Source organism: Microbacterium album (assembly GCF_014643695.1).
Lineage (GTDB): Bacteria > Actinomycetota > Actinomycetes > Actinomycetales > Microbacteriaceae > Microbacterium > Microbacterium album.
This window is the reverse complement of sequence record NZ_BMJY01000004.1, coordinates 57,672-114,250: the sequence shown is the minus strand read 5'-3', so window position 1 is coordinate 114,250 and position 56,579 is coordinate 57,672. Positions and strand designations below refer to the sequence as shown.

General features: G+C 68.2%; 58 protein-coding genes and 2 pseudogenes (2 of these 60 cut by a window edge). 36 read left to right on the top strand and 24 right to left on the bottom strand.

The features are described from left to right. The 8 genes from map to rplQ all read left to right on the top strand — a co-directional run. Nucleotides 1–126, top strand: partial view of a type I methionyl aminopeptidase gene (map, locus tag IEX37_RS07005; protein ID WP_188755542.1) — the final stretch only. 726 nt of this gene lie to the left of the window's left edge; 126 of the gene's 852 nt are visible here — the last part of the coding sequence; its start codon lies beyond the left edge, outside the window; its stop codon occupies nt 124–126. 19 nt (nt 127–145) lie between these two features. After that, nucleotides 146–841: a DsbA family protein gene (locus tag IEX37_RS07000; RefSeq protein WP_188755541.1), complete on the top strand. Its 696-nt coding sequence runs from the start codon at nt 146–148 to the stop codon at nt 839–841. Between the two features lie 300 nt (nt 842–1,141). Next, complete coding sequence (infA, locus tag IEX37_RS06995) at nt 1,142–1,363, top strand: translation initiation factor IF-1 (protein ID WP_133540897.1); 222 nt, start codon at nt 1,142–1,144, stop codon at nt 1,361–1,363. A gap of 62 nt (nt 1,364–1,425) precedes the next feature. Further along, nucleotides 1,426–1,542 (top strand): 50S ribosomal protein L36, encoded by a 117-nt coding sequence (rpmJ, locus tag IEX37_RS06990; RefSeq protein WP_005050492.1) that lies wholly within the window; start codon nt 1,426–1,428, stop codon nt 1,540–1,542. 183 nt (nt 1,543–1,725) lie between these two features. Further along, nucleotides 1,726–2,100 carry a 30S ribosomal protein S13 gene (rpsM, locus tag IEX37_RS06985; RefSeq protein WP_188755540.1) on the top strand — a complete coding sequence of 125 codons (375 nt, stop codon included), beginning with the start codon at nt 1,726–1,728 and terminating at the stop codon, nt 2,098–2,100. A 24-nt stretch (nt 2,101–2,124) separates the two neighbouring features. Beyond that, nucleotides 2,125–2,523 (top strand): 30S ribosomal protein S11, encoded by a 399-nt coding sequence (gene rpsK, locus IEX37_RS06980; protein ID WP_188755539.1) that lies wholly within the window; start codon nt 2,125–2,127, stop codon nt 2,521–2,523. A gap of 168 nt (nt 2,524–2,691) precedes the next feature. Then, the gene (locus IEX37_RS06975) at nt 2,692–3,681 is read left to right on the top strand and encodes a DNA-directed RNA polymerase subunit alpha (protein ID WP_188755538.1); all 990 of its coding nucleotides are present in this window, start codon (nt 2,692–2,694) and stop codon (nt 3,679–3,681) included. Nucleotides 3,682–3,719: 38 nt separating this feature from the next. After that, a complete protein-coding gene (gene rplQ / locus IEX37_RS06970) occupies nt 3,720–4,331 on the top strand; it encodes a 50S ribosomal protein L17 (protein WP_188755537.1) in 612 nt (203 codons plus the stop codon). A gap of 198 nt (nt 4,332–4,529) precedes the next feature. Here the strand turns inward: rplQ and IEX37_RS06965 are convergent. Continuing rightward, nucleotides 4,530–4,856, bottom strand: a pseudogene (locus IEX37_RS06965) (SulP family inorganic anion transporter); the annotation flags it as partial. A gap of 79 nt (nt 4,857–4,935) precedes the next feature. Between IEX37_RS06965 and IEX37_RS06960 the strand changes: the two are divergent. The 9 genes from IEX37_RS06960 to IEX37_RS06920 all read left to right on the top strand — a co-directional run bounded on the left by IEX37_RS06960 (nt 4,936) and on the right by IEX37_RS06920 (nt 11,028). After that, nucleotides 4,936–5,172: a type II toxin-antitoxin system VapB family antitoxin gene (locus tag IEX37_RS06960; RefSeq protein ID WP_229663136.1), complete on the top strand. Its 237-nt coding sequence runs from the start codon at nt 4,936–4,938 to the stop codon at nt 5,170–5,172. Nucleotides 5,173–5,182: 10 nt separating this feature from the next. Then, nucleotides 5,183–5,587: a PIN domain-containing protein gene (locus tag IEX37_RS06955; protein ID WP_188755535.1), complete on the top strand. Its 405-nt coding sequence runs from the start codon at nt 5,183–5,185 to the stop codon at nt 5,585–5,587. A 41-nt stretch (nt 5,588–5,628) separates the two neighbouring features. Then, the gene (locus IEX37_RS06950; protein WP_188755534.1) at nt 5,629–6,102 is read left to right on the top strand and encodes an S-ribosylhomocysteine lyase; all 474 of its coding nucleotides are present in this window, start codon (nt 5,629–5,631) and stop codon (nt 6,100–6,102) included. Further along, nucleotides 6,099–6,764, top strand: coding sequence for a 5'-methylthioadenosine/S-adenosylhomocysteine nucleosidase (gene mtnN, locus IEX37_RS06945; protein ID WP_229663127.1), 666 nt, complete (start codon nt 6,099–6,101; stop codon nt 6,762–6,764). Before IEX37_RS06950 ends, mtnN begins: the two co-directional genes overlap by 4 nt. A 268-nt stretch (nt 6,765–7,032) precedes the next feature. Continuing rightward, nucleotides 7,033–7,575: a TetR/AcrR family transcriptional regulator gene (locus tag IEX37_RS06940; RefSeq protein ID WP_229663126.1), complete on the top strand. Its 543-nt coding sequence runs from the start codon at nt 7,033–7,035 to the stop codon at nt 7,573–7,575. After that, entirely contained in the window at nt 7,575–8,315 is a 741-nt protein-coding gene (locus IEX37_RS06935; protein ID WP_188755533.1) for an ABC transporter ATP-binding protein, read from the top strand. The genes IEX37_RS06940 and IEX37_RS06935 overlap by 1 nt, the downstream gene beginning before the upstream one ends. Further along, a complete protein-coding gene (locus IEX37_RS06930) occupies nt 8,312–9,064 on the top strand; it encodes an ABC transporter permease (RefSeq protein WP_188755532.1) in 753 nt (250 codons plus the stop codon). Before IEX37_RS06935 ends, IEX37_RS06930 begins: the two co-directional genes overlap by 4 nt. 171 nt (nt 9,065–9,235) lie before the next feature. Then, entirely contained in the window at nt 9,236–10,087 is an 852-nt protein-coding gene (locus IEX37_RS06925; protein ID WP_188755531.1) for a tRNA pseudouridine synthase A, read from the top strand. Between the two features lie 224 nt (nt 10,088–10,311). Then, on the top strand, nt 10,312–11,028 hold the full coding sequence (locus IEX37_RS06920; RefSeq protein WP_188755638.1) for an endonuclease/exonuclease/phosphatase family protein: 717 nt from the start codon (nt 10,312–10,314) through the stop codon (nt 11,026–11,028). A gap of 30 nt (nt 11,029–11,058) precedes the next feature. On the opposite strand, the gene IEX37_RS06915 is transcribed toward IEX37_RS06920, so the two are convergent. The 19 genes from IEX37_RS06915 to IEX37_RS06825 all read right to left on the bottom strand — a co-directional run bounded on the left by IEX37_RS06915 (nt 11,059) and on the right by IEX37_RS06825 (nt 33,670). Next, entirely contained in the window at nt 11,059–11,241 is a 183-nt protein-coding gene (locus IEX37_RS06915) for a hypothetical protein (RefSeq protein ID WP_188755530.1), read from the bottom strand. 27 nt (nt 11,242–11,268) lie between these two features. Beyond that, nucleotides 11,269–12,684 (bottom strand): SIR2 family protein, encoded by a 1,416-nt coding sequence (locus IEX37_RS06910; RefSeq protein ID WP_188755529.1) that lies wholly within the window; start codon nt 12,682–12,684, stop codon nt 11,269–11,271. Nucleotides 12,685–12,872: 188 nt separating this feature from the next. Beyond that, nucleotides 12,873–14,327 carry a dTDP-4-dehydrorhamnose reductase gene (rfbD, locus tag IEX37_RS06905; RefSeq protein WP_188755637.1) on the bottom strand — a complete coding sequence of 485 codons (1,455 nt, stop codon included), beginning with the start codon at nt 14,325–14,327 and terminating at the stop codon, nt 12,873–12,875. Beyond that, a complete protein-coding gene (gene rfbB / locus IEX37_RS06900; RefSeq protein ID WP_188755528.1) occupies nt 14,327–15,325 on the bottom strand; it encodes a dTDP-glucose 4,6-dehydratase in 999 nt (332 codons plus the stop codon). The genes rfbD and rfbB overlap by 1 nt, the downstream gene beginning before the upstream one ends. Further along, a complete protein-coding gene (rfbA, locus tag IEX37_RS06895) occupies nt 15,325–16,194 on the bottom strand; it encodes a glucose-1-phosphate thymidylyltransferase RfbA (RefSeq protein WP_188755527.1) in 870 nt (289 codons plus the stop codon). The genes rfbB and rfbA overlap by 1 nt, the downstream gene beginning before the upstream one ends. Before the next feature lie 298 nt (nt 16,195–16,492). Further along, the gene (locus IEX37_RS06890; RefSeq protein WP_188755526.1) at nt 16,493–17,053 is read right to left on the bottom strand and encodes a hypothetical protein; all 561 of its coding nucleotides are present in this window, start codon (nt 17,051–17,053) and stop codon (nt 16,493–16,495) included. Between the two features lie 194 nt (nt 17,054–17,247). Beyond that, the gene (locus IEX37_RS06885) at nt 17,248–19,035 is read right to left on the bottom strand and encodes a DUF4012 domain-containing protein (RefSeq protein ID WP_188755525.1); all 1,788 of its coding nucleotides are present in this window, start codon (nt 19,033–19,035) and stop codon (nt 17,248–17,250) included. A 54-nt stretch (nt 19,036–19,089) separates the two neighbouring features. Further along, entirely contained in the window at nt 19,090–20,070 is a 981-nt protein-coding gene (locus IEX37_RS06880; RefSeq protein ID WP_188755524.1) for a GDP-L-fucose synthase family protein, read from the bottom strand. Continuing rightward, nucleotides 20,067–21,098 carry a GDP-mannose 4,6-dehydratase gene (gene gmd, locus IEX37_RS06875; protein ID WP_188755636.1) on the bottom strand — a complete coding sequence of 344 codons (1,032 nt, stop codon included), beginning with the start codon at nt 21,096–21,098 and terminating at the stop codon, nt 20,067–20,069. Before gmd ends, IEX37_RS06880 begins: the two co-directional genes overlap by 4 nt. A 126-nt stretch (nt 21,099–21,224) precedes the next feature. After that, the gene (locus tag IEX37_RS06870; protein WP_188755523.1) at nt 21,225–22,322 is read right to left on the bottom strand and encodes a polysaccharide pyruvyl transferase family protein; all 1,098 of its coding nucleotides are present in this window, start codon (nt 22,320–22,322) and stop codon (nt 21,225–21,227) included. Next, the gene (locus tag IEX37_RS06865) at nt 22,319–23,332 is read right to left on the bottom strand and encodes a nitroreductase family protein (protein WP_188755522.1); all 1,014 of its coding nucleotides are present in this window, start codon (nt 23,330–23,332) and stop codon (nt 22,319–22,321) included. Before IEX37_RS06865 ends, IEX37_RS06870 begins: the two co-directional genes overlap by 4 nt. Nucleotides 23,333–23,652: 320 nt before the next feature. Further along, complete coding sequence (locus IEX37_RS06860) at nt 23,653–24,753, bottom strand: glycosyltransferase family 4 protein (protein WP_188755521.1); 1,101 nt, start codon at nt 24,751–24,753, stop codon at nt 23,653–23,655. A gap of 24 nt (nt 24,754–24,777) precedes the next feature. Then, the gene (locus IEX37_RS06855) at nt 24,778–25,986 is read right to left on the bottom strand and encodes a lipopolysaccharide biosynthesis protein (protein WP_188755520.1); all 1,209 of its coding nucleotides are present in this window, start codon (nt 25,984–25,986) and stop codon (nt 24,778–24,780) included. Further along, nucleotides 25,970–27,079: a polysaccharide pyruvyl transferase family protein gene (locus IEX37_RS06850; RefSeq protein WP_188755519.1), complete on the bottom strand. Its 1,110-nt coding sequence runs from the start codon at nt 27,077–27,079 to the stop codon at nt 25,970–25,972. The genes IEX37_RS06855 and IEX37_RS06850 overlap by 17 nt, the downstream gene beginning before the upstream one ends. Further along, entirely contained in the window at nt 27,069–28,346 is a 1,278-nt protein-coding gene (locus tag IEX37_RS06845) for an O-antigen ligase family protein (RefSeq protein ID WP_188755518.1), read from the bottom strand. The genes IEX37_RS06850 and IEX37_RS06845 overlap by 11 nt, the downstream gene beginning before the upstream one ends. A gap of 70 nt (nt 28,347–28,416) precedes the next feature. Then, entirely contained in the window at nt 28,417–29,565 is a 1,149-nt protein-coding gene (locus tag IEX37_RS06840; protein WP_188755517.1) for a glycosyltransferase, read from the bottom strand. 8 nt (nt 29,566–29,573) lie between these two features. Continuing rightward, nucleotides 29,574–31,256 carry a WecB/TagA/CpsF family glycosyltransferase gene (locus IEX37_RS06835; RefSeq protein WP_268236524.1) on the bottom strand — a complete coding sequence of 561 codons (1,683 nt, stop codon included), beginning with the start codon at nt 31,254–31,256 and terminating at the stop codon, nt 29,574–29,576. After that, nucleotides 31,253–31,954: a glycosyltransferase gene (locus IEX37_RS06830; RefSeq protein WP_188755515.1), complete on the bottom strand. Its 702-nt coding sequence runs from the start codon at nt 31,952–31,954 to the stop codon at nt 31,253–31,255. The genes IEX37_RS06835 and IEX37_RS06830 overlap by 4 nt, the downstream gene beginning before the upstream one ends. An 861-nt stretch (nt 31,955–32,815) precedes the next feature. Beyond that, entirely contained in the window at nt 32,816–33,670 is an 855-nt protein-coding gene (locus IEX37_RS06825; RefSeq protein ID WP_188755514.1) for a CPBP family intramembrane glutamic endopeptidase, read from the bottom strand. A gap of 32 nt (nt 33,671–33,702) precedes the next feature. Between IEX37_RS06825 and IEX37_RS06820 the strand changes: the two genes are divergently transcribed. The 4 genes from IEX37_RS06820 to IEX37_RS06805 all read left to right on the top strand — a co-directional run bounded on the left by IEX37_RS06820 (nt 33,703) and on the right by IEX37_RS06805 (nt 38,319). Continuing rightward, nucleotides 33,703–34,323: an arsenate reductase/protein-tyrosine-phosphatase family protein gene (locus IEX37_RS06820; protein ID WP_188755513.1), complete on the top strand. Its 621-nt coding sequence runs from the start codon at nt 33,703–33,705 to the stop codon at nt 34,321–34,323. Nucleotide 34,324: 1 nt separating this feature from the next. Beyond that, complete coding sequence (locus IEX37_RS06815) at nt 34,325–35,869, top strand: sugar transferase (RefSeq protein ID WP_188755512.1); 1,545 nt, start codon at nt 34,325–34,327, stop codon at nt 35,867–35,869. Nucleotides 35,870–35,944: 75 nt separating this feature from the next. After that, on the top strand, nt 35,945–37,399 hold the full coding sequence (locus IEX37_RS06810; protein ID WP_188755511.1) for a tyrosine-protein kinase domain-containing protein: 1,455 nt from the start codon (nt 35,945–35,947) through the stop codon (nt 37,397–37,399). A 5-nt stretch (nt 37,400–37,404) separates the two neighbouring features. Continuing rightward, a complete protein-coding gene (locus tag IEX37_RS06805) occupies nt 37,405–38,319 on the top strand; it encodes a hypothetical protein (protein ID WP_188755510.1) in 915 nt (304 codons plus the stop codon). Between the two features lie 32 nt (nt 38,320–38,351). On the opposite strand, the gene IEX37_RS06800 is transcribed toward IEX37_RS06805, so the two are convergent. Next, a complete protein-coding gene (locus IEX37_RS06800; RefSeq protein ID WP_188755509.1) occupies nt 38,352–39,653 on the bottom strand; it encodes a UDP-glucose dehydrogenase family protein in 1,302 nt (433 codons plus the stop codon). Nucleotides 39,654–39,851: 198 nt separating this feature from the next. On the opposite strand from IEX37_RS06800, the gene IEX37_RS06795 reads away from it, so the two are divergent. From IEX37_RS06795 to IEX37_RS06770, 6 genes are all read left to right on the top strand, one after another. Next, nucleotides 39,852–40,436: a YdcF family protein gene (locus tag IEX37_RS06795; protein ID WP_188755508.1), complete on the top strand. Its 585-nt coding sequence runs from the start codon at nt 39,852–39,854 to the stop codon at nt 40,434–40,436. Nucleotides 40,437–40,607: 171 nt separating this feature from the next. After that, nucleotides 40,608–41,054, top strand: coding sequence for a 50S ribosomal protein L13 (gene rplM / locus IEX37_RS06790; RefSeq protein ID WP_188755507.1), 447 nt, complete (start codon nt 40,608–40,610; stop codon nt 41,052–41,054). Between the two features lie 25 nt (nt 41,055–41,079). Beyond that, entirely contained in the window at nt 41,080–41,550 is a 471-nt protein-coding gene (gene rpsI / locus IEX37_RS06785; RefSeq protein WP_308421664.1) for a 30S ribosomal protein S9, read from the top strand. A gap of 14 nt (nt 41,551–41,564) precedes the next feature. After that, on the top strand, nt 41,565–42,920 hold the full coding sequence (gene glmM, locus IEX37_RS06780) for a phosphoglucosamine mutase (RefSeq protein ID WP_188755506.1): 1,356 nt from the start codon (nt 41,565–41,567) through the stop codon (nt 42,918–42,920). A gap of 119 nt (nt 42,921–43,039) precedes the next feature. Then, the gene (locus IEX37_RS06775) at nt 43,040–43,537 is read left to right on the top strand and encodes a hypothetical protein (protein ID WP_188755505.1); all 498 of its coding nucleotides are present in this window, start codon (nt 43,040–43,042) and stop codon (nt 43,535–43,537) included. Further along, nucleotides 43,477–44,790 (top strand): PKD domain-containing protein, encoded by a 1,314-nt coding sequence (locus IEX37_RS06770; protein WP_188755504.1) that lies wholly within the window; start codon nt 43,477–43,479, stop codon nt 44,788–44,790. Before IEX37_RS06775 ends, IEX37_RS06770 begins: the two co-directional genes overlap by 61 nt. A gap of 408 nt (nt 44,791–45,198) precedes the next feature. Here the strand turns inward: IEX37_RS06770 and IEX37_RS06765 are convergent, their stop codons facing one another. Further along, nucleotides 45,199–45,933 (bottom strand): HTTM domain-containing protein, encoded by a 735-nt coding sequence (locus IEX37_RS06765; RefSeq protein ID WP_188755503.1) that lies wholly within the window; start codon nt 45,931–45,933, stop codon nt 45,199–45,201. Beyond that, nucleotides 45,927–46,070 carry a hypothetical protein gene (locus tag IEX37_RS06760; RefSeq protein WP_188755502.1) on the bottom strand — a complete coding sequence of 48 codons (144 nt, stop codon included), beginning with the start codon at nt 46,068–46,070 and terminating at the stop codon, nt 45,927–45,929. The genes IEX37_RS06765 and IEX37_RS06760 overlap by 7 nt, the downstream gene beginning before the upstream one ends. A gap of 419 nt (nt 46,071–46,489) precedes the next feature. Here IEX37_RS06760 and IEX37_RS06755 point away from each other — a divergent pair. Then, nucleotides 46,490–46,876: pseudogene (locus IEX37_RS06755) on the top strand (phosphoglucosamine mutase); the annotation flags it as partial. Between the two features lie 677 nt (nt 46,877–47,553). Here the strand turns inward: IEX37_RS06755 and IEX37_RS06750 are convergent. Next, a complete protein-coding gene (locus tag IEX37_RS06750) occupies nt 47,554–48,099 on the bottom strand; it encodes a MarR family winged helix-turn-helix transcriptional regulator (RefSeq protein ID WP_188755500.1) in 546 nt (181 codons plus the stop codon). Between the two features lie 511 nt (nt 48,100–48,610). On the opposite strand from IEX37_RS06750, the gene IEX37_RS06745 reads away from it, so the two are divergent. The 8 genes from IEX37_RS06745 to IEX37_RS06710 form a co-directional block, all read left to right on the top strand. Then, complete coding sequence (locus IEX37_RS06745) at nt 48,611–50,239, top strand: ABC transporter substrate-binding protein (RefSeq protein ID WP_188755499.1); 1,629 nt, start codon at nt 48,611–48,613, stop codon at nt 50,237–50,239. Nucleotides 50,240–50,301: 62 nt separating this feature from the next. After that, nucleotides 50,302–51,252, top strand: a complete 951-nt coding sequence (locus tag IEX37_RS06740) for an ABC transporter permease (RefSeq protein ID WP_188755498.1) — start codon at nt 50,302–50,304, stop codon at nt 51,250–51,252. 3 nt (nt 51,253–51,255) lie between these two features. Then, the gene (locus IEX37_RS06735) at nt 51,256–52,149 is read left to right on the top strand and encodes an ABC transporter permease (RefSeq protein WP_188755497.1); all 894 of its coding nucleotides are present in this window, start codon (nt 51,256–51,258) and stop codon (nt 52,147–52,149) included. Further along, a complete protein-coding gene (locus IEX37_RS06730; RefSeq protein ID WP_188755496.1) occupies nt 52,146–53,198 on the top strand; it encodes an ABC transporter ATP-binding protein in 1,053 nt (350 codons plus the stop codon). Before IEX37_RS06735 ends, IEX37_RS06730 begins: the two co-directional genes overlap by 4 nt. Continuing rightward, nucleotides 53,195–54,280, top strand: a complete 1,086-nt coding sequence (locus IEX37_RS06725) for an ABC transporter ATP-binding protein (protein WP_229663123.1) — start codon at nt 53,195–53,197, stop codon at nt 54,278–54,280. The genes IEX37_RS06730 and IEX37_RS06725 overlap by 4 nt, the downstream gene beginning before the upstream one ends. Further along, the gene (locus IEX37_RS06720) at nt 54,277–54,813 is read left to right on the top strand and encodes a nuclear transport factor 2 family protein (protein ID WP_188755495.1); all 537 of its coding nucleotides are present in this window, start codon (nt 54,277–54,279) and stop codon (nt 54,811–54,813) included. Before IEX37_RS06725 ends, IEX37_RS06720 begins: the two co-directional genes overlap by 4 nt. Beyond that, nucleotides 54,810–56,330: an aldehyde dehydrogenase family protein gene (locus IEX37_RS06715; protein WP_229663122.1), complete on the top strand. Its 1,521-nt coding sequence runs from the start codon at nt 54,810–54,812 to the stop codon at nt 56,328–56,330. The genes IEX37_RS06720 and IEX37_RS06715 overlap by 4 nt, the downstream gene beginning before the upstream one ends. Continuing rightward, on the top strand, nt 56,327–56,579 hold the beginning of the coding sequence (locus IEX37_RS06710; RefSeq protein ID WP_188755494.1) for a flavin reductase. 911 nt of this gene lie beyond the right edge of the window; the window shows 253 of its 1,164 coding nt (coding positions 1–253); the start codon lies at nt 56,327–56,329; its stop codon lies beyond the right edge, outside the window. Before IEX37_RS06715 ends, IEX37_RS06710 begins: the two co-directional genes overlap by 4 nt.

Below are 56,579 nucleotides of genomic sequence, written 5' to 3'. Positions count from 1 at the left end.
ACCGTGGGCTCGCACTGGGAGCACAGCGTCGCGGTGCATGATGGCGGCATCTGGGTGCTCACCGCACCCGACGGCGGCGCGGCAGGGCTCGCGCCGTTCGGCGTGACACCCACCCCCATCCCCTGAGAACGAGACGGAGCGGAAGATGGCCAAGGCCGCCACGAACAACACCAACTGGGTCGCGATCTGGATCTCGGTCGCCGTGGTCGTCATGCTGGTCGCCGTCGGCGCCCTCGTGGTGTGGATGAACAACCAGGCCACGGCCCCTGCCGAGCCCCCGGCGGCCGGACAGATCGACGAGGCCACGGGCGCGATCCGCGTCGGCGACGGGGAGCACGTGCTCGAGGAGTACGTGGACTTCATGTGCCCCCACTGCGCGAACTTCCACAACACGTACGGCGAGACCATCGCCGAGCAGGTCGAAGCCGGCACCCTGACACTCGAGATCCACCCGATCTCGATCCTCGACAGCCAGTCGCAGGGCACGCAGTTCTCGACCCGCGCGGCCAACGCGATGTACTGCGTCGCCGAGACCGAGCCGGACGCCGTGTACTCGTTCTACGACCTGCTGTTCGCGAACCAGCCGGGCCAGGGCTCGTCGGGTCTCAGCGACGACCGCCTGGTCCAGCTCGCCGAGCGCGCGGGCGCCCGCGACGCCGTCGACTGCATCACCGACGTCAGCTACGCGGACTTCGTGGCCGAGAAGACGCAGGAGACCCCGGTGCAGCCGGGCGCCTCGGGCATCTCGACGCCCACGGTGCTGATCGACGGCGAGTTCCTCTCCCTCGGCTCGCTCACCGGCGACCCGGAGGCGGACGTCCTCTCCCGCATCGGGCAGTGACGCGGGGGTTCGGGCAGGTTTCGACTCGCTTCGCTCGCTCAACGAGCGCGACCTGGGTTGCTCGTTGAGCGGAGGCCGCGCCAGCGGCCGAAGTCGAAACGGGTTGAGCGGAGCGGCGCAGCCGCGCAGTCGAAACCGGGTCCACCCGCACGACACGCCGGGCTTGCCGACACGCCCGACGTGACCTAACATAGATCTTTGGTGCCATGCGCCTGCTTTCGGCGTGTCGCCGAATCCGCCGCTCCGGCACCGATCCCATTCACCGCAGACCGACCGGTCTGCCCCTAGCAAAGCGAGTCTATGGCGAAGAAAGACGGTGTCATCGAGATCGAGGGTGTGATCACCGAGGCGCTGCCCAACGCGATGTTCCGCGTCGAGCTGAGCAACGGTCACAAGGTTCTCGCCACGATCTCGGGAAAGATGCGGCAGAACTACATCCGCATCATCCCCGAGGACCGCGTGGTCGTGGAGCTCAGCCCCTACGACCTCACGCGTGGCCGCATCGTCTACCGCTACCGCTAGACCGGTCGAGAAGTAACGGCCCCGCGCCCGCCGCGGGGTACGAAGACAGCGAAAGAAGAATCATGAAGGTCAATCCCAGCGTCAAGCCGATCTGCGACCACTGCAAGGTGATCCGTCGCCACGGCCGCGTCATGGTCATCTGCAAGAGCAACCCCCGCCACAAGCAGCGCCAGGGTTGAGCTGCGCAGCAGCTCAAGATTGCGCGAGGGAGCGAAGCGACCGAGTCGAAATCCCTCGCCGCAGCACACAACAGAACATCTGAACTCGGCAGAATCAGAACCCGCTCACGCGGGGGACACCTCGGGGCGGAGGCCCGGGCACCGATCCTGCTCCACACCTCCACAACATTCAGGAGAAGTCGCATGGCACGTCTTGCCGGCGTCGACATCCCGCGCGACAAGCGCGTGGTGATCGCCCTCACGTACATCTACGGCGTTGGACGCACTCGTTCGAACGAGATCCTCACCGCCACTGGCATCAGCCCCGAGATCCGCGTCAAGGACCTCAGCGACGACCAGCTCGTCGCGCTCCGTGACTACATCGAGGGCAATTACAAGGTCGAGGGTGATCTGCGCCGCGAGGTGGCCGCCGACATCCGTCGCAAGGTCGAGATCGGCTCGTACGAGGGTCTCCGCCACCGCCGCGGCCTCCCCGTCCGCGGTCAGCGCACCAAGACGAACGCGCGTACGCGCAAGGGTCCGAAGCGCACCGTCGCCGGTAAGAAGAAGGCCCGCTAAGCGCGGAAGGTTTAGGAGAACACCATGGCTGCACCCAAGTCTGCCGCGCGCAAGCCGCGCCGCAAGGAGAAGAAGAACATCGCGCTGGGCCAGGCCCACATCAAGTCGACGTTCAACAACACGATCGTGTCGATCACCGACCCGTCCGGCGCCGTGATCAGCTGGACCTCGTCGGGCGGCGTGGGCTTCAAGGGCTCGCGCAAGTCGACGCCGTACGCCGCCGGCATGGCCGCCGAGGCCGCCGCCCGCCAGGCGCAGGAGCACGGCGTGAAGAAGGTCGACGTCTTCGTCAAGGGCCCGGGCTCGGGTCGTGAGACCGCGATCCGCTCGCTGCAGGCCGCGGGCCTCGAGGTCGGTTCGATCCAGGACGTGACGCCGCAGGCGCACAACGGCTGCCGCCCCCCGAAGCGCCGCCGCGTCTGACGCGTTTCCCGCCGGGGCGCATGGCTCCCGACAGAGCCTGCGTCCCGGCGTCTCGCCGTCCCCCGGCCGCGCACCCTTTGGGCATCACACGCGCGAGCCCCTCGAACAACTCAAGACCTCATCCACGCAAGTGTCATATAGCGGGCACTTGATCGAAAGGAACACACAGTGCTCATTGCACAGCGTCCCACCCTCACCGAGGAGAAGATCTCGGAGTTCCGCAGCCGGTTCGTCGTCGAGCCCCTCGAGCCCGGCTTCGGTTACACCATCGGGAACGCCCTCCGTCGCAGCCTGCTGTCGTCCATCCCGGGCGCGGCGGTCACGAGCATCCGCATCGACGGCGTGCTGCACGAGTTCAGCACGATCCCCGGTGTCAAGGAGGATGTCACCGAGATCATCCTCAACATCAAGCAGCTGGTCGTGTCCAGCGAGCGCGACGAGCCGATCACGGCGTACCTGCGCAAGACGGGCGCTGGCGAGGTCACGGCGGCGGACATCTCCGCTCCCGCGGGCGTCGAGGTGCACAACCCCGAGCTGGTCATCGCGACGCTGAACGACACCGCGAAGTTCGAGCTCGAGCTGACGATCGAGCGCGGCCGCGGCTACGTGTCGGCCGTGCAGAACCGCAACGAGTACGCCGAGGCGGGTCAGATCCCCGTTGACTCGATCTACTCTCCCGTGCTCAAGGTCAGCTACCGCGTCGAGGCGACCCGTGCCGGTGAGCGCACCGACTTCGACAAGCTCGTGCTGGACGTCGAGACCAAGGCGTCGATCGCCCCGCGCGACGCGGTGGCCTCGGCCGGCCGCACGCTCGTCGAGCTCTTCGGTCTCGCGCGCGAGCTGAACGTCGAGGCGGAGGGCATCGAGATCGGCCCCGCGCCGGTCGAGACGGTGCTGACGAACGAGCTGTCGATGCCGATCGAGGACCTCGACCTGTCGGTCCGTTCGTACAACTGCCTGAAGCGCGAGGGCATCAACACGGTGAGCGAGCTCGTCGCCCTGTCGGAGACGCAGCTCATGAACATCCGCAACTTCGGACAGAAGTCGGTGGACGAGGTGCGCGACAAGCTCACCTCGCTCGGCCTGTCGCTCAAGGACTCGGTGCCCGGCTTCGACGGCACCGGCTTCTACGGCGGCTACGACGACGAGTCCCTCTGATCCGACCGACTTCGTTCTGATACTGGAGTAACAAGAAAATGCCTAAGCCCACCAAGGGTCCCCGCCTCGGAGGCGGTCCCGCTCACGAGCGCCTGCTTCTCGCGAACCTCGCGGCGGCTCTGTTCACCCACAAGTCGATCAAGACGACCGAGACGAAGGCCAAGCGCCTGCGTCCGCTCGCCGAGCGCCTCATCACGTTCGCCAAGCGCGGCGACCTGCACGCGCGCCGCCGCGTGCTGTCGGTGATCGGTGACAAGGAAGTCGTGCACGTCCTGTTCGCCGAGATCGCGCCGCTCGTCGCGGACCGCGAGGGCGGCTACACGCGCATCACGAAGGTCGGCAACCGCAAGGGCGACAACGCGCCGATGGCGGTCATCGAGCTCGTGCTGGAGCCCGTGACGAAGAAGGTCAAGTCGTCGACGACGAAGACCGACGCCCCCGTGGGCTCGGCCGCCGTCGAGGACGCCCCGACCGAGGAGGCCCCGGCCGAGGAGGTCGCCGAGGTCGCGGAGGAGGCTCCCGCCGACACCGTCGACACGCACGTCGAGGAGAGCACGGAGGCGGACGTCGCCGAGGCTCCCGCCGATGAGAACACCGAGGCCCCGGCCGCGGACGCCGAGGCTCCGGCCGCGGAGGCCGAGGAGAAGTAACTCTCTCCCGCACATCGCCCGAAGGGCCCTGCTCCGGCAGGGCCCTTCGGCGTTTCCGGGCTCCGCGGGCGGCGCAACCGAAGGGATCCGCGATTCCGAAGCCGCATTCGGCGGCAGCGCCTTCGGATCCGCAGATCCCTTCGGATGTGCGGGGGCGCCGCGAGCGGACCGCGGCTACTCGCCGCCGAGGTTGCCCGTGAGGCCGCCGAGGATGACGGTGGCCAGCAGGTAGTCCAGCCCGTGGGCGCGCATCACGGGCGCGATCACGAGCGCGATCGCGCCCGTGGCGGCGGTGATCATGGCGGGCCGTCCGCCCAGGAACGCGATCGCCACGGCCATCACGAACGACGAGAACAGCCCCACGCGCGGGTCGACGCCCGCGATGATCGAGAACGCGATGGCCTCCGGGATCAGCGCGAGCGCGACCACCAGGCCCGCGAGGACCTCGCGTGTGAGCAGGCGAGGCGAGCGCAGCGCCGCGCGCACTGAGGGTGCGGGAGCGCTCGCCGGCGTGGTGGGGGACACGGTGCTCCATTCGTCGGGACGGCGATCCACCCTCGCCCCTTCGAGTTATACAATGAGCTATATAAAGCGGGGGGTGACCATGGCCATCACGTCGATCGACATCGACCCGGATGGGCTCAAGCAGGCCAAGGAGCTCACGGGCGCCAAGAGCAACCGTGAAGCGGTGGATCTCGCGCTGCGTACCCTGATCGCCGTCCGCCGGCAGCCGGCCGCGGTCGAGCGGATCATCGGCCGCCGGTTCGCGCCGGAGCAGATCGACGCGCCGACCGTCGCTCCCGAGACGCAGGCCCCCGCCGCACGGCCCGACGGGCGCTGAGCCGCGCTGCATGACGACGTATCTCGTCGACAACAGCGTCTGGCAGCGCGCCGGCACGAGCCGCGCGATCGCTCAGCGCCTGCGCGAGATCTCCCCACAGCATCTGATCGTCACCTGCCCCCCGCAGGTGCTCGAGTACTGCCACTCGGCGCGATCCGCTGCGGAGTACGCCGAACTGCGCGCCGACATGGAGCAGTTCCTGCCGGCGTGGGAGCACCCCACGCGGCAGCAGGTGCTCGACGTCCAGCAGGCCCTCTGGGACAACGGGCTGATGCGCGCGGCGGCCGCGTTCGACTGCCTCATCGCCGCCTACGCCGTGGCGAACGACGCGGTGATCCTCAACGCCGATCGCGACTTCGCGCACATCGAGCTAGCGACGCAGGGTGCCGTGCGCCAGGAGTACGTCGAGGCGTAGAACCCGGGACAGGCGGGCGCGTCGGCGCGTAGGCTCGGAGGATGACCGATTCTCCCCGCATGAACGTCGAATCGTTCAACCTCGACCACCGGGTCGTCTCGGCGCCGTACGTGCGCCTGGCCGATCGCAAGCAGCTGCCGGCGGGCGACGTGATCGTCAAGTACGACGTGCGGTTCGAGCAGCCCAACCGGGGTCACCTGGAGATGCCGACGGTGCACTCGCTTGAGCACCTGTTCGCCGAGAAGTCGCGGGAGCACTCCGACCGCGTGATCGACTTCTCGCCCATGGGGTGCCAGACCGGCTTCTATCTCATCCTGCAGGGCGAGCCCGAGTACGACGAGGTGCTGGGTCTCATCGAGGCGACGCTGCGCGACATCGTGAACGCCACGGAGGTGCCGGCGGCGAACGAGGTGCAGTGCGGCTGGGGTGCGAACCACACGCTGACGGGCGCTCAGGCGGCCGCGGCGGCGTTCCTGGCGGAGCGGGACCAGTGGGAGCGGGTGTTCGCAGAGTGACGGTCGTCATCCAGGTGGCGATGGCGGAGGAGGCGGAGCCGTTCCTCGCCGCCGCGGAGGAGGTGAGCGAGCCGGTCGGGATCGGCCGCTCCGAGCACCGGGGCATCGTCGTCTCCGGCCGCACGCACGTGCTCGTGCGCAGCGGCATCGGCATGGTCAACGCCGCGGACGCCGCGGTCGGCGCGATCCACCGCTACGGCGCCGGCGTGCGCCTGATCAGCGCGGGATCGGCCGGGGGGCTGGCGCGCGGGATCGCCGTGGGCGACGTCGTCGTGAGCGATGCGCTGGTGAACGTGGCCGCGGACGTGCGCCCGTTCGGCTACGCGCTGGGACAGGTGCCGGGGATGCCGGAGCGCTTCGACATCGACGCGTCGCTGCGCGGCGCGTTCCTGGCCGGACCGGGGGTGCGGGAGGGCGCCATTGGCTCGGGCGAGGCGTTCGTCACCGCTGCGCTCGCCGAGCGGCTGCGCGAGGACTTCCCCGACCTGCTCGCGGTCGACATGGAGTCCGCGGCGATCGCGCAGGTCGCGTACAACCACGGCGTGCCGTTCGTGTCGGTGCGCGCGGTCTCGGACCTCTGCGCGCCGGACGGCTCGGAGTTCCTCACGCACATCGACGACGCGGCGGAGCGTTCCGCCCGCGTGGTGCTCGCCGCCCTCTGACCCGCGGCGCCGGCGTTGGGGTCGGTTTCGACTCGCTTCGCTCGCTCAACCCGTTTCGACTCGCTTCGCTCGCTCAACGAGCTGTGGGGGTGTCGGTCGCCCCACCCCACCCCCCGCTCCCAACTCCTGCTCGTTGAGCGGAGGCCGCGCAGCGGCCGGAGTCGAAACGGGCTGAGCGGAGCCGCGTCGCGGCGCAGTCGAAGCCGAGCCCTACCCTCTTGGCCCCCGCGGCCTTGCCCTCGGAAATGTTAGTAACTAACATTCGAGTGTGGCCAAGAAGGACGACACGCGCCGCGCCTTGCTGAGCGCGGCGATGGAGCTGTTCGCCGAGCGCGGGTTCGACGGGACGACGACCGCGGCGATCGCCGCGCGCGCCGGCGTCACCGAGATGACGCTGTTCCGGCACTTCCCGACGAAGGCGGCGCTCGTGGTCGACGATCCGTACGACCCGCTGATCGCCGAGGCGGTGCGCGCCCGACCATCGGACGAGACGCCCCTGCGCGCGGCCGTCACGGGTGTGCTCGACGCGTGGGCCGCGGTGCCGCCGCCCGAGACCGTCGCCGTCCGGGAACGCTTGCGGCTGGTCGCGCAGACCCCGTCGCTGCAGTCCGCACTCACCGCGGGCAGCCGCGCGACCGAGGAGGCGATCGCCGGGGCGCTGGCCGAGCGGACCGAACCCGCGCGCGCACGCATCGTGGCGGCATCCGTCATCGCGGCGCTCAACGCGGCCCTCCTCGCCTGGTCGCTGGGCGACGACCCCGACGCGGGAACGGCGCTGCGTTCGGCGGCGCGTGCACTGGAGGTGGAGTGATGCTCGAACTGCGTGACGTCGGCCGTACGTTCGGCCGGCGCGGCGGAGGAGCCGGTGTCGCCGGGCTCGATCTGCGCGTGGACCCGGGCGAGATCGTGGCGCTCGTCGGACTCAACGGTGCCGGCAAGACCACGCTGATGCGCCTCGCGCTCGGCATGCTGCGCCCGGATGCCGGGACGGTCCTGCTCGGCGGGATCCCGTTGGCGCGCGCGCCGCGCGAGCTGTGGCGCGGGGTCGGGCACCTCGTTGAGACGCCGCTCGCGTACCCGGAGCTCACCGCGCGCGAGAACCTGCGCGCCGCTGCCGAGCTGCATGGCGCCGACCCCGGTGTCGCCGACGCGGCGCTGCGCACATGGCACCTGGAGCGCTGGGAACGCCAGCGGGTACGCCGGCTGTCGCTCGGTAACCGGCAGCGGGTCGGGCTCGCCGCGGCGCTGCAGCACGACCCCGGACTGATCATCCTCGACGAGCCCGGCAACGCGCTCGATCCGGCCGGCGTCATCGTGCTGCGCGACCAGCTCGAGGCCCGCGCGCGCAGCGGAGCGGCCGTGCTCGTGAGCAGCCATCATCTCGACGAAGTGGCGCGCATCGCGCATCGCATCGTGCTGATGAACCGTGGCCGGCTGATCGGCGCGCTCGACCCCGGCGAGACCGAGCTCGAGCGCGCGTTCTTCGAGCGCGTGCGCGACGACGACGAACGAGCGGAAGCCGCCGCCGCGACCGAGGGAGCCGCACTGTGAACGCCGCCGTCCGCTGGGAGCTGCGCAAGCTCCTCCGTTCGCCCGTCGGGGTCATCGCGACGGCGGCGGTCGTCGTCGGAGTCGCGGCCCTGAGCGGCGGGATGCTACTGGCCGCGGAATCCGGCGATCCGCAGGTGATCGCCAAGCTCGGCCCGGGTGCGGTCGGCGGCTGGCCGGGACTGCTCTCGGTCGCCGCGCAGATCACCGCGGCGGGCGGGCTCGTGGCGTTCGGCGTCGTGCTGTCGTGGCTGTTCGCGCGCGAGTTCGCCGACGGCACGATCACGGGACTCTTCGGGCTGCCCGTGGGCCGTGCCGCCATCGCGGCGGCGAAGCTCGTCGTCTACGCTGCGTGGACGGTCGCGGTGAGCTTCGCCCTCGTGCCCGTCCTGGTGGCGACCGGTGTCGCTTCGGGATTCGGCATGCCCGATGCCGAGAGCTGGACCGGCCTCGCACGGCAGGTCGGGCTGGGCATCCTCACTGCGGCGATCGCGCTTCCGGTGGCGTGGGTCGCCTCGGTCACGCGCTCGCTCCTCGGTGGCGTGGCCGCGACGATCGGGCTGGTCGTGATCGCCCAGGTCGGCGTCCTCGCCGGAGACGACGGATGGATGCCGCTGGCCGCGCCCGCGCTGTGGGCGATGTCGTCCGGATCCGGAGCGACGCCCGTCCAGCTCGCACTCTCCTTGGCGGTGGGACTTGCGTTCGCCGCGAGCACCGCGCTCGTCTGGCACCGCCTGCAGCTCGACCGCTGATCGACCAACTCGCGCTCGTTGAGCGGCGGCCGCGCCCGAATCCCGCTCGTTGAGCGGAGGCCGCGTAGCGGCCGGAGTCGAAACGGGCTGAGCGGAGCCGCGTCAGCGGCGCAGTCGAAGCCGAGCTCTACCGCCCCAGCGCCGCGCGGCCGCCGAACTAGGCTGGATCCCGTGCCCCGCATCCGCCTCGACATCGCCTACGACGGCACGAACTTCCGCGGGTGGGCGCGGCAGCCGGCGCTGCGGACGGTGCAGGGAGTGCTGGAGGCCGCGCTCGAGCGTGTGCTGGGTTCGCCCGTGCCGCTGACGGTCGCCGGCCGCACGGACGCCGGCGTCCACGCGACCGGCCAGGTGGCGCACGCCGATCTCGACGACGCGCAGTGGGCGCGCGCGACCCAGCGCCGCCGCATCGACCCGGCGCCGGCCGATCCGGTCATACCTCTCGCGCGACGGATCGCGGGGGTGCTCGGCCAGTACGCGGACGCGGCCGTGCTCCGCACGTCCACGGCTCCGGAGGGCTTCGATGCGCGCTTCTCCGCCACGTGGCGCCGGTACGAGTACCGCGTCGCCGACGCGGTCACGGGATACGACCCGCTCGAGCGGCACCGCACGACGACCGTCCGCGCCGTACTCGACGTCGCCGCGATGGATGCCGCAGCTCGATCCCTGATCGGGCTGCACGACTTCGCGGCGTACTGCAAGCCGCGCCCGGAAGCGACGACGATCCGGACGCTGCTGGAGTACGACTGGCGACGCGACGAGCGCGGCACGCTGGTCGCCAACGTGCGGGCCGACGCGTTCTGCCACTCGATGGTGCGTGCGCTCGTCGGGGCGTGCGTCGCGGTGGGGGACGGGCGCCTGGACCCCGACCAGCTCGCGCGCATCCGCGACGCCGGGATCCGCACGAGCGACTTCAAGGTGCTGGCCGCGCGCGGCCTCACCCTCACGGCGGTCGGCTACCCGGCCGATGATCTGCTCGCCGCGCGCGCGGAGCAGACCCGCAACCGCCGCGATCTCGACTGAACACCCGCGGCATCCGCTTTGTGTCGGCCTGTCAGCCCCGGCGCCCGGCGACTTCACTCCATCGTCCCTAGCGCCATAATTTTTCCGACTCAAAAATTATGGCCCGTGGGTATCCACGTGGCTAGGCATAACTTTCTTCCGGAGTGCGGCGCGACCGGTACCCAAATGCGACTGTCAACCCGGCCGTGGCGATCGTCCCGGCCGCGTATCGTGGGGGCGTCATGATGAGAGTGATCTCCTACAACCTGCGCAAGCACCGCGCCGCCCGCGAGCTCGCGGAGCTCGCCGACCGGTGGGAGGCGAACCTGCTGTGCCTGCAGGAGTGCGACACGCTCAACATGCCGGAGCACATCGCGGGGCTGAAGCTCGCGCGCATGACGTCGCGCAACCGGCTGGGGCTCGCGCTCTACTACCGCGAGAACACGTTCCAGCTGCAGGATGTCGTGTCTCTGGCGCTCAAGAAGTCGCTGCACGATCACATCCTGCGCCCGGCCCACGAGCGGGTGCTCGGCGCGCGCCTGCGCGACATCGACGCCGGACGCGACGTGATCGTGGCGTCGTTCCACGCGGCGCCGCTCACGGCGCTGAACTCGCTGCGGCGGCATCAGATCCGCACAGCCCTGACGCAGCTGCAGGAGCTCGGTTCGGGCCTGCCGACGCTCATGGTGGGGGATTACAACTATCCGGTCTTCAAGGAGAAGCTGGGCGAGCGGGTGCGCCGTCACGGGTACGACCTCACGCTGAGTGACGCGCGCACGTACACGCGCTACCGCTTCTTCCGCGGCCACTACGACTTCGCGACCTCGATCGGCCTCGACATCGACCGGGTCACGACGCTCCCGCAGGGCGCGTCCGACCACCTGCCGATCCTCGTGACGGCCGACTACCGCCGGCGCGACGGCGGCGGCGCGATCGAAGAGCCCGCGACGGCCGCCAGCTGAGAGGCTCAGGTGAGGATCAACTGATCCGGGTCAAGCGGGGCGTTCGACGAAGCGGAGGACAAGGGCGTCGTTCGCGGAATCCATCACCTTGTACTCGCCCTCACGGCGCGGCGCATCGACGTCATAGTCGCCCGTGCGCACGTCGCGCCGAGAGGCGGAGATCACGTACGCTCCGCCGGGGAGCCGATGGAAGCCGTTCCGCCGAGCAGTCATTGACTTCTCCTTCTAGGTGAACTCAGTTTACTCGCGTATCCGATCGAACGCATTTGCGCTGAGACGTCTTCCCCAATCCTTCGCGAGCTTGTCTGCGACGCCGGCCCACCTGGATTGGTCTCGAGCGTAGTGCTCGGCTGGCCTCTCAAGGCCGAACGTGAGGACCGCGCCCGCGAACTCCGGATGGACGCCATCGCCGAGAATCAGCGGGATGGCCAGCACCGATCGGCGGCGAGCGTCACGCGCTGGCGCTTTCGGAGAGATGTCATCGAGCACCTGCCGTTCCGTGCCGAGCGCCTTCCCCGCAAGCCAGCTGCTGTCGTGTCCGGTCGGGGCATGGAGAAGCTCCCGTGGCGATCGGTAGTAGCGATCGTGTGATGCCCAACGCGCCAGGCGCCCGCCCGGACGCGCGAGCCACAGAGTCGCCTGGGGGACGCCGGTGCCGAGAGTGACTCGCATCGTGTCGCGATCCCCGGCGAGAGCATCGGAGTACTCGCGCTGCAGGGCTGCGAAGCGACGCGCATGCTCGCTCCATGCACGGCCGACGCGTTCGTCGGGCGAGGCATAGTCGGCGCTGTCCAGAAAGCTGAGCTCGCGCAGGATCTGAGCGGCGTCGACGAAGCTGTGAGTCGTGAGGGCGGTCAGGCCGATAGACTCCCAGACCCGTCGTAGCGTGGCCTCCGCATGGAGGAACTCTTCATGGGATAGCCCGAGACTCTCGCGAACAACAAGGACAATGGCGGGGTGCGGGCTCGACCCAGAACCGCACAGGGTGTGCAGCCACTGGCGGATGTCGGGGTCCCGATAGGAGGTCCCCATGAGGGTGAGCGCACCTCGCGAAAGCGCATCCTCGAGGAATCCTCGTTGCCAGGGGGATGGTTCGGCGACCAGCCGTGCGTAGTCGTCGAAGCTCACGATGGCATCGCGAACGAGCGAGTCCGTGATAACCCCGTGCAGGTGGAAGACCTGTGGGTCATCCGATCGCGGCGCGTTCTCTCCCGTCACGATGGCGACTCCGCTGGTGTCATCCGGCATGCCGGACACCAACGCGTGCTCGAGCAGGACGTCGTAGTTGAGAGTCGCCAGCGTCGTGCGCTTCGGGTCCGCGAGGTAGTGCCCGGCCGCGGAGATGTGGAGTGCTGACGGAGTGGGGAACGACTCCGGGGGGTAGAGCGCCCGCGTGAGCGCTTGCTCCCAGTCAGCGGCCCCGTCGCGCGCAGCTTCGAGCAGGATGTGGGGGTCATTGTGCTTGAGCAGCTTGTTGGCCAGGTTGGCGTCTGGAACAACCTCCGCGTCCACGAGCAGTCGTGCAACGAAGGAGTTCCAGTCCGGGAGCCCGGAAGGAACAGAGGCGCCAGCGCCGAGAACGACGGTGAGGTTGCGCTCGCGACTCGCCTCGGCGAGCGGTCGGAGCGACTCTCGGGTGAGTTCGACGGCCGTCACGCGGCGATCGTACAGCGAGGCGCCGACGTCACGGACGGACCCCTCCCGCGGCGCATGCGTTCCGAGCGCGTCCGCGAGGGTACGAGCTGGTTTGGAGACGCGGAGGGGGAGCAGGTGCAAACGGAGCCCGCGACGGCCGCCGGCTGAGACGCCCGCCCGGCCTCTAAAGCTCGCGGCCCCCGCTGCCTCTAAAGCTCGTTGAGCGAGCCGAAGGCGAGTCGAAACGCCCCGACCTCCCCCGCAGCCCCGAGGTACTCGCCCAGGCGCTCGTCCTGGTCTCCCGGTGCGAAGCCCGTGGCCTCGAGCTTGGTGAGGTCAAGGACGCTGTTGCGGGGGCGGGGGGCGATGGGACCGCGGGCCGTGGCGTAGTACTCGTCGGTGGTCACCGGGGCGATCCTGTCCGGGTCGTGGCCGGTGAGTTCGAAGACGTACTTGGCGATCTCGGCCCAGGTGCGTGGTGTGCCGGCAGAGGTGACGTTGTACACGCCGTAGGCGGGGCGGGTCGCGAGGAGGTGTTGGATGGCGCGTGCGAGGTCGGTGGTGAAGGTGAGCCGTCCGGTCTGGTCGTTGACCACGCGGGGGTTCACGCCGCGTTGGGCGAGCCCAGTCATGGTGCGGACGAAGTTGTTGCCGTCGCCGATGACCCAGGAGGTGCGGAGGATGTAGTGGCGGGGGACGGTGGTGACGATCGCGTCGCCGGCGGCTTTGGTCTGCCCGTACACGCCGAGGGGGTTCACGGGGTCGTCCTCGCGGTAGGGGCGGGGGTTGGTGCCGTCGTAGACGTAGTCGCTGGAGATGTGGACGAGGGTGATCCCGTGCGCGGTGGCGATGCGGGCGAGGGCGGTGACGCCGGTGACGTTGGTCTCCCATGCGGTGGTGCGGCCGGTGGGGGTTTCGGCGTCGTCGACGGCGGTGTGGGCGGCGGCGTTGATGATGGTGTCGTAGTCGCGCCAGTGCCGGGCGTCGAGCAGGTCGGGGGAGGTGAGGTCGAGGTCTGTGCGGGTGGCGTACTCGACGTGGCCCGCGTCGCTGAACTCAGCGTGCAGGGCGCGGCCGAGTTGGCCGTTCGCGCCGAGGATGAGGGTCTTGCGCGGGGGGACGGGGGTGACGTCCGCAAGGCGCGGGTGGGTGCGGTCTTTGTCGGAGATCTCGGCGTGGTCGAGGGGGATGGGCCAGTCGATGGCGGCGGTCTCGTCGGCGAGGTTGAGGAAGGAGTACTGGGCGTTGGCGGACCAGTGGTCGTTGACGAGGTAGGTGTACGCGGTGCCGGGTTCGAGGGTCTGGAAGCCGTTGGCGACGCCGCGGGGGACGAAGATCGCTTTGGAGGGGTCGAGTTCGGTGGTGAACACGGTGCCGTAGCCGGGGCCTTCGCGCAGGTCGACCCAGGCGCCGAATACGCGGCCGGTGGCGACGGAGATCCATTTGTCCCACGGTTCGGCGTGCAGGCCCCGGGTGACTCCCACCGCCGTGTTGAAGGAAATGTTGTTCTGCACGGGCCCGAAGTCGGGCAGCCCCAGGGCGGTCATCTTCTCGCGCTGCCAGTTCTCCTTGAACCAGCCGCGCGCGTCGCCGTGCACGGGCAGATCGAACAGCACCATCCCCGCGATCGGAGTGGGGATCGCCGCCAGCTGCGTACCGAGCATCACTGCCCGACCAGGGCGTAGAACGCCTCGGTGGTGTCCTTCACGGGCGCCCACCAGGTCTCATGAGCGCGGTACCAGTCGATCGTCGCGGAAAGGCCCGATCGGAAGTCGCGGTAGCGAGGTTGCCAGCCGAGTTCGGTGCGGAGTTTGGTCGAGTCGATCGCGTAGCGCAGGTCGTGGCCGGGCCGGTCGGTGACGTGGTCGTACGCGTCGGTGGGTTGTCCCATCAGCTCGAGGATGAGCTCGACGACGTCCTTGTTGTTCTTCTCCCCGTCCGCGCCGATCAGGTAGGTCTGCCCGATCTGGCCCCGCTCGAGGATGGTGAGCACGGCGGAGGAGTGGTCGTCGGCGTGGATCCAGTCGCGCACGTTCTCGCCCGCCCCGTACAGCTTGGGACGGATCCCGCGGATCACGTTCGTGATTTGGCGGGGGATGAACTTCTCCACGTGCTGGTAGGGGCCGTAGTTGTTCGAGCAGTTGCTGATCGTGGCCCGCACCCCGAACGACCGCACCCACGCCCGCACCAGCAGGTCACTGCCGGCCTTGGTCGAGGAGTACGGCGAGGACGGGTTGTAGGGGGTGGACTCGGTGAACCGGGCCGGGTCGTCCAGCTCCAGATCCCCGTACACCTCGTCGGTGGAGATGTGATGGAACCGCACATCGTGCCGGCGTGCGGCCTCCAGCAGCGTGTACGTGCCCACGATGTTGGTGTCCAGGAAGGGACGTGGGTCGTGCAACGAGTTGTCGTTGTGCGACTCCGCCGCGTAATGCACCACCGTGTCCACCTCGCCCAACAGCGCATCCACCAGGCCGGCGTCGGCGATGTCGCCCTGCACGAACCGCACCCGGTGTTCGGGCAGGCCCGCCAGCGAGGCCCGGTTCCCGGCGTAGGTGAGCTTGTCCAGCACCGTGACGTGATGGTCGGTGTGCGCGACGACGTGGTGCACGAAGTTCGACCCGATGAACCCCGCCCCACCGGTGACCAGCATCCGGCCCATCAGCGCCCCCGCTCCAACACCTCGAGCAGGTACCGGCCATACCCGGACTTCACCAGCTTCTCCGCCCGTACCCGCAGCTCCTCATCCGACAGGAATCCCTGACGCCACCCGACCTCCTCGGGCGCGCCGATTTTCAATCCCGTGCGCCGTTCCATCGTGCGCACGAACTCCCCCGCGTCGGTCATCTGATCGAACGTGCCGGTGTCCAACCACGCCGTCCCACGGGGCAGGACCTCCACGCTGAGCTTGCCCCGCTCCAGATACGCGGTGTTGACATCGGTGATCTCGTACTCCCCACGCGCCGACGGGCGAAGCCCACGGGCGATCTCCACCACATCGTTGTCGTAGAAATACAGGCCCGGCACCGCGTAATTGCTCTTCGGATCGGTCGGCTTCTCCTCAAGCGAGATCGCCCGCCCCCGCTCGTCGAACTCCACCACCCCGTACGCGCACGGATCGGCCACCCAGTAGGCGAAGACGGAGCCGCCGTCGATGTCGGTGTATCGCTCCAGCTGGGCCCCCAGTCCGGGGCCGTACAGCAGATTGTCACCCAGGATCAGCGCGACCTTGTCAGCGCCGATGAAGTCCGCACCGATCGTGAACGCCTGCGCCAGACCGTCCGGCGACGGCTGCTGCGCGAACGTGATCGACACCCCGAACTGCGAGCCATCCCCCAGCAACCGCTCGAATGCATCCGCGTCATGGGGCGTGGTGATGACGAGGATGTCCCGGATGCCCGCCAGCATGAATGTCGTGAGCGGGTAATACACCATCGGCTTGTCGTAGACGGGTACGAGCTGCTTGGAGACGCCCAGGGTGATCGGATGCAGGCGCGTGCCGGATCCCCCGGCCAGGATGATGCCCTTCACGCACTAGGAGAGCGTCACGCCGCCCCCGCGATACATCGGCGCCCCATGTCGCCGCCCCCGCCCCCCAAAGCTCGTTGAGCGAGCCGAAGGCGAGTCGAAACGCCCGCCCCAAAGCTCGCTTAGCGAGCCGCCCCGGCCTCCAACGCTCGTTGAGCGAGCCTCCCGCCTCCAAAGCTCGTTGACCGAGCCGCCCCCCAAAGCTCGTTGAGCGAGCCGAAGGCGAGTCGAAACGCACCCCCCACGCACGCAAAAGAGGCGCCGGGGCCTAAACCCCGACGCCTCTTTCGTCTAAAGCGTGTTACGCGTTCTGGCGCTGGCGACGCACCGTGGTGGCGACGACCGTCGCACCACCGGCGAGCAACAGGGCACCGCCGCCGACCCAGAGGCCGAGCAGCGCGGCGTTGTCCGAGCCGGTCGTGGCAAGGCCACCACCGGCGCCAGCCGCCGTCGCGACCGTGATCGTGACCGGGGTCGCGGCGACGCCACTCTCCGTGCCGGTCGCGGTGAGCGTGTAGGTGCCCGTCGCGTTGGCCGGGAGCGTGACGGTCACGGAGACAGAGCCGTCGGCGTTAGCCTGCTTCGTGAGGGTCGTCGTCTCAACTGCGGCCTTGACGATCGTGGCGAGCGTGGCCGACTGAGCGTTCGCGCCCGTGAGGCTGAACAGGACGTCCTCGAACGGAGCGAAGCCCGTGAAGGCAATCGTGACCGAGCCGCCGGGAGCGACGGTGTACGACGTCGCGGCGGGGACGGGGGTCGGCGTGGGCGGGGTGTAAGCGGTTGCGACGGCCGGAGCACCCAGCGCAAGCGCACCGGCAAGAACGGCGGATGCCACAGCCTTCTTCAGCGTGTGCTTCTTCATAACTTCTTCCTTTAGCGGACATGGACCTGCGCGGGCCTTCTCGGCGCACCGGCAAGAGAGTGCCGTGATGGTGCACGCCTCTCCAGATTATTCAGCAAGCCCTCAGCAAATAGCAAGCTCGGATGTTAAGAGCTCGTGACGATCTGGCGTCAAAGCGCTCTCTCAGTGCCCGACAGAAGCCCCGATCAGCGCCCCTAACGACCGGAGTCACAGCGCGCCGGTTCGGCAGGAGAAACGGCGTCACGCACGTGCGGTGTCATGAGTACCTCGACCCGGGGCGCGGTGGGCACGTTTGCCGTGAGGTCAAGCGTCGCGGTCTCTCCCGGCGCCGTGTCGGCCCACCACCCGATCACCGTGCGCCCGTCGTGGGTGCCGACCTCCATCGCCTCGCCGGTGGACGCGGCGCGGGTGCCGAGGGACGCGCCCTCGGGCAGATAGATGTAGGCGATGGTACGGGTGACGCCCCGCAGCGTGCCACCGATGGTGGTCTCGCCCCGCGTGCCGACGATGTAGTCGGGCAACGAGGTCGCGGCATCGTCAGGCGCGCCGTTGCGGAGCTCGAGCCGCAGGGCCGCGGTGGCCGCGACCGGCGTCACGGTGCAGAGCGTGGCGTGGGCGCCGACGTCCATGTAGTAGTCGAGCTTCGAGCCGGTGCCGTCGTTCAGATAGACCCCGAAGCGGTTCACGTCCGCATCGCTGTCGGGTAGCGCCCCCTGCAGGGTGGTGCCATCGAGGATCTCCTGCTCGCCGCCGTCGGCGCTCCACACCAATAGCCGGCGCTCCTCGCCGACGCGCGTGAGCGCCGGGATGAGCTTCTGCGGGTCGGCCGCGTCGAGCAGGCGGTCGAAGACGGCGGCAGCCGCTGTCGCGAAGAAGTCATCCTGTTCCCGTGGGTCGGGATAGCGCAGATACACCTCGTTCAGCAGCAGCGAGACGGCGTTCTCCGCTGTCAGCGTGTCGCCCGTGGGAAGGTCGATGGGCCCTGTCGCCTCGAGCAGATACGACAGCGCGACCGGGTCGACGGCGATGACACCCGCCAGCTCGTCCCCGTGCTGCCGCTGCCAGAACTCGCGCGCCAGGGGGGCGGCCACGCCGAAGTCGGGGATCTGCGTCACGTTCTGAATCCACCGGCCCGGGTGGTCGCCGTAGATCCCGGTGATTTCATCACCGAGCGGCAGGATCGGGGTGTCAAGGCGCGGGAAGTCGCTGCTCGAGGCCTGTGTGGCGAGCTCGATCGCGCCCCCGTCGGTGCGGAGGGTGAGCATTGCGCCGGGGATTCCGCCGAGCGCGCGCCACTCGGCGTTGTTCTGGAACAGCAGCAGATACTCGCGCGGGCCTTCAGAGCCGAGCATGGCCGTGAGCAGCTCGCTCGCGTTCGCGAGGATCGCGCTGGTCGTCGTGAACTCCCCCAGCATCGCGTCGACCTGCTCCACGCCCTCGCGCAGTGGACGGATGAGCGGCGCGCGGTCGATGCGGTCGACCTGCTGCGAGGCGGAGATCAGGACGCGCTCGGCGGCCTCCGCGGGCTGTCGCAGCGAGGCGAGCGCGTCGAGGTCGATGCGCCCGTCGCGCGGCGCGAGGGACGTGAGCCCGTCGGCTGCGATGCCGGCGAGCGGCCGGGCGGCGCCCGCCAGCACCGTGTCCAGCGTCTCGGTGATGGTCGCGGCGGCCGACAGCTGCGGCCCGAGCCACGGCAGCGTCTCCGCGATGTTCCAGACCGGGTCGCCGACGAGCCCGCGCGCCGCCGAGACCTCCGCCGACAGCGCGTCGACCGCCGCGGTCGCGCGCGTGGGATCGCTCGCCAGCGTCTGCCGGAGGTCGCCCGCCATGCGCTGGGCGGCCGAGAGATGCTCCTGCGCGGCGACGGCACGAAATCCGACCCAGGCCAGCATCGCGAGGAAGAGGGTGAGCGCCACGGCGAGGACGCTCGCAATCACGCGCCCCGCCGCCCGACGGCGCGGAGACATCGAGGTCGTGGTCACCCGATCACGATAGACTAATCGTGGCCTTTAGCCCTGCGGCCAGTCGAGGATCGCTCACTCACGCAATGCGCCGACGTGCTCCCGGTACCAGGCGACCGTGCGCTCCAGCCCCTCCTGCAGCGAGATCTTCGACGTCCACCCAGCCTGCGCCAGCTTCGACACGTCCAGCAGCTTCTGCGGCGTGCCGTCGGGCTTGGACGTGTCCCACTCCGTCTCGCCCTGGTAGCCGACCACTTCGGCGATCGTCTCCGCGATCTCGCGGATGGTCACGTCCGTGCCCGTGCCCACGTTGACCTGCGAAGGACCGTCGTAGTGCTCCAGCAGGTGCAGGCAGGCGTCCGCCATGTCGTCGGCGTGGAGGAACTCGCGGCGCGGAGTGCCGGTGCCCCAGTTCGTCACGCTCGTTGCACCGGAACGCGCGGCCTCGTCGTAGCGCCGGATGAGCGCGGGGAGCACGTGCGAGCCCTTCGGCGAGAAGTTGTCGTTGGGTCCGTAGAGGTTCGTCGGCATCGCCGAGATCCACGGCAGCCCGTACTGGCGCCGCACCGCCTGCACGTTGAGGATGCCGGTGATCTTCGCGATCGCGTAGGCGTCGTTGGTGGGTTCGAGGTGCCCCGTGAGCAGCGAGTCCTCGCGGATGGGCTGCGCGGCGAACTTGGGGTAGATGCAAGAGGAGCCGAGGAACAGCAGCCGCTCCACGCCCGCTTCGAGGGCCGCGTCCATCACGTTCGACTGGATGCGGATGTTGTCGCTCAGGAAGTCGACAGGGTAGGTGCTGTTGGCGAGGATGCCGCCCACCTTCGCCGCTGCGAGCACCACGTACTTCGGCTTGGTCTCGCGGAAGAAGTCGAAGACAGCGTCGCGCTCCTTCAGGTCGAGCTCGCTCGAGCTCTTGCCCACGAGATTCTCGAATCCGGAGGACACGAGCTTGCGCCAGATCGCCGACCCGACGAGGCCGCGGTGCCCCGCCACGTAGAAGGTGGCGCCGCGCTCCAGCTCCCCGGGCGTGTAGTCGAGGCCGTCGGAGGAAGTCATGCTGCCTGCCAGGCGGGGAGCTTGACGGTGTCGATCCAGGGGCGCCCCTCGCACTCGAGTGCCTCGATGTCGGCGTCGACCATCAGCTTCGCAAGCGCCAGCCCGTCGATCGTGGCCTTCCACCCGAGCTTCGCCTCGGCCTTGGAGGCGTCGCCGATAAGCGCATCGACCTCGGTGGGGCGCAGGTAGCGCTCGTCGAACTTCACGAACTCCTGCCAGTCCAGCCCGACGTGGCCGAAGGAGGCCTCGAGGAAGTCCTTGATCGTGTAGCCGACGCCCGTCGCGAGCACATAGTCGTCGGGCTCATCGGCCTGCAGCATGCGCCACATGCCCTCCACGTACTCAGCCGCGTAACCCCAGTCACGGATGGACTCGAGGTTGCCCAGGTAGAGGTCCTTCTGCACGCCGGCCTTGATGCGGGCTACGGCACGTGTGATCTTGCGCGTCACGAAGGTCTCACCACGCCGGGGCGACTCGTGGTTGAACAGGATCCCGTTGACCGCGAACATGTCATACGCCTCGCGGTAGTTCTTCGTGATCCAGAAGCTGTAGAGCTTCGCGGCAGCGTAGGGCGAGCGCGGGTAGAACGGCGTGGTCTCGTTCTGCGGCGGCGGAGTAGCGCCGTACAACTCGGACGAAGACGCCTGGTAGAAGCGGGTCTGGATACCGGACAGGCGAACCGCTTCGAGCAGGCGGATGGTGCCGGTTCCGGTGGTGTCGGCGGTGTGCTCGGGCTCATCGAACGAGACGCGCACGTGCGACTGAGCGGCAAGGTTGTAGACCTCGTCGGGCTTGATCTCGCTCAGTAGCGTGACGAGACGGGCTCCATCACTCAGATCGCCGTAGTGCAGGAAAAGCTTGGCAGTGGGGTCGTGGGGGTCGACGTAGAGGTGGTCGATGCGGGAAGTGTTAAATGTTGATGAACGACGGATGACGCCATGGACTTCGTATCCCTTGGCGAGCAACAGTTCAGCGAGGTAGGAACCGTCTTGGCCGGTGATGCCGGTGATGAGTGCGCGCTTAGTCACGGGGTCCTTCAATTCGGTTGTATAGAACGGCTTGCGTGGTGGGCGGATCTTGTCGCGCTGTGCGAGGGTATGGTCATGTCGATCGTCTGACATGGCGCCTTCTGAATCTTGGTCAGGCAGGCACGCTCAGTCGATCCCGAGGCTCTGCTCGGTCGTTGACCACATCTCGTCAACTTGGCTGAGAAGCTTCGGCCGGGCTTGCGCCAGACTCGCTTGGCCGTTCTTGTCTTCGAGTAGGGACGTGAAGCGCTCATCGGGATTCTCCTCCGCCCGCACAATCCAATCGGACACGCCGAAGTCTGCGAGCAGCTCGCGGTACTTATGGGACCAGCCGAGCGCGAGGGTGGGCACTCCCTGCGACAACCCACCCACCACGGCGTGGAAGCGGCTTGACACCACGGCATCGGCTCGCCCGAGGGCGGCTTTGAGCACTCGGGGGGAGGGGCTCGTGTAGATCCGTGCCGGCTTCTGCGCGCGGACCTCCTCCGCCAGCGCTGCATCGCCCGCCTCGTGCACGACCAGGACCGGTTCGAGCCCGGCCGCTGTAGCGGCCGCGATGTAACCCGCGAGCGTCGCGACGTACGGCGCGTGCTCGACGGTGCCAGAGGTGATCATTTTCGCGTTCGGCACGACCGCCGCGAAGGACCCTTTGAAGTCAGAAGGTGTCGCGCTCGGTGCCAGGCCGATGGTGAAGTCGGGTGCGACGCGCACGTCGGTCGACAAATTCAGGGAGGCGACGTGCTCGGCGCTGACTGAGTCACGGGCGAAGACGATTGTTGCCTGTTCGAGTACTTCGCGTGCCCACCTACGGGTTGTAACGTCCGAGAAAGGGCCGAACGCCTGCGGCAGCATCACCTTCGGGACGCCGCGCTTCTGCCACCGCCTTCCGTAGAGGGCTTCCCTGCGCGACCTGCGTGCGCCGAACGAATCACTGTAAGCGAATCCCGAAGCATCCAGCACGGCGTCGATGTCGCGGTCGCGGGTCAGGCCGTACGCGAGGGTGTACCTGGTTGGCACGATGTCGCCGAGCGTTGTCGCTAGCCGGGGGAGCCGGTACTCGTGGAGGGTCTGATAAACGCCGAGTTCACCGCGGATCGCGAAATCCGACCAAGCAGGCGGCACTGATAGGCGATTGCGTGCGCCGAGACGGTCCACAATCGCCTCAAGCATGAGCTGCGCGCCCTTGTTGTGAGTCTGCGTGCCGCGAATGTCGATTGTCTTCATAGCGTGCGGTGGCTCCGGATCAGTTCAAGGCGGCGTTTGGCAGAGAAGGGGACGAGTCCTTGCGGGTCAGCATAGCCATAGGCAACGAGCAGGACGACGCGTTCCCAGGGTGCCAGTCCAAGCAGGTCCCGCATGCGCGACTCCCGATCCGGCATATCGGGCCAGTTGATGGAACAACTCGCAATGCCCTGCGCCTCGAGCCCGAGTATGAGGCCCATCGTGGCGAGCGAAGCGTCCACGTAGATCAGGTGACGGTCCCGCTCATCGAAAAATGCCGAGAGGTCGCCGATGACGACGATAATCCCGGGAATCTGCCCCGCGAAACCCTTCGTGCCCATGGGGATGGCTGCAACTTTCGCGACGCTCCCCGGATCGTCGAAGATCTCGAATCGGTATGGCTGCCGATTGCACGCCGTCGGGGCCTCAGCGGCGACCGTGATCGCCCGGTCGACCGCCTCCAGAGGCACCGGCTCGGAGGTGAACCACCGTACCGATCGACGGCCGTGCGCAAGCGAGGTCAGGTCATCTATGGTCACATGCCCCATGAGTTGGTGGACATGTGGGCCGGTCTCAGACGTCGTTTCGCCGCAGTGGAGAGCGGCGAAGCGCTCTCGGGCTCGCGCGATGACCGGGTTACGCGAGGCTGCTGTTGCCTCGAAGTACTCGTCGAGAACCGCGCGCATCCACTGAAACTCCATCGCATCCTGCGCGAGACCCCCGCTGCGGAGTAGGGCGTCGAATGAGGCGATGGTCTGCTCGATGTAGTCAACGGCAAACGTATCGCGCCGCGGCCGCATCGTCAGGCCCTTCTCCAACATGTGCGTATTGCGCCGCAGGAGGTAGAGGTCGCTGCCTCCCCCGATCTCGTTTCGGTACCGTCGGATGCCGTGCGAGACAGCACGCTTCTCCCGCGCGAAGGGGCTTCCGGCAAGCATTCTCTTCGCGCGCCGTTTGGCCGCGCCGACTGCTCGCTGTGCGATGGACGCCGGGCTGTGCTCGAGCTTCACCATGATTCTCCTTGTGTCTTCGGCCTCGTGATGCCGGTCCGGCCGCTACTCTCCGGAGGGGGCGGTTGTGCGCGTCTTGCGCAGGACGAAATGTGGTCGCACAACTACCAGACGCGGCGGAGTCCTTGCGTTCGCGGCAGGAGTCGTGCCACATAGGACTGCAACGGGGGATCGTCCGGCCAGGGGGTGCCCCCTGCCGCGTGGCGCTTGCTCAACTTCATCTCCATGCTCAAGGCCCTAGTGGAAACGCCTACGCGAGGTGTACCAGGCGCATGCTGTCCGTGAGAACGGCGGGTTTACGGTGGTGTGTCGCGACGGTGGTGTCAGTTTGCCAAGACCTCTCGATACAGTCTCTCGACCTGCGCGACGCGGGCCGAGTGGTCCAAGTAGGCACGCGCGGACTGGCGCCGCGCCTCCTCTCGGCTGAAGTCTCGCGGGCGCAGGAGATACTCTTCCAGGGCGGCGGCGGCGCCCGCTACGTCTGCTCCCCGAAGAACGAGCCCACCGTTCGCCTCGACCCATGGGGCGAGGTACATCGTGTCGGACACCATCACCTGCGTGCCGCACAGGAGGGCTTCGAGCACGGACATCCCGAATACTTCCCACCTTGACAGCTGCAGTAGCACGCGCGCCCCTGCCAAAACTGCGCGCTTCTCGTCGCCGTAGACGGGCGCCCGCACAGTGACGTTGTCGGGGAGTCGTAGGGCAGACATCGAGGGATGGTTCTTGCCGAAGATCGTGAACGTGCGGTGGGGGAGACGCTCCGCTATCGCGGCGATGCGGTCGATGCCCTTCCACTCGACGTCGAGCCGGCCAAGATAGATAACCTCCGTGGGGGACGAGGCGACGTGGGTGCTCTCTGGCGTTTCCATTTCGACGATGTTTGGGACGACCGCGTGCCGCAATTCGCTCCTGCGAGAGAAGCGCTCGATGTCGCCAACCTCCGGCTCTGCTACGGCGACCACGGCTGCGGCGTTGCGCACACGCCACCGCTCGACCGTGGATCTGTAGAGCTTCTTCGGGAGGCTGTGCTTGGCAAGTACGTTCGGAAGGTAACCGCCGTGCGGCGTGACGATGTACGGGATGCGCCGCAGAAGCGCCCAGGCGGCGAACGCGGCGTGGGAAGGACTGTATACCGAGTGCATGTGCACGACGTCTGGGCGGGCTTCCCCCGCGCTGCGAATCGCCGCGAGCGCCGACAGCGCTATGAGATCTCCGTCCGGGCCGTCGGTTCTGGTGCTTGCGGAAATGGCCTCCCGAAGCGTTCGCGCCGTCCCGACGGGGGTCTTGCCCTTCGCGACTACTACAACCTGGTGCCCTCGCAGGGCCTGCGCGCGTGCGAGGGCCCAGATCGCTTGGTTCGCTCCGTTCACCGTCTGGGGGTTAGCGGAAGCGCCGATGTGCCAGATTCTCACGGGCGTCACTTTCTTTCCTAATGGGTGCCGACTTCAGCGCCGAGTGGCAAGGAGGATGGCTCCGCGCGTGAGCGCCCCCACCCCCATGGCGATTGGCACCGCGTATACACCGACAGCACCGATGCAGGCGGTCAGTGTGCCGAGGCTGACGGCTACCGACAGCGCTGTGCTTACGTTGGCCAGCCTGTAGCGGCCTGCCGCGAGATTGAGCTGATTCAGCGGCGCAATGGTCGATTGGGCGGCGAAGGCGCCCGCCCGAGCCGACGCGAGCCCAGGGTCGACTGTGCGGGTGGCGACGGTGCCTAGCGGGCCGGCGATGAGGGGGACGATCGCGGCGTACATCCCGCCTATGGCGAGCTGCATACTGATCATGATGCCGACGCGACGTAGTGCGCCGCGGCGGTCGCCGGCGTGCTGCAGGCGGATGGCTGGTGGCAGATAGTACGAGGATAGTGCGCTTGCGGCGACGAAGACCGGTTGTGCGGCGACTCGGGCAGCCTCCAGTTGGGCGAGAGCCACGGAACCGAGAGACAAAGCGACGATGAGGTTCGTGACATAGCCGGACCCCTGCAGGAGGAAGCCGCCGAAGGCAGTGCGGACGCTGGTCACGAATCGAATCTTGATCGCCTCCTCGGACGGCTGGGTGTGTCGGTGCAGCCACACGCCTAGGAGCGCGCTCACGAGAGTTGACAGGCCAAGGACCGCGAAGGGGAGATTCGACAGGACAAGCGGCGGAAGCGTGTGGCCCCATACGACCAACACAGTGAATGCGAGGAGGCAGACGGTCAGCTTGGCCACCGACACTGTTGCTGCGTGGTGGTGGTGTTGCGTGACATGCAGCGCTGAGCGGATGTGGTCCTGGTATCCGAGGCACGCGACCCACAGGATTGCGCCGCCGATCATTCCCAACGCGACATCCTGGTGGACGCTCGAATAGAGCGGCGCTCCTGAGACGATCACGAGGACGACCGCGATTGTGTTGTGTGGTACGGCGGCGGCGAAGTCCCTGCCGTAACGCGGACGCACGCGATCCGCCGATTTGTTTAGCTCGATGCGTCGGGGAAGATAGGCCATCTGCTGTGGGATGACGGCGGCAGCGGTGCCGGCGGAGAAGAGTAGAGCGTAGAGCGCGAGCTCGTGTGTGTCCAGCGCCCTTAGCGCGACGAGCCCGACGAGAAAGGACCCTGCGGCGCCGGCCCCGGAGTCGCCGAGCGAAGCGAACAGGTCACGAATCTGACGCACGCCCAGCCTTCCGGGTTGATGCACTGAGGACGCGGCGGATGAACTGCCCTCGCCGTCCCGCTCGGGGGTCGTGCGCATTGGTTTCGCCGGGGGTCACCTCGAAGTCATACCAGGTGTCCCACACATCACACTCCGACAGCAGGTAGCTGGACACCTTATCGGTGGCTGAGGGACGTACCACTTGTGCTCCCTCGCGGAGCCCAAGGATCGCGCTGTGCAATCGTGAAGGGTAGACCAAACGTGGCTGGCGTAGCAGCGTCAGCAACTCGTCAAGTGACTTCGGAGTTGCGAGCTGCATCCTCTGCCGCGGGGCGAAGGCCTCCACGAATGAGCGTGCCGCTCGCTCGTCTTCTCGCACGCCCGTGGTGAAGACAATGACAGGTGACGCGTCCTCGGCGAGGGCGCGGTCCAGGAATGCCAGGACCTCGCGCCGCTGGGGCTCAGACATGCCGGTCCGGATGTTCAGCGCGACCCCGCTCCTGCCCACTCCCGCGTTCCTGGGAGCAGGGACAGCGGCGAAGTCGCCAATGACGGGGGTCTCGAGGGACCACAATTCGCCCATGATCCGCGCGGTCGTGTCGTCACGCGCATACACGGCTTGTGCGAGTCGCAACGACCGACCGAAGAGCGTGCGAGCGCGAGGTGAGAGGACGCCCTCCACACTGACCCCCGCGACGAATAGCGCTATGCCCTCCAGGCTGCAGGCTCTGGATATTTCACGCAGTGCTATCGGGAATCGCATGGAGTTGTCCTGAATCAGTGCCCCCCCGCCCACGACGACTGCGTCGGCGTTACGAACGGTGGCGGCCAACCTTGAGCGTAGCCCCACTGCGCGTATTTCTCGGAGGGTCGGCGATTGCGCCAGGCGCTTGCGGAGCCGCTCGGCGGGCGTCACGGAAGCCTGCGTGCTTGCAGGCTGGGGCGCTCCTTCCTCGCAGATCGTGTAATCCGTGAACGAACGACGTTCGACGTCGAGGCCGTTGTCGCGGAGAAGATCGCCTAACGCGGCGCTGATCGCCTGATCGCCGAGGTTGGCTGATGCGTGCTCTGCGAAAACGGTGACGCGCCGCGCGGCGTCGAATTTAGTGTGCATGCATCCTCCGGACGCCAGGTACGTATCGGTCGCGTTGGACAGAGCCTTCCCGCGCCGGCGCCCATGGCCGGGTGAGCGAGAGCGCGGCAAAGAAAACCAGCGTAAGGTAGCCGAACGGGGATTCCAGCAGTACGCCGATGAAACCGGCGGCGATGATCGAGACAATAGTGCCGGCCGCAAGGGAGCTTGACATTTCCCGGCGCATGCGACGGAGGCAGGCCAGTGTGAGGGCTGTCAGGCCGAGGGCGGCAAGGACAACGCCGACCCACCCCGTGAAACCGAGCCAGGTGAAGAAGAAGCTGTGGGCGGCGCGCACGGCGGGGTTTCCCGAGAGATAGGCGAGCGCACCGCTGTCCATGACGACGTCGGAACCGAAACCGTAGCCAAACCACCTGGCAGAGGCAGATGCGTTGACGTAGTCGACGATGAGTCCCCATGCTTGGAAACGCGCGGTCGTTGTGTTCTGCTCGGAGGACTGGCCACTGAGGTCCGTCACCAGGACACGCTGCAATCCGCCAGCCCATTCCGGCAGTGCAGGGGCGAGGGATACGAGCACGATGAGGCTGGCCACGGCGAAGTGCGCCGTGGCGACGAGAACGCCCGCCCGACGCTGGGGGAGATGCGCCCATCGAGTTCTTGCGGAGGCGGCGAAAGCCAGGATTATCAGCCCGCCCACGAGGCCAGCGCGGCTACCCTGCGACACCATTGCGGCAAGTGCCATGGCCGCGATCGCTAGCTTGAGAAGCAGGTGTCGGCGACCGGAGCTCAATAGCAGTGCTATGGCGATGCCGCAGACGATGCCGTCGAAGTCCCCGCGCGTGTCGAAAACGTCGACGCCCACACCCGGGACCTGTACCGGGCTGATCATTTTGAATACGGCCGCGAAGTACCAAACAGCGTGAAAGCTCGTCGCGAGCATCGCCGCACGAAGAATGCGATCGCGGGGGATCGCTTCGCAGGCCGCGACATACAGGGGCAGCGCCAGCAGGTATATGAAGGGGACCGCATCTCTCACGACGTTCAGCGACCACACGCTTGCCGAGGCGATTCCGATCATCAGCACAGCGCCGAAGCACATCGCCATCACCACGTAGAGTGTCGTCGGTGGGTTGCTGGCGGCGCGTGTGGACCCCCTCAGGCGAGAGACGATCATGAGGGCAGCGCCGCCGGCAAACAGAAGGTCCGTGAGGAAGATCGGAGCGCCCGGGAGGCCGATATATGTCCCCCAGCGCCCTCCGGCCAGTGCGATGAGGGGGCCGGCGAGCACGCACCAAGCGCCCAGGACGGTATCGCGCTGCTGCTGCTGCCCATGCGCCCCGAGGGCTCGCCGAGTCCTCTTAGTCAACACCGCTCACCTCGCGATAAATATTGATGAGTCGGTCGGTTAGGGGACGCCAGGCGAAGTTCTCGCTGGCCACTCGGCGCGCGGCGGTGCGCCAGGCGGTGAGCTCCTGCGGTGCCATGGAAGCGAAGTGTCGCACGGCGGAGACCCAAGGGTGCACGACATCGTGGGGAAGTACGAGGTCTGCCGCGAGGAGCTGAGCGATCTCCGGGAGACCGCCACGGTCGGCTACCAACGGGATGGCTCCCACGGAGAGTGCCTCCGCCGCCACCCGGCCGAACGGCTCGGCCCAGACGGACGGGACCAGCAGCGTGCGGGATGTCGCCATCACCTCCACCGCAGCAGGCTGCGGGAGAACCCCCAGCGATTCGACGTTCTCGGGCCAGCCAGCCGCACCGTTCCAATCTCCCCGCTCCGTCCCGACTGCAGCGAACCGCAACTCCGGGGCCCGTCGGGCGGTTTCGAGGACCGTTTCGATGCCCTTCTCCGCGACTGCACGCCCAACGAACACGGCGTCGTACCGCAGAGGCGTCGGGGCCGCTTCAGGCTCGGGTATCGTGACGATATTGGGCTTGACGAAGACACGCTCGCCGACCAGCTGCGCCTTGAGCGGCTTCTTCATCGCGTGGCTCAGCACAATGTAGGCACGCTTGGCCGAGCGTCTCGATAGCGAGGCATCGCGAACGTTCACGGCGAGCGCACCGGCGGACGCGGCTCGACTGCCGCGGTAGCACCCGCGCGCGATACCGGGTATGCCCGTGGCGGCGCTGTGACAGACACGGCAATCTTCTCCGTCGTAGCGCAGGGTCGCTGCAAGACACCGCAGGCGATAATTCCGCAGGGAACGCACCCATGGGACACCGGACTCCGCGGCTGCGCGCAGCACGCCAACGGATAGGGAAGGGAACAGGTTCTGCAGGTGGAGTACATCGGGTCGGAACCTCGCGATCTCCGCCTTGCAACGCTCGTATTCCTCCCGGCCGGTCAAGAGTTTGACAGCCTGTTTCCGTGCGCTGGCGCTTTGAAGGCCCTCATTGTCGCTCAGGAGTAGGCGCGCCTCTACGCCCGCTCGCTGCAGGCCGTCGAACTCTTCTCGCACTGAGTGGTACTCACCTCCTGCAACGATATAGTCGTTGTGGAACATGAGTACCCTCATGGTCTGGCCCCCCGAAGCTCCTCACGCGCGAGAACCCAGAGGAACTGGAGGTTTCCGAGCGTATATCGACGCCACAGCCGACGAGGCTCCTTTGCGAACCGGTATAGCCATTCGAAGCCAGACCCCTGCAGCCACGATGGCGCGGGCCGCACGGTTCCGGCGACGAAGTCGAACGCGGCGCCGACACAGACTGCCGTGATGCCCAGTCGTGACGTTACCGCGGCGGCGAGGATGTCCTGCTTCGGGGTGCCCAGGCCGATCCAGATCACATCGGCTTTGCTCGTCGCGATCAGATCGAGATACTCCTCGATCGCCTCGTCGTCGAGCGAGCGCATTGGCGGCGAGTATCCATCGATTGTCGTGATATCGACCCCGTCCTCTGCGAAGGTGGCCATGATTCTGTTGAGACTGTCCTCGGTCCCGCCGAATAGCAGCTGGCGGTATCCACTCGACGCGAGGGCAACCACGCCCTCGCGAAACAGTGTCGGCCCGCGTGTTGTGTCGCGCGAGCCGCCGGGGCGACGTGATAGCGCGATGCTGAGGGGGACGCCGTCGACGAGGTTAGTCGCCGCAGCGGTCCTGAGTGCCCCCGCGAGCCGCGCGTCCTGCTCGGCTAGAGCGATGGTCCAACTGTTGCAGAGATGCACATGCGTAGGCTCGTGCTCTCCGCGCACTGCCGCCTTGAGCGCGGCGATCGCGCGCGGCACAGTCCCCTGACGGAAAGACATGCCGTTCCAGGCGACCTTGTTGAGCGTCCCGCCGGCCCCAGGCACGCTGTTGTCCGCCGATGCGCGCGCATACTCGATGACCTCCCGACCCCAGCCGGCCCCGGCGTACCCGAGGCCTCGCGGCAGCGTCACGAGCATTGCCTTCCAAGGCAGGCGACCTGCGAGGAGCTCGCTGACAGCGACCGGAATTGCTTTGATGCTGCGCAGCACGCCGCCCGCCACGATCGCGATGCCCGGACGGTCGCGGCGGTCCAGGCGGCCGAGCACGTTCCCGCCGCGTTGGGAGCGGCGCCACAGCCAGCGGCGCGAGAGTCGATCCTGAGGCCACGGCTCGTCGACCCACGCGGCCGGCTCCCACGCGAAGGTCATCCCGAGGTCGCGTGTCACGCGCCGAAAGAACTCGCTATCGCTGCCACCCGTGAGCGAGAACTCCTCGCTGAAATGGGGCTGACCAGCGCCTCTCCATGCGCGCAAGTCGATGGCGACATTGTTCGTCGCAGGCAGGCCATCTGCCGAACCAGCTCGTTGGACGGGGCGCTGCAAGACACCTGAGCGTGCCCACGCAGGTGAGGTCTCCGGCAGAAGCGTGCGGACGGGCCCGCCCACGATGTCGACCTCCCATCTAGCGAAGCCGGCGAGGAGCGCGGCCAGCCACGGGGGAGGCGCGAGCTCATCGTCGTCGATGAAGACGAGAACGTCGGCATCGTCTGGTAGGGCGTCCAGCACCTTGTTGCGGCCCGCAGCGATTCCCGGGGTCGCCTCGACGAGATACTGCCACTCTGAGGGGAAGTCCTCAAGGACTGGGCGCGCGCTTTCCGCGGGGTCGTTGTCGACGACGATGACGGTGAAGGGCGGGGCAGCCTTCTGCTGAAGGAGGGACGACAGCATAGCCCGCAACGGCTCGGGGCGTCGGTATGTGGTCACCCCGACCACGACACGGCAGTCTGTCATTTCTGGATCCCGGGAATCGCATAAGCCGTGGCGAGGGTCCGCTGGAGCGAGTCGGATGTGTGCCCTCGAAACGCGGGCAGGGAGAGCGATTCGGCGCGGGTTACGGCTTTGGCCAGCGCCAAGGGAAGCGGGGCGCTCGTGTCGGCGACTACGGCGTGGTCGGCTGCCATAGCGGAAACGCCGCCATATGGCAGGCAAACTACGGGCCGGCCTGCACCGGCTGCCTCGGCGGCGGCCCAGGGAGCGGAGTCGTGCAAGCTGGGGAGTGCGAAGACGGCGGACTTGTTCATGAGCTCCAAGGTGTCATCGCGATCGAGGCGGCCGTGGAAAATTACGCGGTCACGATACGGCTTGGCGGCTTCACGATACGGGCGGGCGTCTGTGCCGGTCCCAGCGATGTGCAGAGTCCACCCTGGCAGATGCTCCATCGCCTGGATCAGCGGGAGCAAGCCCTTCCAGGCGACGCCGCGGCCGGCGAAGAGTACGGTGCGTGGCTCTGGTGAGCGATGCGCTGGCCAGGAGTCATAGTCGAGAGCGGCGTTGCTCGACTGCAGGACCATGCCGGGCTTCAGCGGCGCGAACCCGAGCGCCGCGTCGGGGTTCAACGCAATGGCGACATCTATACGACGGCGCAGCAACCGGTGCGCCAGCCGCCGAGACGCTGCTGTCAGAGCACTGCGCAGCGCCTCCGCGCGCATGCCCGCCCCTACTACCGCGGCCGTTACCTCCTTCGGAGGGTACGTTGCGCCACCAGCGGGCCCCCATACCCAGCGCTCCCCATCGCGCTTGCGGAGGAAAGCGAGCGGAATAGGAAGCCAGTCCGACGCGTAGGTAGCGTGGTGCACGACGGAATAAGAGCGTGAGCGGCGCAATGCGCGTGCCTTGGACGCCGAACGCAGGATCCAAATGGCGTAGTTCGCGTACGTGGGGAGCGTGCCTGACCGTGGCCCTGCTAGCACGACGGTGACATTTGGACCGAGTTGGGCGGCGAGTTTCGAAGGTTCCATGGAACTCGGGCGGGTGATCACGGTGACCTCGTCGCAGATTGCGGATGCTGCACGTGCCAGCGCCGCGCCTGCTCCTGGCTCGCTGCCCCGGCCGGGTGTACAGGCGTAGGCGAGGATAAGTGCTCGTGTCCGCCTCCTCGCGGGCTTTTCGCCTGCCGCGTTCACGCTGTACCTCCGGGGGGATGGTGGCGGAGCCACATGTCTTGCTCGGGATCGGGCACTGACACGGAAGCGGTCGCTATCGGGGCCTGACCCGAAGCGTGGACACAGTGTCATTTAGATTTTGCCGCTTTCGCGAGGATAGCGGATGCGGTTGTCTAGTAATCTGTAGGGTGATGTCCCCGATCGGGGAGTGCCCGCGGAGAGTTGTCGCGGCTCACCCGTCGGCACATCGCTTGGCAGCTCCTCGGCCGTCGAACGTCCCTCGAGCGCGCACACCGAGTTCACTACCGATCGAGCTCGCAGGACTTCTAAGTACGCGACTCGCGTCAAGTGAAATCCACGCGCGACCTGCCGACTGCTGACGCAACCTAGGCTCACCGGGTGCCAGCGCTAGCCTACAAACGCTGTTCCGGCGAGCGAGAGCAATAGTCCCGTACCGTTGAAGAACGCGTGCATCAGTACGGCTCCCCAGATGCGCCCGGTCAGCAACACGAGCGCTGCGGCGACCAGGCCGAAGAGCGTGAGAGTGGCGGGGGCCTCCCAGGAAACGGGCGGGCTCACGATCATGTGCAGTGCGACGAAGGCCGCGGACGACGCCACCAGCGCCAAGCTTGCCCCGTCGAGTCCTCGCCGCGCGATGCGGTACACCGCTACGAGGATCACCCCACGGAAGAGGAGTTCTTCGAGCAGAGGAGCTAGCAGGATAGGGCCGAGGAGCCCCGTCAGCGACCAGAGTCCAAGCGGTGTGCCGCTCATCTGTCCATGGCTCGGTAGCGCCCCGTCCCCTCCGGCCGCGACGGCCAGCCAGCCCTGCACAAGGCGGAGAGCCAGTCCTAGCGTGACGCCGTAGAGCAGATCGGACGGTCGGAAGCGCAGGAGTCCTCGCGGGCGCGTTCGAACGAACGCTGCTATCAGGGGCGCGGCCATGCCGGTCCACAGCGCGGTCGAGGCGAGAAGCGTACCCGCAGGGCCAGAGACGAGCGTCGGGAGCAAGATCGAGAGGATGAGGCCCGCGCCCACGCTCAGCGCGGCCCAGCCAATCAGATCGGTATCCCACTTGCGTGCAGTGCGACTGCCTTCCAGCCATGTGCGCGTACTGGTCGCGGAAGACCGGCGGCGGGAGCGCGGCTCCGTCGCGAATCCAATATTGTCTGGCGCCACCCCCCCCGAGGCCGTGCGGTGGCCCGGGGCGATGGGCGTCACCACAGCCTCGGACTGCTCGCTACGATCGTTCTCGGAAAGCACACAGCAACGTTATCCGGGAAAGGCAGGACTTGATGCTCCGAGTTCTGACTGTATGCACCGGAAACGTATGCCGTTCGCCCCTCGCGGAGGTGCTGCTGGCCTCTGCGCTTCCCGCGGACCGAGTCGAGGTGCGCAGCGCGGGAATGCGCGCGCTCGTCGGTGACCCGATGACGCCCGAGACGGTGGAACTTGCTCATAAGTTTGGGGGCGCCTCTGCGCGTGTAGTGGGCCACCGCGCGCGACTCGCGACCGAAAGCGTGCTGCAGGAACCCGATCTGATCATCGGTATGGCGCGCGAGCACCGACACGCCGTGGTCGATCTCATGCCCAGTCGGTTGCGTGCGACGTTCACGTTGCGCGAACTGGCGCGCCTGGCGCGCGAGGCGACGGACGCCGAACTGCAGGAAGCCGTCTCGGGCAGTGATGATCCCGTCCAACGCCTGAGATCCGCGCTGGCGCTGCTCGCGAGCCTGCGGGGCGTCGTGGAGCCGCCGGTTGATCCCGCTGAGGACGACGTCGTCGACCCGTACTTGCGCGATGCCGAGGTCTACCGCCGTGCAGCATCTGAGCTGGTGCCCGCGGTGCGCGAGGTAGCCCGGCTCTTGAGTATCGTCGCAACGGAACCGCACAAGCCTGCCGGCGCGGGAGTGTGACATGACATCCCCACGCTCTCTCGCTGAACCGGCTTCGACCGCGCGCGAAGTGACGGCGTTTGAGTACGCGGGGGGGACATCGACGAGGATGCAACGGGACGATGATGCTCGATCGCGAGGATCAGACTGGCGCCGCCGGTACGCGCTGGGTCTGTTGATCACCGACGCAGCCGCCGTCATCTGGGTCGTGTTTGGAACGCAATTCGCCTGGCTCGGCTTCGAAGCCGACCTCAATCTGCCCGGCACGAACGCGACTGCAGCATACACGCTCTTCTCGGTTTTTCTCATCATCGGCTGGCTCATCGCGCTAGCTCTGAAAGACACCCGCGATTTCCGGATCATCGGCGTCGGATGGGCCGAGTACAAGCGCATCGTCGACGCGAGCTTCGTGCTCTTCGGCCTGGTCGCGATCGGCGCGTTCCTGTTGCAGGTCGACCTGGCGCGTGGGTTCCTGCTTGTCTCCCTGCCGTTCGGCGTCGTCATCCTCATCACGGTGCGGTGGCTGTGGCGGCAGTGGATCCACGTGCAGCGTCGCCAGGGGCGATACGCCGCCAAAGCGCTGCTGGTCGGCTCACCCGCCTCAGTGGCGCACATCGCCCGCGAACTGCAGCGGGAGCCATGGATCGGCTACCACGTGGTAGGCGCGTGCGTGCCCACGGGCAGGATCGGCGGGACGATTCCCGGCACGGAGATACCGGAGATGGGCAGCGTCGACGCCGTGCCTCAGGCGCTCGAGGCCTCCGGCGCCGACACCGTGATCGTCACGAGCACCGACGAACTGCCCGCCGAGAAGGTGAAGCAGATCTCGTGGGGGCTCGAGGCCGGTCGACAGCACCTCGTGCTCGCCCCCAGTCTCGCGGATGTGGCCGGTCCGCGCATTCATATGCGCCCGGTCGCGGGACTACCGCTGATCCACGTCGAGACGCCGCGCTTCTCGGCCGGGCAGCGCTTCGTCAAGCGATCGCTCGACCTAGTCGCGAGCGCCGTCGGCGTGCTGATCCTGAGCCCCCTCCTGTTGGCCCTGGCGCTGGTGGTCAAGCTGACCTCGCCCGGACCCGTGCTGTTCCGGCAGATCAGGGTCGGCTACCACGGGCGCGAGTTCACGATGTTGAAGTTCCGTTCGATGGTCGTGGACGCCGAGGCCCGGCTGGCGGAGTTGCGGGAGCGCGCCGACGCCGGCAATGAGGTCTTGTTCAAGATGCGCGACGATCCGCGCGTGACCCGGGTGGGCAAGTTCATGCGGCGCTACAGCCTCGACGAGTTGCCGCAGCTGATCAACGTGATCCGCGGGGACATGTCGCTCGTCGGCCCGAGGCCGCCTCTGCCTCGTGAAGTGGAGCAGTACGCAGATCATGTGCATCGCCGATTCCTCGTCAAGCCGGGCATCACCGGGCTGTGGCAGGTGTCGGGACGGTCCGCCCTCTCCTGGGACGACACGGTGCGGCTCGACCTGTCGTACGTCGACAACTGGAGCCTGATGGGCGATCTTGTGATCCTCTTCAAGACCGGGCGCGCGGCCCTCGCCCCGGGCGACACCGCGGCTTAGCTTGACGCTCGGTTATCAGCGACAGGTCCGCGTGCGCGTGTGTGGGAGGATTGTGCGCACGAACTAAGGGGAGCCGTGGAACTCAGCGAATACCTCCGCATCCTGCGGAAGAACTGGATCGTCGTGGCCGTCATCGCGTTACTTGGTGTCGGGTCGGCGGCGGTGTACTCGCTCACCCGCACGCCAATGTACGAGTCGAGCAGCCGGATCTTCGTCTCCTCGCAAGGCGGTTCGTCGCTCGGTGAACTGCAGCAGGTGAACTCCTACGCGCAGGCGCGGATGACCTCTTACGTGCAACTGGCCACCTCGCCCACCGTTCTCGATCCCGTCATCAGCGAGTTGGGGCTGGGGGACTCTGCGGCTCAGCTCGCGAGCCGATTGACTGTGACAAACACGGCGAACTCGCTGGTTCTGAACATCGCGGTGGCGGACACCGACCCTACGCGCGCGGCCGAGACTGCGAACGTAGTCGCGGACAAGCTCGGCGAGGCGATCGCGGAGGTTGAGACGATGCCGGACTCGCAGGCAAGTCCCGTCAAGGTGACCACTATCCAGCCCGCCCTCGCTCCTGGGGGACCCGTGAGTCCGAACGTCCCCCTTAACCTCGCGCTCGGCCTGTTGGTTGGCCTTGCGCTCGGCGTTGGCTTCGCCATCCTCCGGACGGCGCTCGACACGCGGGTGCGTTCGACGCGCGACATCGAGGCGATCACCGACAGCCCTATCATCGGGGCCATCCCGATGGATCCGCGAGCCAAGGAGCGGCCGATCATCCTGCAGGCCGACCCGCTCAACCCGCGCAGCGAGGCGTTCCGCATCATGCGCACCAACCTGCAGTTCCTCGACCTCGAGGGCGATGGGCACAGCTTCGTGATCACGTCCAGCGTGCCGAGCGAGGGCAAGTCGACCACCTCCATCAACCTCGCTATTGCGCTGGCTGACGCGGGTAAGCGCGTGGTGCTCATCGACGCGGACCTGCGTAAGCCCAAGGTCGCCGACTACCTCGGCGTCGAGGGCGGCGTCGGGCTCACCGACGTGCTGATCGGCCGCGCCGAGCTCACCGACGTGCTGCAGAAGTGGGGCCGGCGCAGCCTGTACATTCTGCCGTCCGGCAAGATCCCGCCGAACCCGAGCGAGCTGCTGGGTTCGACCCGCATGGGTGAGCTGCTCGAGGCCTTCACCCGTGACGCCGACATCGTCATTCTCGACGCCCCGCCGTTGCTGCCGGTCACCGACGCGGCGGTGCTGGCGAAGCGGACGAGCGGCGCGATCCTGATCGTGCACGCCGGGCAGACCCAGCGCAACCAGCTCTCGAGCGCCATCGACGCGCTCGAGACCGTGCATGCCCCGGTCGCGGGCATCGTGCTGTCGATGATTCCGACGAGCGGGCCCGACGCGTATGACTACGGGTACACGTACGGGTACGGGTACGGGTACGAGCCCGACGAAGTTCCCGCCGCACCCACCGCCCGCGCCGCGAAGGGTCGGCGGGGTCGTCGCAGCGAGGACGACGGACTGCGCGACTCCGCCTGAGGATGATGGCCGGACAGCCCCGCACGAAGACGTGGACGGGCATCGCGATCCTCGCGGTGCTCGCCGTCGTCGTCGCCGTCTTGATCGTGCTGGCGATGCAGCGCGTCGCGCGTGACCCCGGTGCCGCCCCCATGCCACCTGCGACGGGCATCGGGACAGAGTCACCGACGCCGACGACCACCCCGACACCCACGGTCACGGCGCCGCCGGTCGTGGCACGCGACGACGAGCGGCTGCTCGCGGTCGGCGCCGGCGGCGTGCTTTGGCGTGCGGTGGCCGGCTCGTGCGAGGCCGGTGTCGAGCCCCTGCTCGAGCGTTCGGTCGACGACGGAGTGACGTGGACCGACGTCACGCCCCGGTATCGGGGGATCACTCAGATCATGAGCCTCGCGCCCTTCGCCGCCGATCAGGCTGAGATGGTTGCGACGATCGCGGATGGCGCCGACCCCTGCGCGACGCGCGCCATGCGTACGTTCAGCGGTGGCGAGTTCTGGAGCGACTACGACGACGTGCTGGCCGCCTCCACCTTCCTGGCGTTCGACCGGAGTGCCGTCGTGGCGCCGGGCGCAGAGCTCCCTGTGCCGTGCGCCGAGCCGCGCAGCTTCCAGCGCGCGGGGGACCTGATCGCGGCCGTCTGCGATGGCGACGCCGTGGTGTGGGACGGCGCGAGCTGGCAGCCCGCGGGCCCCGCTGACGTGGTGGCCGTGGCGGGGGAAGGCGGGGCGTTCGTCGCTCTTCACGCGGCGGCCGACTGCGAAGGCCTGGCGGTGTCCGTCGTCGCAGAAACCGGTGCGTCCGGTGTGCCCGTGTGCAGCCCGGACCTCAGCCCGGCCGCCCCGACTGCCGTCGCCCTCACGGATGGCGGCGTCACCGTGTGGCACGGTGACGAGGTCGTGACCGTGGCGATGCCGACGAGCTGAGCACGACGGCGCCCGTTCTTGAGGCGGAGCGGTCAGCGCCCCATGCCGGTGTAGCTCCAACCCGCCGCGCGCCACTCGGCCGGGTCCAGCACATTGCGGCCGTCGAAGATGACCGGGCGGGAGACGAGCGCGGCGGTCGTTTCCGGGTCGAGCTGGCGGTACTCGGCCCACTCGGTGACGAGCACCACCGCCTCCGCTCCCGCCAGCGCCTGCTCGGCCGTCTCCGCGTACGTCAGCTGGGGGTGCATCTGTCGGGCGTTGTCCATGGCCTCCGGGTCGTGAGAGACGACCTCCGCGCCGAGCCCGTTGAGGCGCACCGCGATGTCGAGAGCGGGGGAGTCGCGGATGTCGTCGCTGTCGGGCTTGAACGCCAGGCCGAGCACGGCGATACGCCGCCCGTACACCGGGCCGTCGAACGATTCGACCACCAGGTCGACGAGTCGCTGGCGCCGGCGCAGGTTGATCTCGTCGACTTGCTTCAGGAACGCCACCGACTCGCCCCTGCCGAGCTCCTCGGCCCGGGCGGCGAACGCGCGGATGTCCTTCGGTAGGCATCCGCCGCCGAAGCCGACGCCGGCGTTGAGGAAGCGGCGGCCGATGCGGGCGTCGTGCCCGATGGCATCGGCCAGCTGCGTGACGTCCGCGCCGACCACCTCGGCGATCTCGGCCATCGCGTTGATGAAGCTGATCTTGGTCGCTAGGAACGAATTGGCGGCGACCTTCACCAGCTCGGCGGTCGCGAAGTCGGTGACGAGCCGGGGCGTGCCCGCATCGAGCGCCGCGGCGTACACCTCGTCGAGGATCGCGGTGTCCTCTTCCTTCGACTCGGCGGCGGTGCCGTACACGAGCCGGTCGGGCTCGATCGTGTCCTTGACGGCGAAGCCCTCGCGGAGGAATTCGGGATTCCAGGCGAGTCGAGCCCCGCTCTCGGCGAACAGCTCGGCGAGACGAGCCGCGGTGCCGACGGGCACGGTGGATTTGCCGACGACGAGGGACCCGGGTTTCACGTACAGCCGCAGGGAGTGCGCCGCGGCGTCGACGAAGCGCAGGTCCGCGCCAGCGCCGTCCTTGCGCTGGGGAGTGCCGACCGCGATGAAGTGCACGTCGGCGTCGCCGACCGCTGCCATATCGGTTGTGAAGGTGAGCCGGCCCGACTCCAGTCCGCTGGCGAGGATCTCTGCGAGGCCGGGCTCGAAGAACGGCGTCTCGCCGGCGGCCAGCTTGGCGATCTTGGCCTCGTCGACGTCGACGCCGACGACATCGTGGCCGAGTGACGCCATTGCTGCGGCGTGCACTGCTCCGAGATAACCGCAACCGATCACGCTCAGCTTCATGGGGGCAGTCCTTGGGGTAAGGGGGAATGAGTGAGTGCGACAGGCCGCAGTCTAGGGCGTATTCGTGACGTGAATTCAACGGCCTCATCCCGCGCGACGAATTGCGGATCGGCGCACTCGCGCCCCCGCGCATTCGTAGAGTGGTATCGCGACTCATCGGCGAGGCGCGCCTCCCACCGCCACCCGAGGAGCGATCCGATGAATGTCTCCGCGCCGGTCCGGCCCGCCGTTCGCCGGCGCCGCCGGTACGTGGGGGTCGCACTGGCCGTGGCTGGGGTGATGCTGCTCGCGTGGGCGGCGTTCGGCATCCGGATCGTCCTGTTCCCGCAGCACGATCCGGTCGAGCGATCCGACGCGATCGTCGTGCTCGGCCCGGTGCCGGAGTGGCGGCAAGACATGGCCGCTGAACTGGTGGACGAAGGCTTGGCCGACACCGTGGCCTACACGTCCTTCACCCACAGCCTGTCCGAGGCATACTGCGACCCGATACGGCCAGGCGTCGAGACGCTATGTTACAAGCCGGATCCGCTCACGACGCAAGGCGAGGCGGCCTGGGTGAAGGACCAGGCCGCGCAGCGCGGGTGGGAGCGCGTGATCGTGATCACGATGGACTCGCACATCGAACGCTCACGCTTCATCTTCAACAACTGCGTCGGCGACGACCTCGAGGTCGACGTCACGGGGCGCCGCAACCCCTCGGAAGACCTCGAGTTCCTCGTGTGGCAGTTCTTCTACCAGACCTTCGCCTTCGCGAAGGCCGTCTTCGTCACCCCGGGCTGCTGAGCCGTCGAGTCGCGCTCGGGCGTGTCGTGCGGTAAGCTAGGTCTTTGGTGCCCACTGCGGGCACAGCGAACGTGAGCCCTCCACCGGCTGATTGCGACGATGTCGTCGGCGCAATCGCCCCCGGAGCGGGATTCACGAACGACTCCGTTCGAATCAGAAAGCAGCACTATCGTGACGCGCACTTACACCCCGAAGGCCGGTGAGGCCCAGCGCGAGTGGCTCGTGATCGACGCCACCGACGTCGTCCTCGGACGCCTCGCCTCGCACGCTGCCGCGCTCCTGCGTGGCAAGCACAAGGCCACCTTCGCCCCCCACATGGACATGGGCGACTTCGTCATCATCGTGAACGCCGAGAAGGTGGCGCTCACGGGCCAGAAGCTCCAGCAGAAGCTGGCCTACCGTCACTCGGGCTACCCGGGCGGCCTCAAGTCGGTCAACTACGCCGAGCTCCTCGAGAAGAACCCGGTCCGCGCTGTGGAGAAGGCCATCCGTGGCATGCTCCCCAAGAACAGCCTCGGCCGGCAGCAGCTCTCCAAGCTGAAGGTGTACGCCGGTGCCGAGCACCCGCACGCCGCGCAGCAGCCCAAGACGTACACCCTCGACCAGGTCGCGCAGTAAGCGCCGCCCGACATAAGGATTCATCGTGGCGAACGACATCGACACCCAGAACTACTCGACCGAGACGCCGGCCGCCGAGGCCGCCGTGGCCGAGCGCCCCGTCCTCAACGTCTCCGGCGCCGCCGTGGGCCGCCGCAAGCAGGCCATCGCACGCGTGCGCGTCGTCCCGGGCTCGGGCACGATCACGGTCAACGGCCGCACGCTCGAGGACTACTTCCCCAACAAGCTGCACCAGCAGCTCATCAACGACCCCTTCACCGTGCTCAACCTCGGTGGCGCGTACGACGTGATCGCCCGCATCTCGGGCGGTGGCCCCTCGGGCCAGGCGGGCGCGCTGCGCCTCGCCATCGCGCGTGCGCTCAACGAGATCGACCGTGAGAACAACCGCCCGACCCTCAAGAAGGCCGGCTTCCTCACGCGCGACGCCCGCGTCATCGAGCGCAAGAAGGCTGGTCTGAAGAAGGCCCGCAAGGCCTCGCAGTTCTCGAAGCGCTAACGAGCGGATCTCCGATGCCGCTTTTCGGCACGGACGGTGTGCGAGGACTCGCCAATGACGTCCTCACCGCCGACCTCGCTCTCTCCCTGGCCCAGGCGACCGCGGTCGTCCTGGGCCAGGGGCGTTCGGCCGAGGCCCGACGCGCCGCGGGGCGCCGAGCCACGGCCGTCATCGGTCGCGACCCCCGCGTCTCGGGTGAGTTCCTCAGCGCCGCCGTCGCGGCCGGCCTCGCCTCGTCGGGCATCGACGTGTACGACGCCGGCGTCATCCCCACCCCGGGCCTGGCGTTCCTCGTGGCCGACCGCGACGCCGACTTCGGCGTGATGGTCTCGGCATCGCACAACCCCGCGCCCGACAACGGCATCAAGATCTTCGCGCGCGGCGGCGTGAAGCTACCCGACATCGTCGAGCAGCGCATCGAGCGCTACCTCGACGCGCCCAAGCTGCAGCCCACGGGCGCCGAGGTCGGCCGCATCCGCCGATTCGCCGATGCCGAGGACCGCTACGTCGTGCACCTGCTGCAGTCGCTGCCGCACCGCCTCGACGGTCTGCACGTCGTGCTCGACTGCGCCCACGGTGCCGCCGCCGGCGTCTCGCCCGAGACGTTCCGCGACGCCGGTGCCCGCGTGACGGTGATCGGCGCCGACCCCGACGGCATGAACATCAACGACGGCGTCGGCTCCACGCACCTCGAGGAGCTCTCCGCCACGGTCGTGCGCGTGGGTGCCGACGTCGGCATCGCGCACGACGGAGACGCCGACCGCTGCCTCGCCGTGGATGCGCAGGGGCGCGTCGTCGACGGCGACCAGATCATGGCGATCCTCGCCGCCTCCATGCAGGAGCGCGGTGCGCTTCGCGACAACACCCTCGTCGCGACCGTGATGAGCAACCTCGGCCTGCACGTCGCCATGCGCGAGCGCGGCATCACCGTGAAGCAGACCGCCGTGGGTGACCGCTATGTGCTCGAGGCCATGAACGAGGGCGGGTACTCCCTCGGTGGTGAGCAGTCGGGCCACGTGATCATGAGTGACTTCGGTACCACGGGCGACGGGCTGCTGACGGGGCTGCACCTGATGTCGGAGATGGCGCGTACCGGGAAGACTCTGGCAGAGCTGGCGGAGATCATGACGGTGTACCCGCAGGTGCTCATCAACGTCAGGGACGTCGATCGGGAGCGCGTGTCGGACGGCGGTGTGCAGGAGGCGGTGCGGGAGGTGGAGGCCGAGCTCGGCACCACAGGTCGCGTGCTGCTGCGCGCGTCCGGAACCGAGCCGCTCGTGCGCGTCATGGTGGAGGCCGCCGACGAAGCTTCGGCGCAGCGATACGCGGAGCAGCTGGCGGATATCGTACGGGAACGGCTGGCGTTGTAGGGCGTCGTCCAACTATCGGCCACCATTGGTAGGTTGTCGACCGCTCACCGATCCGCACGGCGAACGCTTTCGCAGCATGGTGGTCGGAGCCTGCGGCTATGTGTCACCAGGAGTATGACTTGACGTTCGCGCAGGGCGCGTCGGCCGCCGGCGAGTTCGTATATCTCACGTTCGATGCGGCGGGGCACGCGGTGCGTCGGAATGTGGTCAAGACGCTGAACGTGCGGGACGACCACAACGCGGGATCGGCGCTGATCTATCCCGACCGGCCTGCACTTGCGGCGTACTCGGGCCACGACACCGGGTCGGCGGTGCTCGCGCGGAAGGCCCCTGGGGCGAACGGTGTCGCTGGCGACGGGTCGGTGGACGCGCTCGGCGAGGAGGTCGTGGCTGGCGGCGCGATCCCTGGGGGGCAGTCGACAACCTACGCGACCCTTGTCCGCAAGCCGGGAACGTCGGTGACACTGCTCTTCACCCGCGTGGGAGCGAGGAACTGGCGGTACGTGCGGTCCACGAACTCGGGCACCACCTGGGGATCTGGTCGACGAATCAGCTCTTGGACTTCTCCGGTACCTCCCAGGGCTACATCGCGATCTACAACGATGTCGAAGTCATGAAGGCGCACGTCTTCCTCTACAACAACCCCGCGCAGGGGAGTCCCGGCAGCCAGGTGCTGCGCTACCTCGTTATCGATTGGGTGACAGAGCAGTGGATCAAGCCGTCCACGGGGGAGGTGATCGGGACCCTTGTCGCTCCATCGTCTCCGATCGTCGTTCCGGCTGTCGCAGATGTGATCTACACCACACCGGCTGGACGGCGGTTCCGTCTTGGGAAGCCGTCAAAGCAGGGTGGGGGGATCGACATCCCGATCACCGAGTTCGCCGCGTCTTCGGGGACGATCACCGCAGCGGAGTTGGTGATCCTGGAACAGACGGGCCCTGTCGCGTGGGAGCGTCGCCCGCTGGGCATCGACCCCGGGGTGCCGTTCGGCGGCGTAGGCAATGCACCCTACTTTGCGGGGTTTGCTCTGCCCGATCCGGGGCACACCGGCAAGAAGGTGGCGTTCATCGGCCGGAACTTCGTCGAGAGCGGGGAGCGTGTTCACGTCATCGACAAGCTGACCCTTGCATCGTCCTGGGCTCAGCCGCGCACGACGGAGAGGATCGCGGAGTCCTCGCGCCCTCTCGTGCGGCCGATGTGCCCTGTCAACGCCGGGTCGATCGACGTGCTGTGGACGGAGGTCGTGAAGTACGGCAACGGCTATCCGGACGCGAACGGCGACATCAACTTCTTCGGGATCATGGTCGCGCACTACCGGCCTGTGGACGAGCCGGTCCCACCAATGGTGGACGCTCCGAACATCCCTCCAGTGGCGTCGTTCACTGCCACTCCGAACGCCCTGACCGTGACCTTCACGAACACGTCTACCGACAGCGATGGGACGTTCGCGGCGTCGGCCTGGGGTTTCGGAGACGGCAACAGTTCAACGGACACCAACCCCGTCCACACCTACGAAGAGCCCGGGCACGGTGACCGACAACCGCGGCGACACGGCAGCGGCGGATCAGCAGGTCCTGGTTACCGATCAGGTGAACGTCACGTTCGGCGGAGCGTCGTCGGAAGCATCGACCTCCGCGACTACGCTCACTTGGTCGCACACCACCCGCAACCGCCCACGATTCGCTATTCGTGTTCGTGGGCCACAACAACGCAGGCGGCGCGGAGGAGATCCCCTCATCCGTCACATACGGTGGGCAGCTGCTCACGCACGTCAGGACCATCGTGTCCGGTGTCGGGGCGACATCGGGGCGGGTCGGATCCTTGTGGCACCTCCCTGACCCGCTTGCGGGGACCGCGGAGGTCGTCGTGACGAAGAGCACAGCAGTAGTGATGGCCGCCGCCGCGATGACATTCTCCAACGTGGATACTCTCGGCACGCCCGTGACGCATGAGCCCTCGGGGTCCACCATGCAGACGGCGACGACCACGACCAGCACGGACACTTCGCTCGTGCTTGCCTGCCACGTCGCTTCCGGCTCGGGGGGAACGGCCAGTGCTCTGAGCGCTGGCGGTGTGCTGCGTGTCAACAGGACAGGCTCCACGTCGGTGCAGATCATGGTCGCCACATGGCCGGGCGGTGCGAATGTCACCGAGTCGTTCACGTTCTCGTCGAATCGCCAGATGGCTCAGCTCGCTTGCGCCCTGACGCCCGGGGCGGCCCCTTCCCGCTATACCAAAGGGAAAGGCCGCCCCGGGCAGCGCCCGAATGGGGGACAGGTCAGGCAGCGGCAGACGGGCTGTCCAGCCGGCGTAACAGAGGCCACCGGTGCTGGATCTTCGGGAGCATGGTGTCCAGCTCCTTCTGGAAGAACGGGAGGTACAGCGCGATCATCAGGAACCCGAATACCGCAAGACGCACCAATGACAAAGCACCCCCCGTCATGAGTACGAGCATCCCGATTTGGAAGCAGAGGCCGATGAGGAGCGCCACCCATCGGAGTCGGGGCAACCAGAAAGCGACTGCAAGGAAGAGCTCAACTACGATCGCGAAGACGCTGACGCCGATGAGCGCCCAAACCGGCGGGTCGACGTTGATGAAGGTCGTCCAGAACGTCCGCTGGACGGCTGAATTGTAGATCTCCGTACCGCTAAGAAAGCTCTCGTTGAGCTTCGTGATCGCGGCGAAGCCATACACGATCGAGAGCTGCGCTCTAAGCAGAGTCGGCACATACTCGTTCACCACGAGAATGAGGCAGATCGACGCAATGAGGTACAGATGCTGGTTGTACCACTGGAACGCGGTCACGATCGGGAGGATGACCGAGATTGCGAGGATGACAGCAGCGGCGATCCGGTACCGGCACCCGAGAGTGAGCGCCACAGCGGCTGCGAACCAGATGAGTGATGCAGCGAGTGCGGGGAGCATCCCGATGAGATCGTCGGCGCGGAGAGCGATGTCCAGCGTCTTCAGCATGCACAACATGCCGAAGAAGGCCCTGAAGATGGTCAGCATACGACGATCTCCGGCTCGCCGCCCGGGACGTTCCGGACGATACTCTCGATGTCGTCGTGCTCATCGCAGAGCAGGCGTGGCACGGTTTCGCCATAGTTGATCGCTCGGGTGATGGCCGGGAGGTGATCGACGGTCATAGGGACCTCTTCGCCTCCATGCGTCGTGCCCCTATAGTCGCCTCGGTCCACCGCAGAGTACATCTGCCAGGACAGTGGGTATTCGTCCACGGGGCGGCTCCCCTCGTTAACCCACCGGGCGGCGAGCATCGCGGATGGGACCGCGATCTGCACAGCGAGGAAGGCCGCTAACCATATTCGCCCAGCACGCAGCTGCTGGCGGGATTGGCTCCGCGATGGTCGTGTTGCGCTCGTCGGCATGTTCATGGGTCGGGCTCCCGCTGCCATTCTGCGCCAATGGGGGTCTGGCGCTACTCACGAGGAGACTAGCGGAGCCTGTCGGTCCAGCCCCAGGAATTTCTCACTATCGAACGCACATAGTTAATCTCGACAGGCGGCGTGCTCCTTCGCCATGAGAGTAAGCCGCGCTTCCGCTTCGCGGGTACTCGCTTGGTGGTGAGCAGTCGGGTCACGTGATCATGAGTGACTTCGGTATGACGGGCGACGGGCTGCTGACGGGGCTGCACCTGATGTCGGAGATGGCGCGTACCGGGAAAACTCTCGCCGAGTTGGCCGAGATCATGATGGTGTATCCGCAGGTGCTCATCAACGTCAGGGACGTCGATCGGGAGCGCGTGTCGGACGGCGGTGTGCAGGAGGCGGTGCGGGAGGTGGAGGGCGAGCTCGGCGCCACAGGTCGCGTGCTGCTGCGCGCGTCCGGAACCGAGCCGCTCGTGCGCGTCATGGTCGAGGCTGCGGACGAGGAGTCTGCGCGGCGCCACGCGGAGCAGCTTGCGGACGTTGTGCGGGAGCGACTGGCGCTGTAGGCGGTGGGATCGCGCAGTGGGGGTTGGGGTTTCGACTCTCTCGCTGCGCTCGGTCGCTCAACCAGCGTGAGGGGGCTGCGGCTCGGTCGCCAACCAAAGTGCGAGGGCTTGCGCTCGGCTACCAAGGCGCATTGAGCGTCCGTTATATCCCTGTGGTCGGGGTGAAATCCTGGGTGACGCAGAGGTCGCGCGGCGCGGGCTTGGGTAGTGTGAAGGTCGGTGGTTGCCCGAACCCCACAGGCTCGGAGAAACGCCTCCGGCATCGCGTTCTTCCTTTCGCGGGGCCGGGCCTCGGAAATGGGGTGGGGGCTGCTATTAGCGGACCGTGCGGCCCCCACCCTCTCGGCGTCACCCCGAAAAGGATTCCGGCATATTGCGTTTCTCGTGGCGGGAATTCGGTAGCATTTTGCTGCCCGATGAGGTTTCCCCGACCTCGCCCCCCGCACGCAAACCCTGGAGCCCGCCATGGGAAAGCGCCCCCTGCTTCGTCGTGTCCGCAGATCGCTCCGCTGGAGCCATCTGGTGCTCGCCATCTTCGCCACCCTGATCGCCGGAACGGTGATGCTGGCGCTCGAGATGCCCGCCGCCAGCACCGATCGCGCCGCCGTCAGTCCGACGGCTCCGTGACCCGCGGCCGGGTCGCCGGCGCCCACGCGGCCTGAGCGTGCGCCCGATCGTCAGTATCCGTTGCGGCCCGTCATGAGCTTCTCGAGCAGCATCAGCAGCACGAGCTTCTCCACGTCGGTGAGCATGTCGAACCACTCGTGCTCGATCGCGAGGTGCGCCGCGTAGCTCTCGCGGATCGCCTGCTCGCCCAGTGGCGTCAGGCGCACCATGACCGAGCGCCCATCCTGCTCCAGCGGCTCCTTCGTGACGAGCCCGATGTCGCAGATGCGCTTGAGGGCTGCGGACACCGTCGCGCGGCCCATGTTCGTCATCGCCGTGACCTGGTGCGACGGCATGGGGCCCATCACCCACAGCGACACGCAGATCCTGTACCCGGCGTGCGACCAGCCGCGCGGCCGGTAGACCCGCTGCGTCGCGTCGTCGCTCATCAGCTGGCTGAGCTTGCGCATCATCATGCTCAGGCGCGGCACGACGTCGTCCTCGCCGCCCTCGGCCGCCTTGTCCGCGACTCGTGCCACGAGCGAATGGAACGGGGGGCGCAGCCCGTTCCCGGCGACCTCCTCCGGCACCGCCTCGCCGACGCTCTCCTCCGGCATCGGTCGTCCTCCTCCTCGATCCGGCGGTCGCTCCGCGCGCCATCGCCGCGGGCCCACCGCGGTGAGGCTAGCACCCGCCGCCCCCGGGACGCGCCGTCTCGTCGCCCGGCCGGCGAGGCCGCGGGGGCGATCCGGTAGCGGTTGAAACTTGTCAAACAGTAAACGACACTGGCGCGGAATATCGGGGGCAACCAGCGCGAAGACGGTAAAGAATCGATTACGACACCCCCAGATACCGTTCACCACTTGACAAGTTTGACGCCGTCCGTCACCGTTGGTGATGCGCGAGACGGCACAGTCGCCGCCTCGCGTGAACGGAACAGCAGCATCCCCGCGGCGCCTCACCCAGGCGAGCGTCGGGGATCAGATGGGAGTGGCCGCTCACCCGCGAGCGTTCACTGACGGGTGTTCGCCGAGGAACGACCTGCGTGCTGGGGGGCTCGCGCGTCATGCCCCTGGAGACCGCCCGCGAGTCACACAGCACACCTTCCTACTGGTCAAGGAGACAACGATGTCATCTCACAGACTCCGCGCTTCCGTCGCTGGCGCACGCGCGCAGCGGCGTCGGCTCTGGGCCCCCGCAGCCGGCGCAGTCGCGCTCGCGCTCGTCCTGACCGCCTGCGGCGGCGGGGACACCGGCGGCGACACCGCGCCCGAGCCCAACGGCGGCAACGGCGGCCCGGTGGCCGGCGGCGAGATCTCGCAGATCACGAGCGTCGACATCTCGTCGTTCGATCCGGCGCGCCTGCCGAACATGAACCCGACCCTCGGCGTCTCGGCGCTCAGCCTGGTCTACGGCCAGCTGCTGTGGGCCGACACCGAGACCGGCGAGGTCTCGCCCGGAATCGCCGAGTCGATGACCGTGAACGACGACGGCACGGTGTGGACGCTCAAGCTCCGCGAGGGCGTCGAGTTCACCGATGGCACCCCCTACGACGCCGAGGCCGTCAAGTTCAACTGGGACCGCCTGGCCGACGAGGAGACGGCGGCGGTCAACGGCGCCGCGGCCCGCAGCTTCGAGTCGACCGTCGTCGACCCGCTCACCCTGGAACTGCACACCGAGAAGCCGAACTTCCTGCTCGACCGCGTGGTCGCGGCGCAGCTGACGTTCATCGCGTCGCCCACGGCGATCGAGGGCAACCCCGACGTGTTCACGACCGACCCGGTCGGCGCCGGTCCGTTCGACCTCACCGAGGCCGTCTCCGGCTCGCACTACGTCTACACCCGCAACGACGGGTACTGGGAGGAGGGCAAGCCCTACCTCGACAAGGTGACCCTCCGCGTGGTCGCAGACCGCCAGCAGCAGTTCGACACGGTCGCCACCGGCGGCGCCGACTTGTTCATCGGCAACTCGATGGAGGCGCGCGAGATCCTCGCCAGCGCCGACCTCACGATCCCCGACATCCAGGTCGGCGGCGGTCGCATGATGTTCTTCAACACCACGCGCGCGCCGTTCGACGACCCCCGTGCCCGCCACGCGCTCGCCCTGGCGCTGGACGCCGAGGAGCTCGCCTTCACGCAGGAGCCGGGCGCCGACTCGGCCCACGTGACCAACCTGTTCGCCCCCAACTCGCCCTACTACGACGAGTCGCTCACCATCCCCGGGCAGGACATCGACGAGGCGCAGCGCCTGTTCGACGAGCTCGCCGCCGAGGGCAAGCCGGTTGAGTTCAGCCTGGTCGCGGGCGGCGCCGGCGGCACGCGTGCCGCCGAGCTGCTGCAGGCGAAGATGACCGAGTTCGACAACGTCACGGTCAACCTCGACATCATCCCGCTGCCCAACTACGAGGAGCAGGTGGCCTTCCGCGGCGACTTCGACCTCACGTTCCGCCCCGGCAACATGTTCGTCAACTCGCCGGCGCCGGGCATCGACCAGCTGCTGCGCACGGGCGGCGTGTCCAACCACTCCCGCTACAGCTCGGCCGAGATGGACGCCCTGCTGGACGCCGTGCTGGCCGAGCCGGATGTCGAGGGTCAGCGCGAGGCGCTCGCCCAGGTGCACGAGCTGTTCCTCGAGGACATGCCCTTCTTCCCCTACGGCAACTCGAACCTGATCATCGCGCACATTCCGCGCCTGGCCGGGATCCAGCCGTACGAGGAGGGCTCGCTGCTCTACCAGGAGCTCTACCTCGAGCAGTGACGCCCTGACCGGCTGACACCCGATAACCGACAACCGACCCTCGACACCCAGGGAACACCGCAATGCTGCTCACACGTGCGATCGCGGGGAAGCTGTTCTACCTCGTGCCCGTGCTGCTGCTCGTGACGCTGGCGACCACCGTGCTCATCGATCTGCTCCCCGGAGACCCGGCGGTGACGATCCTTGGCCTCGGCGCCACGCCCGAACAGGTCGCCCGGATCAACGCAGAGTACGGTTTCGACCGTCCGTTCTACGAGCGCTACGCGGCCTGGGTGTCGGGGGCGGTTGTCGGAGACTTCGGCAACTCCCTCGTCACCTCGCGGCCGGTGATCAGCGAGATCGCCGCTCGCCTGCCCGTGACGATCCAGCTGACCGTGATGGCCCTCGTGCTGTCCGTGCTGCTCGCGATCGTGCTCGCCCTCCTCGCCTCCGTGAAGGAGGGCGGGTGGTTCGACCGGGTCATGACCGCCCTGTCGAGCGGATCGATGTCGGTCCCGTCGTTCGTCGCGGCGGTTGTGCTCGTGTACATCTTCGCGATCGTGCTGGGCTGGGCCCCGGTGGCCGGCTACCGGCCGCTGCGGGACGGGCTGGGGCCGAACCTGCACTTCATGGCCCTCCCCGTGATCACGATGTCGCTGCTGGAGACCGGCTTCTTCTACCGGATCCTGCGCGGCGACCTGGCCACCACGCTCCGCGAGGACTACATCCTCGCGGCGCGCGCCAAGGGCCTCGGCCGCGGCTACCTCCTGCTGCGGCACGCCCTGCGGCCGTCGCTGTTCTCGCTGATGGCGATGGTCGGCCTGTCGGTCGGACGCCTGCTGGGCGGAACCGTCATCGTCGAGACCTTCTTCGCGGTCCCGGGCCTCGGCCAGCTGCTGGTCAACTCCGTGACCACCCTCGACATCCCGGTGATCCAGGCGGCCGTCGCGCTGATCGCCATCTTCTACGTGCTCATCAACGCGACCGTGGACGTGCTCTACTCCGTGGTCGACCCGAGAGTGAAGCTGAGGTGACCCATGAGCGTCGCTGAGCAGGTATCCGCCACGCCCACCCTCACCGCCGACCGCACGCCGCCGAAGCGGCCCCGCGCCCGGCGCGGATCGCGCAACGTCGTGTTCTGGTTCGCCGTGTCCTGGATGGCGCTGATCGCGCTGCTGGCGGTCCTCGCGCCGATCCTGCCGATCCGCGACTTCGCCGACACGTCCGGCGAGCGCCTCCAGCCCATCGGCTCGTGGCCCGAGATCCTCGGCACCGACATGCTGGGGCGCAGCACGCTCTCGCGCGTGATCTACGGGGCTCGCGTGTCGCTCACCGTCGCGTTCACGGCCACGCTGATCGCGTTGATCCTGGGCCTGATCCTCGGCCTGCTCGCCGCCTACCTGCGCGGCGCGGCCGAGCGGATCATCGACATCATCTCGGCCAGCGTGCTGGCCTTCCCCGGCCTGGTCCTGCTGCTCGCGCTCGTCGCGGTGCTGCCGGCCTCCACGCTGAGCCTCTCCCTGGCGCTCGGCACCGTCGCGACGCCCGCGTTCATCCGGCTCGTCAAGGCGAACGCCATGGCCCAGGTGAACCGCGAATACGTCACGGCCGCCAAGGCGATGGGGGCGCGGCTGCCGCGCATCCTGATCCGCGAGCTGCTGCCCAACACGCTCGTGCCGCTCGTGTCCCTCGTGGCGGTCTCGATCGCGATCGCGATCATCGCCGAGGGCTCGCTGAGCTTCCTCGGGTTCGGCATCGCGCCGCCGCACCCCAGCTGGGGCGGGCTGATCGCCGAGGGCAAGGACCGCCTCGGCAGCTACCCCGGCCTGGTGCTCGTGCCCTGCGTGGTGATGTTCCTGACCGTGTTCTCGTCCAACACCATCGGCGACCGCCTGCGCGGCTACGTGGACGTCGGGGAGGCAAAGCTGTGAGCGAAGTGAGGAGCGACGTGCTGCTGGACGTGCGCGACCTGAGGTGCACGATCCCGACGCCCCGCGGCGACGTCAAGGTGCTCTCCGGCGTCAACGTCACGCTCGACCGGGGGCAGACCCTGGGCCTGGTGGGCGAGTCCGGCTCGGGCAAGTCGATGTTCGTGCGCTCGCTGATGGGCATCACCCCGCCCCAGGCCGTCCTCGAGGGCACGGCGCGCTTCGACGGGCAGGACCTGCTGACGCTGCCGAAGACGGAGGCGCGGCAGATCTGGGGCCGCCGCATCGGCATGGTCTTCCAGGATCCGATGACCTCCCTCAACCCGGTCGTGCGCATCGGCCGGCAGGTCGGCGAGGCCGCCGAGAAGCACCTCGGCCTGACCCGGCAGCAGGCGCGCCGGCGGGCGATCGAGCTGCTCGAGCTCGTCGGCATCCCGGAGCCCGGGAAGCGGCACCGCAGCTACCCGCACGAGTTCTCCGGCGGCATGCGCCAGCGCGTGACGATCGCCATGGCCCTGGCGTGCGAGCCCGACCTCCTCATCGCCGACGAGGCGACGACCGCGCTCGACGTGACGGTGCAGCAGCAGATCCTGGACCTGCTGCAGGAGATCCAGCGCGAGCGGCACATGGCCATGATCCTCGTCAGCCACGACCTCGGCGTCGTCTCCGACCGCTGCGACGAGGTCGCCGTGATGTACGCCGGACGCATCGTCGAGCACGCCCCCACCGACCGCCTGTTCGCCGAGCACCGTCACCGCTACACGGGCGCCCTGCTGCGCGCGATCCCGCGCTTCGACCGGCCCAAGCACAGCGTGCTCGAGACGATCGAAGGCACACCTCCCAACCTCGCGGCCCTGCCGCCCGGGTGCGCGTTCGCGCCGCGGTGCCGGTTCAGCGTCGACGCGTGCACCACGGCCGTGCCCCCGATGACCCCGGCGGAGGACGAGCGGCACCGGTTCGCGTGCTACAACCCGTCCACCGCGGAGGACCGGCGCGACGACCCGGTCGTGTCCCCGGGCACGATGTCCACGAGCAAGGAGGCGGTGCTGTGACCGTGATCACCCCCGCGCACGAGCAGGGCGGCGTGTCCGCCCCGGACCGGGACGAGGACGTCCTGCTGCGCGTCGAGAACCTCGAGTGCGTCTTCCCCACCTCGGCCGGCGACGTCCACGCCGTGTCGAACATCAGCTTCGAGGTGCGCCGCGGCGAGGTGCTCGCCCTCGTGGGCGAGTCCGGCTGCGGCAAGTCGACGACCGGGCGCGCCATCATGCAGCTGCCGCCGCCCACGTCCGGCTCGGTGATCTACGACGGCACCGACCTCACCAAGGCGTCCGGATCCCACCTGCGCCGCATCCGCCGCAAGCTGCAGATCATCTTCCAGGACCCGATCTCGGCGCTGAACCCGCGCCGCAAGGTGAAGGACATCATCGCCGAGGGCCTCGACATCGCGGGGGTCCCCAAGAAGGAGCGGCGCGAGCGCGTCGAGGCCGCGATGCGGCAGGTCGGGCTCGACATCGCGAACGGCAACCGCCGCCCCCGCGAGTTCTCGGGAGGGCAGTGCCAGCGCATCGCGATCGCGCGCGCGATCGTGCTCAACCCCGACATGCTCATCTGCGACGAGCCCGTCGCGTCGCTGGACGTGTCCATCCAGGCGCAGATCCTGAACCTGCTGGAGGAGGCGCGCAAGGTCTACGACCTGTCGCTGCTGTTCATCTCCCACGACCTCGCCGTCGTGCACAGCATCAGCGACCGCATCGCGGTCATGTACCTCGGGCGGATCGTGGAGATCGGCGACGCCGAGTCGGTGTACCGCAACGCCGCCCACCCGTACACGAACATCCTGCTCGACTCCGCCCCGGCCCTCGGCGCCCGCGCCCGGGAGGAGAGCGGCCTGGAGCTGCGGGGCGAGATCCCCTCGCCGCTGAACCCGCCGTCCGGCTGCCGCTTCCGCACCCGCTGCCCGCGCGCGACGAGCCTGTGCGCCGAGCAGGAGCCGCCGCTGACCAGCATCGGCATGCGCGATGCGGCCGGGCGAGAGACCGAGCACCAGGTCGCGTGCCACTTCCCGGTGATCCGATCCGAGGTCATGGCCGCCGCCCCCGAACGACCCGCCACCAGAACGGAGGAGACATGACTCCCGAGGGATACCCCGCTTTTTCCGACTTCGACGAGGTCTCGGTCGAGGACCGGCTGCGCATTCAGGACCAGGTCGCCCGCTACGCGTGGGCCTTCGACTCGGGCAACCTGGAGGAGTACCTCGGCCGGTTCTGGCCGGACGGCGCGCTGGAGCACCCGAAGCGGGACGGATCCCCCGGCCGCTTCGAGGGCCACGAGGGCATCCGCACGTTCATCCGCGACTTCGAGGGCCGCTCCACGCAGACCTGGGGGCACCAGCACCAGATCAACACGTTCGCGTTCGAGCGGCGCGGCCCCGCCGAGATCCGGCTGAGCGCCTACGTGTGCGTGCTGCGGCACGAGTTCCACCGCACGTACTGGCCCATGGGGTCGTCCTTCCGCGTCGGCACCTGGCACGCCGACTACACGCAGCGCGACGGCCAGTGGCGGATCTCGCTGCTGCGGGTGCGCATGTGGACCGACGTGTCGATCGGCAACACGGGCGTCGACGCGGCCGAGCGCCCGCTGCACTCGCCCGGGACGCGGCAGTGAGCGGCGCGGGACACGCCGCCTCGCCCGAGGCCGCGGACGTGCCCGGGCTCGCGCGCGCCGAGGAGTTCCTGCGCGGCCCCCACCGGCTGTACATCGACGGCCGGTGGACCGCACCGCGCGCCGGCGCGACGCTGACCACCGAGAACCCCGCCACCGGCGCCGTGCTGACGGAGATCGCCGCGGCCGGCGCCGACGACGTCGACCTCGCGGTCGCCGCCGCCCGGCGGGCGTTCGACGACGGCCCCTGGCCCGGCTCCCCGCCCGCCGACCGCGCGCGGCTGATGCTGCGGCTGGCCGACGCGATCGAGGCGAACGGCGACGAGCTCGCCGCGCTCGAGAGCCTCGACAGCGGCATGCTCCGCACCAGCGCGCGCCACATGGGCGTGCGCGGCGCGGCCGAGAGCCTGCGCTACAACGCCGGCTGGGCGACCAAGCTCGGCGGCGAGACCGCCTCGCCCTCGCTGCCGGGGGAGTGGCTTGCCTACACGCTGCGCGAGCCGGTCGGCGTGGTCGGCCTCATCGTGCCGTGGAACAACCCCCTGCTGATGGCCGTCAACAAGCTCGCCCCCGCGCTCGCCGTGGGCTGCACGGCCGTGCTCAAGCCCGCCGAGCTCACCTCGCTGAGCGCCGTGCGGCTGATGCAGCTCGTCGAAGAGGTCGGCTTCCCCGCGGGCGTGATCAACCTCCTCACGGGAACCGGCGCCGAGGCCGGCCAGCGGCTCATCGAGCATCCGGGTGTCGACAAGATCTCGTTCACCGGATCCACCGCCACGGGCAAGCGCATCATCCAGGCCGCGACCGGCAACCTCAAGCGCGTGACGCTGGAGCTGGGCGGGAAGTCGCCGACGTTCGTGTTCGCCGACGCCGACCTCGATCGGGCCACGCCCGCCGCCGCGCAGAGCATCTTCAACCACACCGGCCAGGTGTGCGCGGCCGGCTCGCGCCTCTACGTGCACCGCGACGTGTTCGATCGTGTCGTGGAGGGGATCGCGGCCCGGGCGAGCTCGCTCGTGGTCGGCGACGGCCTGGACGAGGGCACTCAGATCGGCCCGCTGATCTCCGGGCCCCAGCGCGAGCGCGTGCTCGACTACGTCGACAGCGGCCGTGACGAGGGGGCCGAGCTGGTCGTCGGAGGGGGCGCCGTGGACCGGCCCGGCTACTTCGTGCAGCCGACCGTCTTCACCCGCACCGCGCCGGACATGCGGATCGTGCGCGAGGAGATCTTCGGTCCCGTGCTGTGCGCCGTGCCGTTCGACGACGACGACCTCGACGCGCTCGCCGCGCGGGGCAACGACACCGACTACGGCCTGTCGGCCTCGATCTGGACGCGCGACATCAGCCGCGCCCACCGGCTCGCGCGGCGCCTGCGTGCCGGCACCGTGCGGGTGAACACGCCCGTCGGCATCGACTACGCGATGCCGTTCGGCGGCTACAAGCAGTCGGGCTGGGGCCGGGAGCAGGGCCGCGTGGGCGTCGAGGCGTTCACCGAGCTGAAGTCGGTGTTCGTCGGGCTATGAGCGGCGTCGACTCGACCTCTGCCACGGCCGCCGCGACCCCGGGCGTGACCGGAGCGGCGGCGTTCCGCAGCGCGGCCGCGCAGCTCACCAGCGGCGTCACGGTCATCACCACGGCCCTCGACGGGCGCGTCTACGGCTCGACCGTCGCGGCCGTGATCCCGTTCTCGGACGAGCCGGCCATGATGCTCGCCTGCATGAACCTGTCCAGCTCCACGCGCGACGTGATCCTCACGTCCGGCGTGTTCGCGA

Bases quoted from the DNA above. Each gene is read 5' to 3' on its own strand.
- IEX37_RS07000 (WP_188755541.1), top strand. From the start codon at position 146: ATGGCCAAGGCCGCCACGAACAACACCAACTGGGTCGCGATCTGGATC.
- infA (WP_133540897.1), top strand. From the start codon at position 1,142: ATGGCGAAGAAAGACGGTGTCATCGAGATCGAGGGTGTGATCACCGAG.
- rpmJ (WP_005050492.1), top strand. From the start codon at position 1,426: ATGAAGGTCAATCCCAGCGTCAAGCCGATCTGCGACCACTGCAAGGTG.
- rpsM (WP_188755540.1), top strand. From the start codon at position 1,726: ATGGCACGTCTTGCCGGCGTCGACATCCCGCGCGACAAGCGCGTGGTG.
- rpsK (WP_188755539.1), top strand. From the start codon at position 2,125: ATGGCTGCACCCAAGTCTGCCGCGCGCAAGCCGCGCCGCAAGGAGAAG.
- rplQ (WP_188755537.1), top strand. From the start codon at position 3,720: ATGCCTAAGCCCACCAAGGGTCCCCGCCTCGGAGGCGGTCCCGCTCAC.
- IEX37_RS06960 (WP_229663136.1), top strand. From the start codon at position 4,936: ATGGCCATCACGTCGATCGACATCGACCCGGATGGGCTCAAGCAGGCC.
- IEX37_RS06955 (WP_188755535.1), top strand. From the start codon at position 5,183: ATGACGACGTATCTCGTCGACAACAGCGTCTGGCAGCGCGCCGGCACG.
- IEX37_RS06950 (WP_188755534.1), top strand. From the start codon at position 5,629: ATGACCGATTCTCCCCGCATGAACGTCGAATCGTTCAACCTCGACCAC.
- IEX37_RS06935 (WP_188755533.1), top strand. From the start codon at position 7,575: ATGCTCGAACTGCGTGACGTCGGCCGTACGTTCGGCCGGCGCGGCGGA.
- IEX37_RS06920 (WP_188755638.1), top strand. From the start codon at position 10,312: ATGAGAGTGATCTCCTACAACCTGCGCAAGCACCGCGCCGCCCGCGAG.
- IEX37_RS06915 (WP_188755530.1), bottom strand. From the start codon at position 11,241: ATGACTGCTCGGCGGAACGGCTTCCATCGGCTCCCCGGCGGAGCGTAC.
- rfbD (WP_188755637.1), bottom strand. From the start codon at position 14,327: ATGCTCGGTACGCAGCTGGCGGCGATCCCCACTCCGATCGCGGGGATG.
- rfbB (WP_188755528.1), bottom strand. From the start codon at position 15,325: ATGGGCCGGATGCTGGTCACCGGTGGGGCGGGGTTCATCGGGTCGAAC.
- IEX37_RS06890 (WP_188755526.1), bottom strand. From the start codon at position 17,053: ATGAAGAAGCACACGCTGAAGAAGGCTGTGGCATCCGCCGTTCTTGCC.
- IEX37_RS06880 (WP_188755524.1), bottom strand. From the start codon at position 20,070: ATGACTTCCTCCGACGGCCTCGACTACACGCCCGGGGAGCTGGAGCGC.
- IEX37_RS06870 (WP_188755523.1), bottom strand. From the start codon at position 22,322: ATGAAGACAATCGACATTCGCGGCACGCAGACTCACAACAAGGGCGCG.
- IEX37_RS06865 (WP_188755522.1), bottom strand. From the start codon at position 23,332: ATGGTGAAGCTCGAGCACAGCCCGGCGTCCATCGCACAGCGAGCAGTC.
- IEX37_RS06850 (WP_188755519.1), bottom strand. From the start codon at position 27,079: ATGCACACTAAATTCGACGCCGCGCGGCGCGTCACCGTTTTCGCAGAG.
- IEX37_RS06840 (WP_188755517.1), bottom strand. From the start codon at position 29,565: ATGTTCCACAACGACTATATCGTTGCAGGAGGTGAGTACCACTCAGTG.
- IEX37_RS06835 (WP_268236524.1), bottom strand. From the start codon at position 31,256: ATGACAGACTGCCGTGTCGTGGTCGGGGTGACCACATACCGACGCCCC.
- IEX37_RS06830 (WP_188755515.1), bottom strand. From the start codon at position 31,954: ATGCGCGCGGAGGCGCTGCGCAGTGCTCTGACAGCAGCGTCTCGGCGG.
- IEX37_RS06820 (WP_188755513.1), top strand. From the start codon at position 33,703: ATGCTCCGAGTTCTGACTGTATGCACCGGAAACGTATGCCGTTCGCCC.
- IEX37_RS06815 (WP_188755512.1), top strand. From the start codon at position 34,325: ATGACATCCCCACGCTCTCTCGCTGAACCGGCTTCGACCGCGCGCGAA.
- IEX37_RS06805 (WP_188755510.1), top strand. From the start codon at position 37,405: ATGGCCGGACAGCCCCGCACGAAGACGTGGACGGGCATCGCGATCCTC.
- IEX37_RS06800 (WP_188755509.1), bottom strand. From the start codon at position 39,653: ATGAAGCTGAGCGTGATCGGTTGCGGTTATCTCGGAGCAGTGCACGCC.
- IEX37_RS06795 (WP_188755508.1), top strand. From the start codon at position 39,852: ATGAATGTCTCCGCGCCGGTCCGGCCCGCCGTTCGCCGGCGCCGCCGG.
- glmM (WP_188755506.1), top strand. From the start codon at position 41,565: ATGCCGCTTTTCGGCACGGACGGTGTGCGAGGACTCGCCAATGACGTC.
- IEX37_RS06765 (WP_188755503.1), bottom strand. From the start codon at position 45,933: ATGCTGACCATCTTCAGGGCCTTCTTCGGCATGTTGTGCATGCTGAAG.
- IEX37_RS06760 (WP_188755502.1), bottom strand. From the start codon at position 46,070: ATGACCGTCGATCACCTCCCGGCCATCACCCGAGCGATCAACTATGGC.
- IEX37_RS06750 (WP_188755500.1), bottom strand. From the start codon at position 48,099: ATGCCGGAGGAGAGCGTCGGCGAGGCGGTGCCGGAGGAGGTCGCCGGG.
- IEX37_RS06745 (WP_188755499.1), top strand. From the start codon at position 48,611: ATGTCATCTCACAGACTCCGCGCTTCCGTCGCTGGCGCACGCGCGCAG.
- IEX37_RS06740 (WP_188755498.1), top strand. From the start codon at position 50,302: ATGCTGCTCACACGTGCGATCGCGGGGAAGCTGTTCTACCTCGTGCCC.
- IEX37_RS06735 (WP_188755497.1), top strand. From the start codon at position 51,256: ATGAGCGTCGCTGAGCAGGTATCCGCCACGCCCACCCTCACCGCCGAC.
- IEX37_RS06720 (WP_188755495.1), top strand. From the start codon at position 54,277: ATGACTCCCGAGGGATACCCCGCTTTTTCCGACTTCGACGAGGTCTCG.